This window comes from Edaphobacter sp. FHG110511_03, assembly GCF_059115365.1.
Window position 1 is genome coordinate 634387 of record NZ_JBZYWL010000002.1, and the last position, 57671, is coordinate 692057.

Sequence of the window (57671 nt, forward strand, 5' to 3'; positions counted from 1 at the left end):
GAGGAGCCCACATCGGAGGTGGTCCCGATGCGGCGTCCAGGATCAGCCTCGTGCGGTCCGCCGTAGACCATGGAATCACCTTCCTCGACAATTGCTGGGATTACAGCGACGGCATCGCCGAAGTCCGCATGGGACAAGCCCTTCGCGACGGCTATCGACAGAAGGTCTTCCTGATGACCAAGATGGATGGCCGAACTAAAGAGGCATACGACAAACAGCTCGAGCAATCGCTCGGCCGCCTGCAGACCGACATGATCGACCTGGTGCAGTTCCATGAGATTATTCGCATGGAAGATCCCGACCGCATCTTCGCGGCTGGAGGAGCGATCGAAGCCGCCGTTGCCGCACGGCAGGCGGGCAAGATCCGCTACATCGGCTTCACCGGCCATAAAGATCCGGCCGTTCATCTGCGTATGCTCGAAATGGCACAGAAACATAACTTCCACTTCGACACCGTGCAGATGCCAATCAACGTGATGGACGCTCACTTCCGTTCGTTCACCAAACAGGTGATGCCCGTCGCCTTGAAACAAGGCATCGGCGTTCTAGCTATGAAGACCTTCGGCAGCTCCTTCATTCTCGATAGCAAGACGGTTGAACCGATCGAGGCGCTGCACTATGGCCTGACCCAGCCGGTCTCGGTAGTAATTACCGGGATCGATTCCCCGAAGATTCTCGACCAGGCTCTGACGGCGGCAAAGACCTTCAAGCCACTCAGTGAAACCCAGGTTTCCGCCCTGCTTGCCCGCACAAAGGATGCAGCCAGTGAAGGTCGCTTCGAACTCTTCAAGACCTCGAACCATTTCGACGGAACCGCGGCCAATCCGAAGTGGCTTGGCTGACCCGTTCCGCTGGTATGATCAAAGGTATGACACAGCTTGATGTCCTGTACCGGTACGGCGTGCCGCCGACAGAAGCAAGTATGCTGGCCGTGGCCAGGGTACGCGAAGTCTATGGCATCCGCAGCCTTGTCCTGGATGAGGCTCAGAAGACGGTTCGTGTGGAGTACGATGCCACCCGCCTGAACGAGGCAATGGTTCATCAGCTTCTGCGACGCGCCGGACTTGATCTGGTGGAGAAGGTAACGCTGTTCACGATTCCGGAGCCCGTTGAAGCTCCCCCTGCTGCAGCTCCCACAGCCAAGTAAGAACCAGAGGCCGTACAATCGTTTTTGCGATACAGTAGAGTTCTGCTTTTACCGCGCCTGTAGCTCAGCTGGATAGAGCAACTGGCTTCGAACCAGTAGGTCGGGAGTTCGAATCTCTCCGGGCGCACCAGTTTCAACAACTTACGGGCTGTAAAAACCATTGAGGGCAAGATGGGGGCAAGATAAGAAACAGCCCCTCCCTCAACGAGACGGTGGAAAGCACCGTGAAGTAGCAAAAAGGGGACGGCCTCCACCAAAGGGAGGCCGTTTTCTATGCTCGAGATAGTTACAGTCTAGGCGCTTTTCTTCTTCCTCAGCATCTCCACAACCTTGGCATTGGCAGCTCTGGCCTTGTCGAGCGATCGGCGGCCACCATAACCGAGCGTGGTCCGGATGTCGGTATGGCGCATCAGGGTCTTCTGCATCTCCAGCGGAATCTCCTCCTCGCCCATCATGGCGCGATACGTGTGTCGGAAGTCGTGCCAGCCCAGGCTCTCGATGCCTACCCTTTTCCCAGCCGGGACAAGATGATCCTGCTGCATGGTCCCGCCCCAATATGGGCGCCCGGTGGCATGGTTCCCGAAGATCCAGCCGTTCACGACGTCGTAGAAGCTATCGTCGGAGTCGCATTCCGCCTTCCACGCCTTCAGAACCTCGGCGAGATCGTCGTGCATCGGTAGCTCGGCCTCGGACTCTTCCGTCTTGGTGTCGTCGACGTGGTTGCCGACTACGGAGACCTTGACGCTGATCTTGCCCTCCTCGAGGTCTACTTGATCCCAGCGCAGGCCGAGGATCTCGCTGATGCGGAGGCCGAGGATCATGGCGACCTGGATCATGAAGCGGACGTGCTCGGGAAGATCGACGTCTATGATGATCGCGCGGTACTGCTCGCCGGTGAGGAGAGTATGAGTGCGGACGCGCTTCTTCCTACCCTTGACGTCGATTAGCTTGGCCGGGTTCTCGGTGATCGGCATCATCTGCCACTTCATGGCGTACTTGTAGAGGAGATGGACGAACGCCTTCAGATGGAGCTTAGTCTTCTTGCTCACGTCTCGAGCTGGCTTGCCGGGGATGATCTTCTCGGGGATGAGCTTGCCCTTCGCCATGCGGGTCGGGATTACTTTATCGGGGATCGGGAGCCGCTGGTAGCCGTTGATCCAGTCCTCTACGGTCGTAACCTCACGCGCCATGTCCTCGACGCGCCAAGTCTCAAACTCCATCCGGACTCGCTTCAGGAACGACTTGTAGGTGGTTCGGCCGCGTGGACGGACGTCCTCCATGCCCTCTTTGAGGAAGCGGTCGCATAGGGCGGAGACCTTTATCCCCGCCCTAAGCTGGTTGATCTCTTCCCGTTTCTTTGCCGCGGCCTTCTCTGCCGCAGCCTTCGTCTTATACTTCTCAACGGTGCCGAGTATCTCTGCCCGCTGGACATCCCCGTCCATGTAGCGCAAGGTCCAGACGTCCGGGCCTTTCTTGCGAGCCTTACGCACGACGCTGCCGTTTTGGTAGCTGGTTCTCTTCATATCTATCCTGAGTTCAAGGCCTTGAAGCCGACTCTAGTCCAGGGGGTATCTGCAAAGTCTTACTATTTCATACGTTGATTGTAGATAACTCGGCTTCATTTCCCGTTCATTAGCGAAGGGCGAGAAAACTCTTCGGCTGCAGCCGCTTCAAGAATTTTCTTCACGCCGGCGTGGGAGATTTTGAATCCTGACCGCTGAAGTTCTTCAGCGATAGTCCGTAGCGGCGTACCTGCTTCGCGTAGTTCCTTCATACGTCTGATCGCGGTCTGTTGTGCATTGTCTCGAACAAGCTCACCATCCGAACGCACTGCCCACCCGAAGGGTACCTTGCCACCGAGATACCGGCTCCGGACACGCTGATCACTCTTGATGTCTCGTATTCGCTCTCGAATCCTGTCCCGCTCGGCCTCGGCCACCGCGGAGAGAATCGTGAAGACGAGCTTTGAGATTCCGTTGCCTGTGACGTCGCCGCCCAAGTCGATCATGTGAAGCGATACGCCGGCCTTTTGCAATCTCGCAAGCACGTCGAGCGCATTCAGAGCGGAGCGGAACATCCGATCTAGCTTCGGTGTAATCAACACGTCGCCGGGTTTGAGTATGGCGAGAAGCTTGGCCCCTTCCGGTCGATCAACGAGCGGCTTGGACCCCGAGACACCTCGTTCGACGAATAGCTCGTCGATCTTGAGTCCTAGCATCATGGCATACCCTTCTATGGTGCGTTGCTGCGCCCCGAGGCTCTCGCCTTCCTCTGCCTGACGTTCGGTGCTGACTCTCGTATACCCGTAAACTGCCATAGTGTCTCCGCGTAAACTTGTACACTTGCAGATGCAAGTTAGCACGACGAGGCCATAATGTAAACGTGTTGTAGCAAGTTTACAGGCGGGAGCGTTGCCGCGCTGGGCGAGGGTCAACGCTGCGCTTGAATTCATCCCATCGCTACACAATTGATTGAATTGGAACTGTGGTTTAGGGATGCGGGCAGAAGGGGAAGACCCTCAGGCGTTTTCACTCGAAGAGGACCAGCATATTTCGGATGAATTCAAAGAAGGCGATGAGATCACGATCACCAATCATCCTGATTATCCTTCAGTCGCGGCTATGGGCCTAGAGAGCGGCGGCCACTATGAAATCACGCATATAAAGACGGGCGTCGTCCTCAGAACAATGCACCGAGCCGATATGTGGAAGGTGGAATAGTCAGGTCCATGGCTGCAGATTATTGAGCAGCAGATCGCCGCGTTGATAGAGCGAGTGCGGGGCTGGAATTGGAACGGCTATGAACTCCGGTTGATGAAGGAGGCGGGCAAGTCTCCACCCGCCCGTCAACCCAAGTGAGTGTTCGATTGCCGTATCGCTTGAGCAACTTTATATGGTGGAGTAACGACGAATTGCGTGGTCTGCTGAAAACGCGAATTCCAAACTTAGGAGGCGAGATTGCTCCCTGTCGGCTACAGAGCGCCAGATCCGCGATGCGCTCAAGCGCTGTCGTTGAAGGCAAGAGGAATCGTCGCTGAGATACAGAGCCAGGAATCGTCCAACTTCTCGCCGCCTTGAAGCACGCAGGTTGGCCGGCAGGACCATAACCAACAACTTGCGGCTGTTACGGCAATTGATGTGGGCCGATCGCTTCAGCGACACGCTGATACGAGTCGGGAGTTATTGGACTGAGAAGTCAAAGGCCGAACCGCTCACACCGCCGCTGACACCGACATAGGCTACTCCGGGCTTGTCAGCTTTGAACTCGAGCGGCGTGGTGAGAGTACTGTCGCCGTACACGTGATATCCTCCCAGCTTTGCGCCGTCAGGTCCGTGCAACCGCACGTCGGTTATAGATGCGTTGGTGTCCCGCGTCCTCATAACCACCTTCAATGTTTGTCCGGGGAGCACCGCTAGTTTGAAGTACCGCAACTGAGTATCTGTGACACCCTGATAGACACAGGGCACGAGTAAGGTTGCGGTTTCGAACGTGTCGCCCCCGGGAGGCAAATCTAGCTTGGGACCGATCAGCCCGGCATTCGACGGACACAACCTGGGAGTTGAGGCCGGAGGCGACGCTCTAACGGCCCTCAGCAAGCGTTCGGCCTTTGCGGTTTTCACGGGGTCTCCGGTTTCGCGTGCCGCAGACACCGTCTGCTCGGCCAGTTGTATCGCGCGTTTCGTGTCCCCCGCCTTCTTGTACAAGAGTGCCAGCGTTTCTCGCGCAGCGGCCGTCGGAACTGCCTTCAGGGACGCCTCCAACGAGTCGATCGCGTCGCTCAACTTCTGGTTCTGAGCTTGGGCCAAGCCCTTCTGAAATTCCTCGATGGCTCGTCGCGCCGCGTTGTTATCCGCATGACGTAGAGCAAGTTCTTCCTTCAATTCTTCTAGCGATGCCACCTTCACCGTGGTCATGTAGCCGAGTACTTGGCCAAGCACCGCCACGCCGCACAAGACCAGGAACACGGCAAACACATAGAAAAACGCCCGATGCACAAGCTGGTAGAACCGCTCCCGGCTGATCTTCTCGCCTACGAGTTTGAACACCGACTCAGGAACAGTCTTGGTCCGGAAGACGATGAGTAGGATGACAGCGAGGAACGCAAAGAGGGTAAACGGATCCTTGATTGTGACGGCGGCCTTGATCAGTTCACTCATAAGAGGCCTCGCGCCCGACGAATCCCGCCGGACGAATTCCCCAATGATCAGCCTGCGGGCAGATAATACTCTTGGTGAAGGATTACCGACAAGTTCTGGTGGCCGATGCATACGGAGGGTACAAGCGTGGTGGCCGGCAACGAGATCACGCTGCGCGTTATGGGGTGTGTCTGAAGCAGGCTCCGGCGCTGCTCGACGACATGTGTACGCAGATACTGGCTGCGCAGAAGACTGCTTTTGCCCAAAAGTGTCACAAGCAAGGCAGCCAGCTACACACTGGCGCTGTGGAATAGGCTCACTCGCTTCCTTGACCATCCGGAGCTGGAGCTATCCACCAACCCTGCAGAGAATTCCATGCGTCCCATCGCGGTTGGCAGGAAGAACTGGATCCATCTCGGCAGCGCTCATGGCGGATCGAAGATCGCCGCCATCTTCTCGGTGGCAGAGAGCTGCCGGCGCTTGAAGATCCCGGTGCGCGAGTATCTGGCCGCCGTGCCGCCGGCCTCAACCATCGCTCCATCCACAGCGTTGCCCAACTCACCCCAACGCCGGGGCCTCCAAATAAACGTCGCTATTAAATGGCTCCCACCCTTATCCGTCAACCGTGCGTTTGCTCGCACGTTTACGGTAATGCAGTCTCTTCTCCCTCGACAAAGCGGAGGCTCCGACTGACCTATAAGGGCATCTCCGAATCGCTACTGCAGGCTTCTAGTTCACCTAATCCCCTAACCCGCAGTTCGGTCTGGGGCCGGCGTCGCGATGGCGGTTGCGAGATTTCCCGAGATCCAAAACATCTACATTCGCTTCCGCGCATGAGGGCGCTGTTAGTATTGGGATGTTGTCGCCGCGAGATTTGCGCAAGGGCGGGCGAACCCACGAGCACCAGGGTTCCAATCCAATCTCGAAGGCAGGCAACCATGTATACGATAAAAGGCTTCTGCGAGTTCGCGCAGATCAGCACCCGTCACTTCCACACTATTAGAGCTCAGGGCCTGGGTCCCGACGTGGTCCGTATTGGGCGCTCTGTCCGGATAACGGAAGAGGCAGCCCAAGAATGGATCAAGAAGCATACCGAGAGCGCAGCATGATCGCAGCCAGTGCGGGTAGGCTCAATTCTCCCTCCACAAAAATGTGCGCGCCAACTATCTCTGTTGCCAATGCTGTGCTGTCTGTGACAGCCAAGGAGAATCTATGAATCGTCCAGCTTTCATATCCGACCCGCAGGTTGGTCCGATAGATGACCCGGTGATGCCGGTGTCGTATGTTTGTCCGCAAGCGCCCCGGCGCCTGCTCAAAAGTAAGCTCGTACAGCGAACTGTCTTATCGTCTGGCTGCATTCTGCTTAGTATGCTTTCTCCGATCATGACGCGAAGAAACCAATCAGCGAGGTATCAGAAAGGTGGCGCGCGTGAAATCTAGTCAGTCAACAACTTCAGTTGCGAAGTCCAAAAAGACCCCCAAAAACAGAGGCAGAGAATATGCCTTCTTCACGATGGACCGCCGGACCTGGCATCGCGTATGCGATTTAGGCGACGTGAATCTAGCGGCCACCTACATGACGATCGTCCAGGGAGTCTGCTTCCAACATAGCAAGTGGTCTGCCAAATCGGTATGCATATACACCGGGATCTCACGTCCGCGGGCCACAGAGCACATCGAGCATCTGATCGAGAAGGGATTCTTCCAACTAGGTCGGAAGCACACCAGAGCCAAACCGCAATACATCGTCACCCCAAATGAAAACCTGTTCCAGCCGGGCGGAGGTGTGCCATCCCTTGAAAAGCAGGCTTCCGACACGCTCTGGCTGCCCACCGTTCTCGTACAGGGTTTGAAAGACAAACCTGCCTCACCGCTTCGGGAACTAGTGGCCACCCAGAACATTTGCCCGCTTCGTCTTCTGACCGACCTATATGCGGAGCAGCACTTGGCGGGCGATGGAGGAATTAGCCGACGGGTTGTGTATGACGGCTACAAGAGAGACCGAATTGGAGAGCGAGGGGAAGCTGTCATTTGGGCCTTTACTCAGGATGGGTCAACATATCGCGGGAGCAATGAACGATGGATGGAGGCCTACGATGGCGACTCATTTTTCGATGCCATTAAGACCCTATACATGCTTGGCTTGTTAGGGGTTGTTGAGCACCTGACTCAAAGTGAATCAACGGATTCGGAAATTACACATGCCATCCCTAGCCGTTTCTGTCAGGGCGCACTACCCGACGAGGTAAAGGTTTCACGTGCGGCACAGTCCGCTGCGCTATCGCTGCTGACACCATCTTTACAGGAGGAGATTGAGTGGCGTGCCCTGCTAGTTCCGGTGAAACGACACCTGCCAAAGGTTCACTGCTTTGGAATCTACCGCCTTACTCACCGACCCCACACCGCCCTCACCGAGGAGTGGGCTCTGCGAAGTCTGAGGGCTGCTGAGACCTACATCCCCGTGTACAAGCAATGGGAATTGAAAGGTTATCAAGCAGCGCAGGAGGCGTTGGAAGAACATCAGCGAAGATCTGCGTAGATTATTAAAATCGAGCACATCAAGGCTTATCAACGAATGTCTAGGCCTTATCTAAGAAGGTCTAGGCTTTTCCAAGTCCATCTAAGAAAGTAATTGAGGAAGTAGAACAAGAGAGAACACGCTTTGCGCGCTCTCTCTTCTCCTACTTCCTGTCCCTCAACTCTGAAAGATTGGAAGAACAAAAGCAAAAGCTTCCTGTGAAAGAAAGACCAAACAGCCCTTTAGTCGGAGCTTTTTGCTTCGGAAAATATAAGAACAAAGCCCTCTTCCTTTTTTAAAACACGTGAACCCCATTCGCACAGTGTAAGTTGTTATATGTGAATATGATAGACCGAATAATAGGCTAATTGGGGTTGATGCTAACACTGACATTGAGGGGTCAAAACAGGCTATTTGACTTGTTCTAGGGTGTCGTCATGTCATCCTTTCCCTGTCGTGAATGTCACCCTTCGAGGTCGTTTTTGATAGGTAGCGTAGTTCCCGTCACACCGTCACGCTCTCTGCGTTACGCGCGGACACACCGAGTTTCTATTTCCTCATTGCTGGTCATCGTCCCATTGCGTTATCGCGGGAACGAAGGGCTCTCAAGCAGAGGCAATTCAAAGAAGTCCTCACAAGGACTAGGCCGTGCATCAAAATAATGTGTTCTCTTGCCTAGGTCACAGAGACATTTGTCCTAAGTTAGGTCGATCAACGTTCCCGCGGAAGTCACGGCTAGGGTGACCTTGACGACCGGTTGAAGGTGACGTCCGAGGCGCCCGCCGTGATCTATTGCGACGTTGAGCGATTTACTGCAGGAGCAGATTGTCTTGGCGTTCCTTCAAGCGACGGAGGATTGCAAGTTCCTCCCCGTCCCAGCACTCCTCACCGAATACAGTGGCCGCGACGTAACGGGTGACCTCATGCCGAACGAGGCGAAGGGGGATCCACTCGATCATCTCGGCCATGTGCGGACGCACGGGACCAGGATGCGCGACATCCCTGGAAGGGTGTTGTACGGCACCGAAGACGACCCTCGCGACGAGGCCGACGGAATCACTGACGCGCCGATTCGGGCCGCTGGGACGCCGTGTGTGCTCTCTAGTAAGGCTCGAGGCGGCGCTAGGGCGACTCGGCTGGGGGGAACAAGGCGGCCGGAATTGCCATCATCGCCGACCATCCCGCGGTCACAGGATCTGGACGACGACAAGTTTTGGCAGAATCTGAGCCAGATGTCATAGACTTCTCTTCTAAGACAAACTGCTGAGATTCGATTCAATGTCAAGAAAGATTGGCCGCAACGAACCCTGCCCCTGCGGATCCGGGAAAACGGACGAAATGCCACGGGAATTGTGGCGTATCTTTGGCAGCACCGACTCTCGCTGATTCAGGCACTCTCGTCGTCATGGACGATCATCTTCTCGAGCCGAACGACTTCGCTCTGAATCTCTCTGCTCGCTGCTGCGCACTGAGTTGAACACTCACAGCTAGAGGACTCAGGACTTCTTCAACGGTAACGCTGCCCTCTGATAAGAGAGCTAGTGTTCGCGCGCGCTGCAGATATCCCCTCTCGTAATCGTTCTGACTGTGCTGGTTCAGCACGCAGCGTAGGCACGCTTCACGGCATCGTTCGTTGTGCTCCTCGGTTCCGCGCAGGAGTGCGAGCGCCTTCTCCATCCAGCGCTCCTGTTGCTCCAGAAGTACAGCCAGATGCCCATTTCCACCGGGAGTGGTCTCGTAAATCTGCGCGCCCGCAAAGGCCTGTGGCCCGAGGCGAACCGCGAGCACTGCGAAGTCGCGCTCATCAACCCCGAGCAGCCCGGCAGCGGCAATCCGCAGTGAGTGCGCCAGGGTCAGAGAGACGGGATGAAGGTCTTGAGTACAGACGATTTCCGAAAGGTTAAGCTGAAGCTGGTCGGTGTTAACTTGGGCTCCAAGTGCCTGGTTTCTGAGTACATCCGCTTTCTTGTCGCTCCAACAGAGGCTGCCCGCCTTGCGTTTCCAAAGGGGGGTATGCATAGCGAAGCCAGGTGGCAGTTTCTCCGCGAGCTTGCCCTTCGCACGCTCGCGGTCACTGTAACCGCAGCGTGTGCAGATAGCGAAGCCCAGAGCTTTCGGTCCGGCGGCGTTGATGCCGATCAACATGCCATCCTCACAAAAGGTCGCGGTAAGCCCGTTGATGCCGCCAAAATCGGAGATCGGGTGAAGTCCGGGTTGATCGACAAAGGCTGCAGAAACTGTTTCCGTGCTGCCCACACGCTCTACGGCCCCCCGCCAACTGGGAGGATCCCACGCAGCACATTCATAGCCGAAGCGCGGGATGATCATCGGCCTGCCTACGGTAGATTTCAGCGCCGCGGTGCATCCCTCTATACAAGAGTCGCGGCTGCTCTGAGTCTTATAGAAGCTGTGACCGGCTGTACAGTCGAAGCGATACCAGGTGATGCCAAATTTACGGCTTTCGTCCTTGTCGAAGCTGCGGGCAATGCCGCGCGAGGAGAATGTGCGTCCACCAGCGAGCAGTTGTGAACCTGGGACATATTCGCCGAGAGCGGTCATCCCATCCCGTTCGAGCTTGACCGCCCCTTTTCCTTCCCGCGCGAAGCCGCCACCCGCAGTGCGCAGTGCCTGGAGTCCGATGGGAAAGCCATAGCGGGGAAGGAAGCGAAGGGAAGCCAGCTCTTCGATCACGGCGTTGCCAGCCAGCTCTTCGGCCTGGTAGGCGATTGCGTTCAGCACCTCTAGCCTGCGACCTGTATTGCGATCTTCGGCGCGCCAGGCATCGAGAATGTTGCGGTAGTCCTGCTTCCACTGATCGACGGCTCGCTCGAAGCGGAGGCGCGCCTCGTCGATAAGCCCCGACATAGCCGACCCATCCAGCCCGGTATGCGCCAGCAAGTCCGAAAGGAGCGGGGCGAGCGCACCGGGTTGGAACGCGAGCTGCGTGAGAAAGCTGCGAAACGCCTCGTCCAATCCTACAGTCCCGGCGGGATACCAGAACGGCAGCGCTGCCGAGTCGAGCAGATAGTTGCCCGGAGCGCGACACTCCGAGCTTACGTTCTGTCTGCCAGGCACAAGACGATCGACCCGGCAGAACCAGCCCATGCGACCGAAGGCCTCCATTGCTCCGGTGGAACGATGAGGGAAGATCGCACGAAAGAATTCTCCCAGCAAAAAGGCATGCAGATGGCCGCGGGCGAATCGCTCGCGTTCGAGGAAAATCTTCGGTTCCCGCAACAGAGTGCTGAAGAAGACGCCGAAATGGCGAAAGACTTCCTGGTCGTAACTGGAAGACCGAGCGAACATGGCAACGATTGTCGAGCCGTCGTTGCGTCTTCCGGCGCGGCCGCCGCGCTGCAGATAATTGGCTTTCCCTGGAGGCACGTTGGCGAGCAGTACGCCAGAGAGGCCACCGATGTCGATCCCAACTTCGAGCGTCGTAGTGGCGCTAAGCAGGTTGCGTCCGCCGCGTTGGAAGAGGTCCTGTAATCGCCGGTTTTCGTGGGAGGTAAGTTGGGCGGAGTGTTCTTCCGCCCAAAGTCCCATTGCGTATGTTGCGTCATTGCAGGCTTCCATACGTTCCCGCCGCAGCGCCGGATCCTGATCCAGCTTCGTGTGGTCCACGGGTTGTAACGTTGCAGCGATTGCCTCACCAGGTGCGTTGCCGAGCACGCTGCGAGGCCAGACGGCGCCGGTCGTGCGCGACTGGAAGAGACTTAGCGGCCGCCGCAGACGCAGCGCGGTAAAAATCAGACGGAGCTTGTTGGCGGCCCCACCGCCCTGAGCAATCATGGGCCGAAGCTCCAGCCAGTCCAGCTTTCGCGCATGCTCTTCCAAGCAGTCGAAAGCCGCGACTAGCAGCGCAGGAATGGTTTTCTCCAGCCGGTCGGGCGTCAGGCCTAAGGTTCGGAGAACGTTGGCCGTAAAGGTTGCGCGGGCGTTGTGCAGGCTTCCGCCAAGGAAAGATTGCACTTGGAAACCGTCCGTCTCGCGGCTCATCCAGCTGCCTACGGGATAGCTCAATGTAGTTTCATCGTCTTCCATACTGCCGAGCGTTATACAGCCCCGAGCGCGGATCAGGTCGCAAATCGCGGCGAGATAGTCAGGCCAGACCGCGACTAGCCGCTCGTGCTCTTCGGTGGAAAAGATGTCCATGACGGATGGAGCACTCGCCTCTAGGCCAGGGTAGACGACCTCGGCGAGGCCCAGCGTCTCCATGGAATGGCTGCGCCTGGTCAAAAACTCCATGGCGCAGAGGTGGAGTGCCTTCGTGCGCATGCAGCGTTCGTTGTCATTCCAGTTCTGCTGCCAGGCGCTGCCCCAGCTTGTGCCTGGAGCTGGCCGCGGATTGTGCCGTTCTCCGGCCTCCCTGCAGAAGAACTGGGCGATCTCCGGCCGAGTCCCTAGCTCGTCCGCCCATCCTCGCATCGTCTTCCCACTCTGCAGAGCGCGTCTTTCATTTTTCTTGTCAGCGAGCGCCTGCTTAATCCAAGACTTTTCCGGGTCGCGAGCGAGCGTCCGCTCAATCTCTGCAAGATCCCGTTCGATCTCTGCGTGGTCTGGCTGTTCGGTTGTCAGCACGCGATGCAGGAGCAGGCGCGAGAGCAAGATCTCGTGCTGCTGGGTAAGATGCGGCCCAAGCCGAGCGGCCTGTCGGCGACTATCACTGAAGGTCAAGAGTCGTCGACCACCGGCCGGCAGCAGTGGCTGCAGCGCGGGATCCGGCGTGGGGGGCATGGCTTCAAGCAAAGCTTCCGCGACGATCGGGAGGCTAAGCATATCCGGCATCTGCATGGGTTCGAACTCGTCGAGTCCACTGCTGCACCATGGGCAAGCGAGAAGACGCTGGAGCATGGCGGAGCGCGCACCGATCTGATCGGTGCGACGGGTCAGCAGATCCATCTTGGTCAGGTTCGTATCGCTCGGGTGGGCGGGCCGCAAGAAGCAGGTGCTGCCAGTCGGAGCAGAAGCAACTGTGCTCGAGACATCCTGCGGAACCCAACGTGGACGCATACGCAGGGTGTGGTCATGCTCAACCGCGGCAAGCGCCCACTCGCCGCAGCACCGGCAGATGGCTAGGGTCAGGGTTGCGCTGCTGCAAGAGGTACACGTATCAGTGAGTTCGGGCATCAGGGAACCGGCACCCGGCACGAAGCGGCTTGGGTCCCCTTCACAGTGCAGGTCTAGGCAGACCGAGAAGTGGCCCGGTGCACGCACCTGTAAATGTAGCTTATGGGGTACGATCGGCAGCTCGTTCGCATGGCGGCGCGCGCGCGCGCAAAGTTGCAGCAGCGCGATGGTGTTCTGCTCACGCAGAGCGGGGGTGGGGAGGCCGGAATTATCAGTCCAGAGATGCTCTGCAATCTCGGCGAGAGGCAATACGCTTCGGGCGTGGTGTCGCCAGAAGAAAGCGTCCAGTTTGGCGACAACGGGAGCGTGCGAGAGGGTTTCATAGAGTACCCGCGCGGGAGCATCTTCTGAGTAGGTCCGGTCGATCGTACTTTGTGCCACCAGCGGCTGAACACAAGTACGGACCATATGGGCTGTTTCCACGTTCTCAACCAGCACGTTCTTCTCTGCGTCGAGTAGTGGTCGGCGCTCGAGCTCACGCATATTCAATGGCTGGCGCGTGACATCCATGTCTGGCGCTTCGGTGGAGGCGAGACGGCGTTGGTCCGGTATCCCTCGGAACAGTTGCACACTGGTCTCGTCTTGAGCAAAGGCTTCCTCTTTGGAGAAGAGGCGTGCTGCAAATTGCTTCAATTCGTCATCGCCTCCACCGAGCGTGGCGGAGGTGGCGATCTGGAGCACGTCGTCTGGACGCCGGCCGGAACGTAGGAGCACGCGGCGCATCAGCAAGCAGATCTCGGCGGCCAGGGTGCCACTGTACAGATGCGCCTCATCAAGCACCACCGAACGCAGTGCCGGCCCGAAGAAAGGCGCGTCCTGTGGGCGGCAGAGCATGTACTCGAGCATGGAGTAGTTGGTAATCAGAATGTCGGGCGGATTCTCGCGCCCCGCTTCTCGGGTCATCAAGCGGCAGCTTGCAACCTGCTTGTCGGAGTCCGGCCCCTTCTTCAGCTCGCGCTCGTTCTCGGGCGTCTCAGAGGTGAAGTGGAGCAGGCGGATGGTATTTTGGCCCTCCAGCCACCGGTACAGACGGTCTAGCTGGTCGTTTACCAGCGCGTTCATCGGATAGAGCAAGATGGCCCGCACTCCTGACTCCCCGGGGACGCGCGGATTTGCGAAAAGGTCGTTCAGCACTGGCAGTAGAAACGCCTCCGTCTTGCCCGCCCCGGTTCCCGCGGACACAACAATTGCCGGCCGGCGTCCGGGTTTGGAAGCGCTCTGTGCCAAAATTGCCTGCTCCTGGTGCACGTAGAGCGGTCGGTCAGCAGGGCAAAGAGGAGGCTCGCTGAGCCGGTCAAGCAGTTGCATCAGCCGATCGCTGAAGTTACCCCGAGCGGCGAGCTTGCGTAGCGTGTTTTCTCCCACTTTGCTTGGGAAGATGCCCTCTACCCAGAGCTGCCCGACGACTCCTCCCTCCTGCTCGCGGCCCCGCCAGAAGCTCTGGCACAGGCGCATCAGGTCCGGGTCGCGCAGGGGACGGTAGCTGGTTGCTAAATCGATTAGGTGGCGCTGCAACTCACGTTGCGCCGCAAGCGCGTCCAGCTGAAGGCTTTCGTGGGATGTTGCGGTCATTGGATTCCTTTACAGGTAAGCTTCTCGGCTATGTGGCAGGTCAGGAAGGCTCGCGTGGCGGGGCTGCGTGCGATGGCAATGCGAAGCTGTTCGGCCCCCACATTGGGGGTGTGGTGTACCTGCTCGGCGACCTGCAGGATTTTCTTTTGGAAGTAAGTGTCGTTAAGGTTGTGGGTGTCTGTCCAGCTTGTCAACTCGCGCTGAGCTAACTTCCGCAGCTTCGCCTGCCTCTCACCAACTGGATGCGACAAAAGACCGAATTGGGCGTGCAGGACCTCGCAGAAGCACGCGATGACGGCGTGGGCCTCCGCTGCGGCATTTTCTGCTGCGGCACGTTCGCCGCGCGGGTCGCGATGATCCCGGCAAAGAGCGGCCCGCTGCAACTCGCGTTCTCGATCGAGGCGAGTCAACCTGACGACTCCGCAGATTAGGTGCGCCAGCAGGATCGGGTTTGCGCGCAGTAGAAAGTCCAGCTCACGGAACAGGGAGCCGTGCTCGTCTGCAAAGATCCGGTCGTTCTGTTTCCAGAGACCTCCGAGGACGGATGCGCACTGGGCGTCGTCCGGACGAAAGTCCCAAAGCAACTCGCGAAATGGGACGATGGCGTCGCTCTCTCCCGGTTGGCAGAGCATCTTGTCGCCCTTGCCACGCATCCAGGCGCCACAGGTGATCCCGGGGTGGGCCTCTGCTTGGGTACTGAGCGCGCGGCGAAACGGTTCCATAAGCATGGGGAAGCGCCACCATCGTAGCGCGAACGCGAGGCCGGCCCAAGGAACCTTAGGTGAGGAGGCCGCATCAAACAACTCCAGCCACGCAGCCTGAACGCGTTCCCATGCTGCGTTGTGTCGTGGAAGATCGGGCTCTACGGCGAAACGGGATCCTTTCCAGAGGCGCTCCAGGCTCAGAGCCCAGCCAATTGGCTCCCGAATGGACGAGTCGATTACGCGCAAGGACCCGCCAGTGGCGTCAGCGATCACACAGGAGGAGTCCACAAGGCGAGGGACAGAGCGGTTTGCCTCCCAGACATGGACTCGGTACTCACTGCAGCGCAGGCTAGGCTGGCGGAGCCACAGGCAATGACCCGCGGACTCCCGTTCGACACGTGCGAGTTGTCCGGTAGAGATCACGCTTGCGGCCAGCATGTCCCGCCGTTCACCCGCGTTCATCAAGCCGTAGCGAAGGGTGAATGGCTCTCCCATTCCGCTCAGATGAATCAGCTTTACCTGGGCGGGATCGGGCCGTAGCGGTTGATGGCCCAGCATGAGCCAGCAATCCGCAGCGTCGTTCGGATTCCACAGAATGGAAAGCGGATGGCCTTCTATCGCGCTTGCGTCTAGATGACTCTCGGCTGTGAGTGCGTGGGAGTCTCCGGCTTCATCCGTCCACAGGGCGCAGCTGGTTTGTACTATGAGCTGACAGTGCAGTTCTACACGCTCCCCAGTGTTCAGAAGCGCGGGTACCGTACGTGGCGTTCCTTGCCGCCAGAACGGAGTCTGTAATTGTCCAGACGATCCTAAGAACGTGCGACCTGCAAATCTAAAGCTATCAATTTTGTCGGCACCCGGCATGGTGGCACGCAGATTGAGAGCGGACGGAGAAGAGATGGTGATGGATAGAGTTCCGTGCCGGACCGTGCTCGGCACAGTGGTGCTTTCTGGCAAAGACCACAACGGAAAGCCCTCAATCGTTGCCGAAAAACCTTGCGGAAGGCCATCGGCATAGTAATGAAGTCGCCAACGCTCATCTCGAGCGTTGACCTCTGCGGCCGGAGGCGTCAGACAAACGTCTGCCGCCGTCAGCAGATAGAAGGGGCAACCGGGGGCTGGAAGGAGGGTCGACAAGTCTGTCACGCGCTGTCCGCTCCGGCCGTTGAAGGCGAGAAGATCAGTGTCCTCCGGCCAAAGTTCGATGCGCTCTCGATAGATCTCTTCTCCGCCCTGGTAGAGAGAGGCATGCAGTACCCGGGCCTCCGACGCTAGTGCGAGCCTGCTTCCAGGCAGACGCAGCGCTCCTCCGGCATCAAGCTCCAGATCATAAGTTAGGCCGCCGAGTCGTAGCTGCGTAGGGGGAAGAGGCCGCGCGAGCAGGCAGGCAGGCGGCGTCGCGGAAAGCGCCAAGGTGAAGCAATCGGAGTGCAGGAGCGCCGGAGCAAATAGTGTGACCGAGTCGCTTTCGTCCTCGGTCCTGGCGTTTGAATCGTGCTCCGTTTGGTGCCGCAATCCTACGGCAGCGATCAGATGCGGCGAAGCAAATTCTGGATGGAACCAAGGGTTTGCATTTAAATGAGAGGCAGGGTCAAGAGAATCGGATCCGCGCACGTAATGCTGTAGCAACTCCCACATCGCGCGAAACGTCTTTGAGCCATTCCGGTCCTGTGCATCGAGCAGAGTGGCGATCGTCTCTGGCATGCCATAGCCCAGCAGCCACCAAGCCAGTCGTTCCGGAGTGGTAAACGGAGAAAGGCCGATCTGAAGCAGCACCGTGCGCCAGTAACGCTTTTTGCCGGGCAGGTCAAGCTGATGCCGGAGGCGGAAGTGCTCGCAAGCGTCTTCCAAGGCTCGGCGGGCAGCCTCGCAGGGCCAGTTTGCGAGACCGAACCATTCGGATGCCAGTGCCGGACTCACTGAGTCGCAAACCGCTCCCCAGAGCGCCTCGTCATAGCCCCGCTGCCTAGCTACAGCTGCAGCTACGCTCAACAGGAGTAAGCCGCCCGTTAGGCTTCCAGCTGCCGGAACCGAAGCTGGAGGACAGTGTTGGGCCCACGCGAGCAACTTTGCCCAGTCCCCCGGCTGCGTAAACCGCTCGACTAGCGACCAGCGGGATTCGACCTCTTCGTGCTTCCCGACTTCGCGACTATTCTCCGCAACGGCCCGAACCCAAAGCGCCGGCAAGTCGTGCAATAGCTCTGTCGATGCGTACATGGGAGCTCCTACGGCTCAAGGAGTGCGTTTACATGAAGATATTTCAGAACTCTTAGCCTACCGCAAACTACTCATCCTTGAGAAGATAGCCGAATCCGGCTCAGGCTGGTACTATGACCGGACCGACGCATCTAGCCCAAGACCCGAGTTTGCCCCTTGCACCCATATAGATCAGCCGGACTACGTTTCTTGCCCTCCCTAGCGCTGCGTGAACTTCTAGAACAAGCGAGCTCCTGGAGAACCTCCCTCGATCGACTTGAGGCAGGCGAGACCCTTGACCGAGCGGAAGCACAGAATTCGCTGGACCGGCTCCTGGAGGCGTCGCAAGCGCTGCGTGACAGCCTCTTCTCGAGAGACCCGGCACCGCGTTGGCACAGCCAGCAGGAGCTTCGAGAGCTGATCGAGCAGCTCGAATTCAAGGAACGTCGGCGCTATCAAGACCTCGCCGATCTTCTCACCGCGGGCACCATCGAGCATCGCAGCAAACGCACGGAGACCGAACGGTTAGGACTGCGCGACAGCGTCGTTGCCGAGCTCCGCGCCGCCCACGCGCAGCACAATCCGCCGGAATTGCCAGGTCCGTCGATTGAGTCGTGGCTTCCGTGGGCCTGGGCCCTAGAGGACGGTTGTGAGGTGCTGCAGCGGCTGGAGTCCAGTTTTCCGCAACTCGAAGAGTTCCTGCGCACCGTGGAACCGGAGTGGTGGCAACCCGGACCCCGACTCCCGGGCGACGACGACCCTATTCTGCAGAGATTAGCGCCGGAGGTCCAGAAGGAAGCGGCCCTCATAGCGGTAGAGTCTCCTGCAAACGATCCGGAGCCGGACTCTCAAAGGAGCGAACACGCGGCGGCCAGGGGCTCTATCTGCTTCGACATTAACCATCCGGTAGAGGCGGAAACAGAGATGCGGGGCGAGGAGCCTGCCGATCCAGGGCCAGCCCTATCCGAATCCGTATTTGGCGAGCCGCCGTCCCGCTGCGAACCGGAGTTGACCGAAGCAACCTCTTCGGATGAGGCGCCGTCGTTCGAGGAGACCCCAATCGAGGATGAGATCGCTCCATCAGCTCCGCCACAAGCTGTCTCTCTCGAAGCGGTCCCATCGCACTCAAGCATGAGCCCTGCGTTCCTGAGTGAGACGAGCGAGATGGAACAGCCTCAACCGCTAATCGCAGGGGAATACTCCGCTACGTCGGAGGCCCTGGTTTCCTTTGAGACCTATCGCGCCAAACACCTCGTCGGTCCACGAGGCTTTCCCGAATCGGCACCCTGGCTTCAGCCGAATCTCAACGTCCTTCTGCGGCAGCTCATCACGGACAGCTTACAGAGCAGTTCTTTGCCACGACTTCTGCTAGCGGTGCGAGCGGCGGAGGTCATCGACCTGCCGAACCTACTGGATTCCGACGCGGTCCGTCATATGGCTCACCTGTTGCGTTATGGTCAGCTGCCGATGGATGCGCCGGAAACACTTTGGCAGCAATGGGCAACGACTCTTCTTTCAGAGCTTCATGAGGATTTGCAATTCGAGGGCGGATCCACCGGTGTCAAGTTGCTTGCGTTCATCCACGGCTTCTCCTCTAGGACGCCGCTGAGCCTAAGCAGTCTTCTCGGTGGGGGAAATATCCTATCGTTCGAGAATGGGGCGCTGCGTGCGGCGTTCGAGCTTTTCCATCAGCGTTCGCTGACGACGCAACACTGGATGGTGCATCTGAGCGATCGTTTGGACAGCAATCAACTCGATCGACGGGAGGCTCTCGAGGCTCGCATTCGGCAGGCGCGTCAGCAATTCCGCACCACCGTGCAGCAAAAGCAAAAGTTGCGCAACTTGGTCACCTCCCTCTGCCGGGAGGCGTGGGCCAGCTTTTGGGACAAGACCGCCAAGGATCGATCCGCGCTTCTGCTCGACTTGCCGCGCGATTGGAATGCGTCACCCATGCCTGAGGCGATCGAGCGCTGGGCGACCACGTACCAGCGCACGATGGAGCATGCGGGCGCCAAGTACATCGATCGCAAGAACATGGATGCTGCCTTCAACGAGTTGAGCAGCCAGGCCCTGACCCTCAGCCAAATGCTGCGCTCCTGGAACAAAGGTTTTGCGGGTAGCATCCAGTCGCGCGAGGCGGAATCGGCAGAGATCGGGCAGCTCAACAGCCTCTTCAACAGCGACCCGCTCGAGGACCCTGAAGAAGAGCTTTGCCGGTTGGTCGCACGTTCGGCCCTGCGGGGTCAGACGCTTCCCGGGGTGTGCCTCGAACTGACTCTCAAGGACATCTCCGAGCGGCCGCTGTTGCTGGAATTCTTGGACGAGTTGCCTGGGCCGCAGGCCCGTGGGGAACTGCCGCCCCTTTCCTCTGCGGTTGTCGCCGTCGACGATCTGATCGAACCGCTCCGGGTCGTCGCCCGTCTGCTCGAGCCGGGGGAATTCCTACCCCCGGATGCGGAGTTCTCCCGGACACACGTGCTGCAAGCTCTGTCCCGCCTCAACCGAGCGGATCTCGAAGATCGATTGATTGCCTGGATGGATGAGTCCGAGAAGCGGAAATGCTGGAATGATCGCAGGCTGCAGGTGGAGGAGCTTGAGAGGAATTCCTTGCGCATGAGCGAACTCGGGGCGCAATTGAGCGACTTGACCGACGGGCGAGCCGACATCATCCGCGGCTTTAGCAAGAGCCTGCACACGGTCAGTGATCGAGTCGGACGCCCCGGCCTGGAGCTTCCGCTTCTGAAAGCATGGGCAGTCTGGATCATCGACAACAGCAGCGTGTTCGTCGACGAGAGGGTGCAGGACCTTCGTCTTCGCTCGTCCGGCAACGATGCAATTCAGGAGGCACTCGACCGCAAGGATTATTGGCTTGCCACGGCACCCGTAGACGGTGTCGGCCGACAGCGTCCAACCCGCTTGCGTGAAACGATGTTCCGTCCGGAGGGACAACGATATTTCTCGGATCCCCGCTCACACTTGAGAGAGATTGCGGCTATCGCAGGGACTTCGCCGATTGAGAAGCGTGCGGCTCAACTCGCCGACTCGTGGTTGAGCGCGACGCTTCGATCCGATGCGCCAAGCAAGAAGCTGCGAGACGCCTTTCTTAAGTTTGTTTTCCAGGCGAAGCTGAACGACAGCCACTTGCTGGACTGCTTCGAGCATCCTCGCAGTAACGCGCCCTTCCGCTCTTCGTTGAACTGTGAAAGCATCCGTATTGCCCTAGCGAAAGAGGGCGTAAATCCGTCCTACCTGCCTCAACTGGCCGACATTCGCAAGCTGCAAGTGATTGTGCCTGAAAACATCACTGTAAGCGGTATTGAAAATCCCACGAAGGCACTGCCCGACGACCTCTGCGTTGTCCTTGCCCCTAACGTCACACAGACGACACGGCGTGACGTGCGCCAGCACGCCAAGAGCCGCATGGTTACCGTACTTGACGATCTGGATCTCTGTCGTCTGCTGGACCTACGTCGCTCGACTGAAGTCGCGCCACTGCTCGGGCTCTTTGAGATTGTCCTTGAGCAGCAACGTTGGGAGCGGGTGGATCCGTATCAGACTCAGGACGGCCAACTCATCCGCATGGAGATGTTCGTCGGCCGCATGGAAGAGGGTGAAAGACTCGCGCGCAGCAACGACTACAAGAAGCTGTTTTCCGGAAGGAAACTGGGCAAGAGCGCTCTTCTGCGCTATGTCCAAGATCGGTTCGATAAGGAAGACCTGCCGAGCGGCAACAAGCTGCGTGTCATCTATCTTTCGCTGGTGGATCGCTTCCAGGAACACGACTTCGTAACCTGCGTACTTGAGGGTATAGAGAAGGCGTGCGACTGGAAGGTTCCAAACAGTTTGCGGCACCAGAAGGGCGGCTGGCCCATGCTTCGCGACGTCATCCGAGAGCTACTGGATGATGAGCCAAAGCTGAGTTTGCTGATCGTGGCGGACGAGGCGGATAAATTTGTCCGACAGGAACTTGATAGCTACCGAAAAGTCCAGGAAGAGTGTCTCAGCTTCCGGCTGCGCTCCGAACTCGAACAGCTAACCGACAGCCGTCAACTGCCGCGCATCCGCTTCCTATTTGCCGGCTACCGCGAGACGAATCGCGCGGAAGGCGCGTGGAGCAATTGGGGTTCCACATTGCGCCTCTCACCCCTTGATCCAAGCGATGCTACATCTCTGCTGGCCGGCCCTCTCGCTCGACTGGGGATCGATCTGGGTGACATGGCCGCTACCGTCGCTTATCGCTGCGGCTTTCAACCCGCAGTTCTGCTCCGAGCTGGCAAGGCGTTGCTGACTCGCATGGACAAACAACGACAGATCGACACCTCGTGGGAGTACATCAAGGTGATGCCTAGCGATGTGACGGCAGTGCTTGAGGATTCTTCCATCCGCGATGAAATTCGTCAGGTGATCAACAACAACTTTTCCCAAAACAAACTGGGACAGATCTTATTCCACACGGTTGCCATCCTGCTTGCGGACCGACCATTTGGCTACGCGCTCGAGCATCCTGAGCAGCAGATCAGGGCAAAGCTGCTCGAAAGCGACCCGAGCGGAAAGTTCAAGACATGGCTGATGGCCGACGAACGTAGCACGAGCGCCAGCATTCTGATGGAACTCGAGGAGCTGCAGCAGCGGAAGCTGTTGGTGGAAGACCCCGGCTATCGGCTTGCCTTTCCTCACCATGTCGCTGCACTTGGTGGGACTCAGCAGCTCATTACCATCCTCCAGCAGCAGATACGCGATTTGCCAGTGGGGACTCTGACCTCCAGCAACAACGGCCCATTGTCCTTCTTCGCTACAGACGAGGTAAATCGTCTGCATGCCGATCTACGGGATTATGCTACCGAGCCGAAGGCGAGCCGCCTTGTGCGCGCCGTACTGGCCATCTCGCACTGGATTGAGCCAAGAGATCGAAATCCAGTGCTGCACCCGAGCTGCGGCATCTTGGCCCTGCTCGGGTGCAACCAGGAACGAAGGATCTTTACGGCGGACGAGGCGAAGGCTCGCATCGATGGCTCTGATCAATTGCTTCTGCTCCCTGGAGGCGCGGACCTGCTTCGCTGGGCACTTAACGAAGTATGCGACGACTACTACTTCTACGATCACGCAGCAGTGCGGCGCCTAAGTCTGGAAGACCTTCAGTCCTGGTTTGCGCGCTTATATGAGATTGAACTCACGTCACAACAATTGACGCAAATGGCAAGACTCACCGGCGGTATTCCGCTCCTGGTAGGAGAGCTCCATCGCTTGATCGTACCTAACGGGAGCGAACCTCCCGATAAGCTGCATGATGGCTCATGGGAAAAAGTGCAGTCGGATTTCGGTCTCAACTTGCCGAGCCTCGCGCGTCAGCTTCGCGACGGCACTTCCGCGATTCGACTGATGGAGCGAGAAATCGAAATCCTCAAGATGGTTTCTCTAGCTTCCCAGTATGGAGCCACGAGCCAGCAGTTGTCGTACGATTTGACAGAGGGTTGGGATTCTTATGACCGGCCCGATCTCCGGCCGATCGGAACAGATGACGAGGCGAGTGTCACGCTTCTTCAGGATCTTGGTCTCTTGCCGATGCATCGCGCCTTCGGATTGCGGGCTGTCGAGGCGCTCGTGCCGCTTGAAGCGACGGACCCGCTTCACACCCTGCTGCAACACCTCGACAGCTGACATGCAGCTCGAGCTCGAGATCGGCGCAACTACCCAGCGCTGGACACTGTCAAGCAGTTAGATCCGGGAACGACAGCACCTTTGTGCCGCGCTGCGCATGATCCAGGAAGTCGGCCCAATGCTGCATCATCTTTGTACGGGCTTTCAAGTGAAGGGCGTGGTTGTATGCGGCACTCACAGCGTTCCGGGGAGCATGTGCGAGTTGGAGTTCGATGTGCTCGTGCGAGTAGTCCTGCTCATGCAGGATCGTCGATGCAATACCGCGGAAGCCGTGTCCGGTCATCCTGCCCTTATAGCCCATCCGCTCCAGACCCTTCAGAATGGTGTTGTTGCTCATTGTCCTCGGTTGCTGCTATTTGCCACTAGCCACACGCGCATCTTCGACAGCTCCCATGATGGAGAAAGTCAGCGTAGGCAGGCTCCAGTTCGTCGTAAAGTTTCGAGGTAACGGCCTGCCCAATGAGCATCCGACAGAGACGATAATCGAGGGCAAGACTGAGGGCAAGATAACTCGCCCAAATCGCGAAACCCGCATGAATACTGGAGAGTTGAAGAGTGTTGAAAAGAGCAGAAGTGATTGAAAACAAAGAGGACTGCTAGGCTTCGAACCAGTAGGTCGGGAGTTCGAATCTCTCCGGGCGCACCAGTTTCAAAAGCAACGAAGGCCAATGCATCGAGTCATTCGACTCCAATGCATTGGCCTTTCTCCTTTGAGATTAGTGCGGCGCAGGCGCAGCATCGTTGAACGTCTTGAAGAACGCCTCATATTTTTCCACGCCGTTCAACTCGGCGAACCGGAGGGGTTTCACCCTCTCTACGAGCACCTCGGTGACATCCGGCTTCGCCTTGAGGATCGCTAAGACCTCGTCGATAAACTCCTTCAGCGGCATGGCTCGGGGATCGTTGGCTTGCTCGCTCCCCATCAACTCCGTCTGCAGATACGGAGGCACTAGCTCGATAACTTCAACGTTCGTAGACTTCAACTGGTACCGCAGCGATTGAGAGTAGGAATGAATCGCCGCCTTGGACGCGCAATAGGTCGGAGTCAGTGCGAGCGGAATATACGCCAGTCCCGAGGAAACCGTCATGATGGTCGCCCGGCTCTGCTGCCTTAGCAGAGGCAGCAGAGCCGCCGTCAGGCGGATAGGTCCAAGCAGATTTGTGGTGAGTGTCGCGTCGATAGTGTCGAGATCGCTGGACTGTTCCAGCAGATTCTCCGGCCTCATGATGCCGGCGTTATGAATGACGACGTTGAGCTGGGGATACGTCTTCGCCGCCATATCCGCGAAAGAACGGATGCTGTCGGGGCTTTCGATATCGAGCACTGCCGACAGCATGCCGGGATTCGCCGCGGCTGCCGCTTCAAGAACCTGCTTCCTCCGTCCAGTGATGATGACCTGATTCCCCAGTCTGTGAAACGCCTCCGCCAGGCTGCGGCCAATGCCGGAACCGCCGCCGGTGATCAGGATAGTGTTGCCTGTTAGGTTCATTGCATTCTCCTCAAGGCGTAATATAGGAGTATTACTTACTAAAAGGAAGTAGGCACCTAAAAAATCTATACTTACCAAAAAGAGAGTGATCATGAAACCTGATTCTGCCGTAAAGAAAAACTACGCCTCGCCGGTTCATCCCACTCGCGCCGAGCCGCCAAAGAACGTCGATCCAAAGATTGAGGCTCTCGTGCGCGAGATCATTGGGCGCGTTGCCGACAAATGGACCATGATGGTGCTCGAGGTTCTCGAGGAACATGGCACGGTCCGGTTTACGCGCCTGGGGGAGTTGGTTGGGGATATCAGCCAGAAGATGTTGACCAAGACGGTTCGTCAGATGGAGAGCGACGGCCTGGTGGTTCGCACCATTCATCCGGTCATCCCACCACGGGTCGAGTACAGCCTGACGCACCTTGGACACGGCCTTGGAGCCGCTTTCTGCGGTGTGTGGATCTGGGCAAAACAGCACTACGACGAGATCACGCAGGCTCGCGAGCAGTTTCAAAAGCGCTCAGCAGAGAGCGGAATCAGCGCTAAGGCTTAGCTCGTGCGAGGGTTGCTCTTCGACGGAAAATCCGGTATCTTGAGAAGGTTGCATTCAACGCAATGTGCGCCCGTAGCTCAGCTGGATAGAGCAACTGGCTACGAACCAGTAGGTCGGGTGTTCGAATCACTCCGGGCGCACCATTCCCCTCTTATTTATTGAAAATACTTCAGGACGGTTGCCCTTTTAGGGCACTCTTGAGCCTTAGTCGCGACGGCCCAACGTCGGGCGATCATCCGAGTTGGATGGACTATTAGGATTGTTCGGATTCGACGGATCGTTGCTGCCCCCGCCTACTCGCCGCAGCGTAGGACGATTGCCATCCTTGTTGTCGTGAAGCTTGCGCTTGTTCTCGAGCCGGGCAAGGCGTGCCTTGACGTCGTCAAACTCCGAAGTCGAGACCATGTAGTCGGGTCGCGCAGGCATGATCGTCGCAATCTCCTCCTCAGAACGGCCGATGCGGTCGGGAGTCTGCGGGTGGTCGGAGAAGACCTTGGAGAGCGTGCCGGGCTTATGCTTCTCGAGGGCCGCGATCTTTTCGAAGAACTGGATGAAAGCCTGCGGGTCATAGCCGGCCTTATACATGTATTGGAGACCTAGCCAGTCGGCCTCGGACTCGTCGACACGCGAGAACTTGAGGAAGGCGATGGGGATGGCGAGCTGGGTAGCCTGATAAATGCCGTAGCCGGTCCAGGAGCCAGAGGTGAAGATGATCAGCGGGATGGAGCCGATCTGCGCCATGTTCATCTTGGTCATCTGCCTGGCGGCATGGTGGGCGCAGACGTGAGCAGTCTCGTGGGCCATAACGCCGGCGAGCTCAGCCTCTTCGTCAGCGGCGAGGATGAGGCCAGAGTTGACGTAGAAGAAGCCGCCGGGAAGAGCCATGGCGTTGATCTCATCGGAGTCGATGACCTTGATAGTGAAGGGGACCTTGCAGTCGGAGTTCTTGACGATGTTCTGGCCGACGCGGTTGACGTACTCGTTGATGACCGGGTCGGTGACCATGTGGGCCGATTTTTCGATCTCCATGGAGTAGCCCTTGCCAGTGCGGATCTCCCAGTCGGTGGAGTACCAGTTGCCGAGGCCGCGGCCTCCGATATTGCGGGTTCCGATGGCATTGACGTCGTCTTCACTGCCCGCCTTGATATGCGGATCAAGCGCCTCACCTGGAGAAGGAAGAGAGTCGGCCTTCTTGCTGGCGGTATCCTTCGCAGCCTTGCTCTCTTCGGGAGTAGCCGTGGGAGAGCCGGGAATGGGTTTGGAGCTGCCGGGAGGTGGAGGTGGCGTGGAAGTTGGAGTCTGGCTATTGGTCTGCGCGTAGGAGACAGAGGAGAGGACGAGAATAGCTGCCAAACCGAACTGCGTTGCGGAACGCATGGGAAGTCTCCTATGGAGCCGCTCCCTGATTCGATGATGGACGCAGCTCTGCATTCTTTAGACGTAGTATGCTCCCGAAAGTTACGGAAGACAAACGAATGCCGGTGTACCGCAGCGGAGAGAAGTCATCTCCTCCTACACTCAGCCAGACAGGTAAAAAAAAGAGGCTCCTCGTGATGAGGAACCTCTGATGCAGAATACAAAGCCGTTCTGCGTTAGAGACGAACCATCCGGCGGCGGATGAAACCGGCGGCTCCCAGAATTCCCGTTCCCAGAAGAGCTAAAGAGGACGGCTCAGGAACGGCGGAGGGTGTTGAGCCAGGGGTATTGATTGCAGACATGCCGGTGTTACCAGCTGCATTCATGATGTCCGCGGCAAAATAGTTCCCACTATTATTCGCGGTGAAATCGCTATAAGCGATTCCAGAGGCATCGCGAATGGTGAAAACAAGCGGTCCATCGTTGTGCTTGCTCGCTCCGGGACCAGGATTGGTGATGAAGTAATCGAATGCTCCCAAGCTTGGTCCATTGGTATTGACGGAACTCAGATGGACATCGGACAGAGTCCAGGGACCACTGATAGAAGTAACGGAGATTGTGGGATCACCGGCAAGGTTGAAGGCGAATCCAGGATGGTTTCCTGAACCGGTGCTCACAAAGTACTGAGCACCATTCGTCAGAGAAACAGTGACTTGCATGTCCGTGGAGTCCACCTGATGAAGATTCACGTCGAAGCAACAGAAACCGGCCTGGGAGCCTGTAAAGAGAGAATCAGCCTTCGCAGCAGACACGGAAAAGCATGTCACAGCGAGAGTAAAGATGATGTGAGACAGGGCCTTAATACGCACAGAAGTCCTTCCATAAGTCGATCTAAAAGAAAACAGGAACGACCTAGTGAAAGCACGTAACACGCCAATCTCGTTAAGCACCGAGAATCCATGGAATTGGCGGGGAGGGAAGGAATTTTTATTCCGAAACAGTATGAAATGAATAGGGAGTAGGAAAAAAAATGCACACGCTGGACAGTCCCTTGGGCAAGGATTTACCCATCGCATTCTATTCAGTACCGCAGGCAGTAAGTGACTCTACCAGCTGGAGTAGGACGTACCGTCGGAACCGACTTCCTGGGCTCCTGAATGGACATCGTTGATCCCGGCCTCGGTCTGGTCAATGCTCTGGAGGGTGTCGTCCTGGCCAGGAATCCAGGTGTCGGACCGGTGCGTGAAGGGGTCAACGGGCATCGACTTGACATATCCGGCTTGAACCAGGTCGTCGAGGCTCTGGGGCGCCTTTTGCTTGTCAACCGTATAGGAGTCAATCGCAGAACGCAGAGTGCGGAGATCTTCCTTGAGGACAGCCTCGCGGGCGTGGCGAACGCTCTGGACGTACATGGGGACTGCAATAGCGGCAAGAAGTCCGATGATCACCATCACGATCATCAGTTCGATGAGGGTGAACCCCCGCTCGAACCGACGCCTTGCCCGAATTGGAGTGAAAGCTACCATGAGGAGTATTTTGAACCGTCCAGGGCATTTCCCTGGCTCTTGGAGTGGACATCGAAGACGTTCTGGCCACCGAAAGAATCGGACTCAGGATCGTCCTGGTTGGAGCGGAAGCCCCACTCGGGGGTCCCGGTCATGGGATCGACGGGAATACGGCGGAGAAAGCGAACTTTCTTTCCCTGCACGTCGACGCCATCGACGAGAGTCTGCAGATCGGGAGGATACCCGAGAGAGTCGGCCTTGATCTGAAAGGCTCCCTTATCGGCGGCATCCTTGTAGCGATCGATGGCGGCCCGCATCTCCCACAAGTCACGGCGCAGCTCTCGCTCCTTTTCGCGACGAACCTGAAACCGCGCGATGGGAATAGCCGCGCTGGCCAGGATCGAGAGGATGGCCACGACAATGATCAGTTCGACCAGCGTGAGGCCGGCCTCGGAGTCGCAGCGTTCCTGAGAACTCGTCTTTGCAGACGGAAATAGCCGCGAAGTTGGAACATCCAGGGTTATAGCCCGTCGAACCGCCGGGTTGTTGCTCACAATCACTTCACATGCACCACGGACTGAGAGCCCACTGCCGGGAGATTGGCCTGGGTACTGTTCCGGGCGCCAACCTTGACCAGCGCGAGATTGGAGTCACCTGCCGCTACTGCCTTGAAGGTCAGGGTGGCTACGCTTCCCTGCCCACTGATCCCCTGCGAGTTCGGAGGACGGGACGTAGAGATCGTGACTAGGCCGTTACCTTCATCTCGATGGACGATGGAGACTGCCTGTCCGTCACGTGCCAGAAGGCTCCCGGCATCAACATTGACCAGTTGCAGGACCGCAGGGTTGAACTGGAGCTGCATGGGCACCGCAAACAGATCCCGCGCATCCGAAGCGTTCACTGAAACCTGGAAAGTGCTTCCGATCGCCTGAACCCCTGCTGGCGGTGCTACCGAGAGGCTGACTGGCGCCGAAGGGGCCGTTTGGGCAGGTTGCGGCGTCGCAGCACCTGCCGGAGGCGTGGTCGTGCCCGGAGGCGGCGGCTTAGGCGGCTGCGTTTGCTGCTCAAGCTGCTGCGCCGCCGCGGTGGCAGCATTCGCTGCCGTGGTGGGCTGGCCGAACTGTCTCGGTCTGCCGGGAATGATCTCTTCGTTCTGACCGGCGAGCGAGGCATCCTGACGAAGCTGGAACGACGTACTCGTTCCCGTGTCGATGGCCCGGGTATTGAGCTTCGTGATAATCGACTCGCGAACGATATGGGGGATAAGGAGAAAGACAATCTCGTTGTCCTGAACATCGCGCGAGTTCGAAGCAAAAAAGTATTTGAAAAGAGGAAGCTCACTGAGGCCCGGGGTTCCGTTAAGGCCGTGAGTGTCCACCTTGGTGACAAGGCCGGCAAGGATGCTCGGCTCACCTTCCTTCAGCTGAATGACCTGCTCGACTACATTCTGGCCAATGATGGGCTCCGCTACACCGGAGATCGTGACCGTGTTCTGCTGTGACGAGACCGTCATCTTCATCTTGAGGGTGACGTCGCGGTCGTAATGAACGGTGGGAGTCATATCGATCTCGACGCCCACGTCGAGATAAGTGAACTGGGTCTGTACGCCGATGCTCGCCACACCGGTTGCTACACCAGCGTTGTACGAGCCGGTGGCGATAGGAATCTTCTGGCCGATCTTGAGGTTGGCTCGCTGGCCATCGGTTGCACGGATGCGAGGGTTTTGCAGGATTTTCGTGTCGTTATCTGACAACAGGGCATCCAGCGTGCCTGCGGGCAGGCCGACCGCAAAGTTAGTGGCATTGAGGTTGGCCAGCGTATTCAGCGTGAAGTTGGAAGAAGTCGTGGTTCCACTGCCAGAGGAGCTGCCGGTGTTGGTCGTCGTGCTAGGACTCGCCTGCGGTGTAATCGTGAGGGACTGCGGCAGCGTGATGCCGAGCTTCCGCATCTTCTCGCGGTTCACCTGAAGGATTGCAACGTCGACCGTGACCTCGGGGCGAGCGCGATCCACATCATTGATGAGTTTTTGGGCGAGCAGGAGCTGGTCTGGCGTAGCCCGCAGAATGATTGCATTCTGGCTGGGAACAAGAGTGATCTTGGAGCTGGGATCGAGAACGTTACGGAGAGCGGTGAGCACCTCGTTGGCGTCCGACTGCTGGCTCGCATTGGTTAGATAAAAGGTCTGTACGGCGAGCTCGTCGAGATCGGTGCGCTTGGTGCGATTGTTCTGCGCAACAAAGATGGTATTGGACGTTACGGGTTTATAGAACGTTCCGGACAGTGTGCCGACAATGCGCAGAGCATCAGCCAGAGAGACATTGGTCAGGTCGACTGGAACGCGCTTCGAGGTGTAATCGGGGTCGAAGATCACATTGAGACCCGCGGCCTTGCCGATGGCCTGATAGATGTTTTTGACGTCCTCAACCATGTGGAGCGTGATCGGCTCGTCGGAGACGGGCTTCAGATCGATGGGTCCGGCAACGCTTCCGATCACGGAAAGATTGTCGATACCGATCTGCTGCCCCAGAGACGGTGCCGCCGGGGAGGCCTGGTTTGCAATCTCATGGCTGAGGCGGTCCAGCTCCTGCTGCGCGGTCTGGTTACCGCCATCGATCTCAATCGCGCGGGTGAACTCATTGAACGCCCCCTGGAGATCGCCATTCTGGCGCAGGACACGGCCCCGGTCGACGTGGCCGACGGAGGCCTGGAAGCGCATGAGCTCAAAATGAGCCTTATAACGGAGATCCTTCGGATTTTTAAGGGTGGCCTGACGGTAATCTTCGTAGGCGGCATCGTAGTTTTGGCGAAGTTCCGCATCCTGCCCCCTCTTATCCCACGTCTTGGCGGACTGAGCATGTGCTGTGGCACTGCCCAGAATAAGAAGGACAAAGAGAAGGGCCTGGAACGCCTGCGAGGCGCCCGAGGCGATCCTGAAGTGAGGTGAGGGTCTACCGCGACTCATACTACGTTCGTCTGCGTCCTTTACACCAAAAAGAGTGAGGCGTTTGCCGGAGTACACGCCTGCCCCCGGATTTCCGCAGGGGAGGACGCTGCCTGTGGAGGCTTTTCCTGCCAGGCTGTTGCGCTCGGGTGAGTATAGCATTCGGAGCTGCGATTCCTTATGTGCTTGCAATAGACCGTTCTGTAGGCTCACGCCGTGCCAGCGGGAAGTGATTGAGTGTATGTGGGATCAACGCTTTCTTACTTAGACGGGCCTGAGCGCGTCGGGTGAGACGCAATCTTGCCACGTGTTAAAGTTAAAGATTCATGCCTCGTTCACTCTCCAATCCGACGGCCGCCTATCAGGCGAAGGCTGCACCGGCCAAGCCCAAAGATCGTGACCCCGTGGCGGCAGGAAACCGCGATGCCGCGGTGAACCGGGCGGCAAGCCATAACTACTTCCTGACCGATCGTTTTGAGGCGGGAGTCGCCCTCCGGGGAACCGAAGTGAAGTCCATCCGCGAGGGCAAAGCCAACCTGAAGGACTCCTATGGCCTGTTGAAGGACGGAGAGTGTTTTTTACTGAACGCTCACATCGGTCCTTTCTCTCACGGCAACATGATGAATCACGATTCACTTCGCACACGTAAGCTTCTGCTCCATAAAGGGGAGCTGCGCAACCTGGAGTCGCTGACACGTCAGAAGGGATATACGCTGATTCCGACGCGTCTCTACTTCCGCCATGGTCGTGTCAAATGCGAACTTGCGCTGGCAAAGGGTAAGCAGGACTGGGATAAGCGCGAGACGGAGCGTCGCCGGGAGGCCGATAAAGAGGCCCGGGCTGCGATAGCACGAAGACAGCGCGCATAGCCTCTTCAAGGCCTGCTTTGAGAGATGGCACTTGCACTCCCGCAAAAACAAATCCGGGTTGATCGATAGTTTTTGATGTTTCTGTGGCCGGGAGTTGCTTCGGCTCGCGCTAGGATATTGCAATGGACATGAAGCTTGTATTTCAGGATGCGGCAGGATCCCAGACGTCGTTGCTGGTGGTATTCGCTGTGGATGTCGCAATTGGAAAAGACGCCGATCCACTCATTGCGCTTCTCACAACGTCGGATGCGATTACGAATGCGGCAGCCGTGATTATCGGGTCGGATGAGTTTAAGGGTGGCCTGGGCGAGCAGGTGGTTCTGCATAGCCCGAACGGCCTGAAAGCGGAGCGGCTGCTGATCGTGGGGCTGGGCAAGGCCAAGACTCTCTCTATCGATGAGGTCCGTAAAGCGGCCGGAGCGGCCGTGCGCTGGGCCAAGCCTCGCGGTGTGCGTCAGATGGCCGTCGCGTTTCCGGAGGACCATGCTCTCTCCGACGAGCATCTGGACAATCTTCCCTGCACCCTGCTTTGCCGCGCGCTTATTGAAGGAGCCGGAATCGCGGAGCCGGACTGGGATACGTATAAGAGCGACAGAAAAGATCGATCGATCGAGGGCCTTACGATCGTCGCTCCCGAGAGCGAGGAATCGACGACACGAGAGATTCAGACAGGGTTTGAAGAAGGCAAGATCATCGCAGAGGCACAGAACTTTGCTCGTTCTCTCGTGAATGAGCCAGGCAACGTGCTGACACCGACCGAACTTGGCCGCCGGGCCGCGGCAATGTGCGCGGAAAAGGGATTGAAGTGCGAGGTGCATTCGACCGCGAAGCTTGAAGAGTTGAAGATGGGCGCCTTCGCAGCGGTCGCCAAGGGATCGGCTCAGCCTCCGGCTCTCATCGTCATGACCTACGAGCCCAGGTTGGAAAGAGGAAAGACTCCGCCCAAAGACGCTCCGGTGCTGGGCCTGGTGGGCAAGGGGATTACCTTTGACACCGGCGGAATCTCGCTGAAGTCCGCCGAAGGCATGGAAAAAATGAAATACGACATGGCCGGGGCTGCTGCCATGATCGGCGCCATGCATGCTATCGCGGTATTGAAGCCGAGCGTAAAGGTAATCGGAATCGTATGCTCGGCGGAAAACATGCCCAGCGGGACCGCATACAAACCGGGCGACGTCTTCACGGCGATGTCAGGCAAAACCATTGAGGTCCTGAACACCGATGCGGAGGGCCGCATGGTGCTGGCCGATGGTCTGCACTACGCAAAGACGCTTGGATGCACTCACCTGATCGACGCGGCCACGCTGACAGGAGCCTGCGTCGTCGCCCTGGGAATCATCAACGCAGGTCTCTTCTCAAACGACGAGAATGCCTTTACACAGTTTCTTGGAGCGACACGGGTCTCCGGTGAAAAATTCTGGCGGCTCCCCTGTACCGACGACTACAAGGACCAGATCAAGAGTCAGATCGCCGATATTATGAACACGGGTGGATCGCGCTGGGGCGGCGCTATCTCGGCGGCGATGTTCTTGAAGGAGTTCGCGGAAGATACCCCCTGGATTCACCTCGACATCGCAGGATGCGCGTGGAACGAAGAAGTCAAACCGTGGCATCCCAAGGGACCAAGTGGCGTCGCAGTCCGCTCCATCGTCGAATGGGTGCGAACTTACTCCGCATAATCTAATTTGTTCGCCTGACCAAAACGGCCCACATCTGTGGGTCGTTTTTTTATTGTGGACATCCAGCACGTCAATCCGCATTCATCAGGGCCGCGATCTTTCCGACTCCCTTGCTGAACCTCTCCGGTGGAACGATCAGGCTCACGACGATCCTCTCCTCTTGGGACATCCCGTAGAAGGCGCCGGGATGCACCACAACGCTCTCGCTTTGCAGTAGGCTCTCAGCTCCAATCCCGATTCTTGGCAATCGCATCACTGCACTCCATCCAGCATCCGCATGAAGGACATTGAGTTTTTTAGTCTTTATATTCCCGAGATTTACCGCAGCTCTTTCAAGGATTTGTTTCTGAATCTGGAATCGTCCCTCCATCCATTGCGGCAGCGCAAACTGAGCGGGGGCATTCATCGAGAGGAAGGTATCGCCAATCACCTCCAGCCGCGACAAGGCGGTGCGGCGATTCGCCTCGGCCCCGAAGACAGCAATCCATCCAACTTTCATCTGGGGCAACCCGGCAATCTTGCTCATGCCGCTCAGAACAAACGTCAACACGGGATGGGGCCCCTTGGCGAAACTATCGAGACGAGTCGCCCCTAGCGGATAATCAAGAAAGACCTCATCGACGATCAGCGCCAGACCGTGCCTCGCGCAAATCTCCTCCAGACGCCGGCGTTCCTCATCTGCTGTCTGGTGGCCGGTGGGATTGTTCGGATGAACTAGCACGATCGCCCGGGTACGCGGTCCAATCCTGCGCTCGAGCTCTGCGAAATCGATCCACCAACCGTAATCATAGAAGAGCGGGTAAGGACGCAATCGAACGTCCTCCAGGTCAGCCAGGAACTCGAAAAGCGGATAGCTGGGTTGCGCCACCAGCACCTCATCCCCCGCGTCGCACAATAGCCGAAAGAGATACCCGTACCCCTCGCTCGTGCTGGTGGTAAGAATCAGATCGTCCGGATCGACTGACGCTTCGTGGTCTGCGTAGTAGCCTGCGACAGCCTCTCGCGCAGACCGCATTCCTCTGGGATCAGGATCATAGACCAATGCGCGAGGATCACTCAGGGGAGAGAGAATCGCATCCGCATCATAAGAAAACCCGCAGACGGTCGGATTCGAAACGGTAAGGTCGAGCAGCTCTCGGCCTTCGGATCGTGCCTTCCGAATCGCCGCAGCAAAGGAGCTTTCTCCCAGGTCCCATCCCGTGCGTGATGAAAATCGTTGACTCACACCTTCATGCTAATGGCTTTGAAACCAGACTCCCCTACAATGGCTTTATCCATGGATGACATTCAGGCAGTTCTCTTCGACTATGGCATGGTCCTCTCCGCTCCCCCCGACCCCGCCGCCTGGCAGCGCATGCGCCAGATCACAGGCTTTGACGAAGAGACCTTGCATCGCGGCTACTGGGCCTTTCGCCACGAGTATGACCGCGGCGACCTGAACGGCCTCGCCTACTGGGAGCAAGTCGCCATAACCGCCGGAACAACCTTCACTGCAGAACAGATAACGGATCTGATCGAAGCGGATGTCGATCTCTGGACGCGGCTCAACGCCCCCATGCTCGATTGGGCGCAGAGGCTTCAGCGCGCCGGAATTCGTACCGGGATCCTCTCCAACATCGGCGACGCCATGACCGACGGACTGCTGAAGAAGTTTGATTGGATCAATGGCTTTCACCACTGCACCTGGTCCTATCGTCTTCGCGTGGCCAAACCTGAAAGCGCCATCTACAAGGCGGCCGCCGAGGGCCTCGAAACCGCGCCGGGAAACATCCTCTTCCTCGACGACAAGATCGAAAATATTCAGGCTGCTCGCGCCTCCGGAATGCACGCCATCCAGTATCGCGACCATGACTCGTTCGAGAGTGAGATGAAGGAGCATGGTCTTTCGTCCTTGCTGAATCCCGTTACAGCGACAGCGCAGTAAGGTCACCCCTTCCTTTCCATCTGTTCCCATTTTGGGAAGACACGTGACCTTTGTATCGGCATCTACGCCGGTTTCAACTCAAGTTGCATGTATCCATGGATATTGAGGGCAGGCTGCAACCAGCGATGTACCCGCAGCCACATGACCATGAAACCATCTCTGCGATCCATCCTCCCCATCGCGCCTCTCTTCAGCATCCTGCTGGCTTTGCATGTTCCGGTTCTGGCACAGAACAACACGCAGCACCTCGCCTTTGCCGGGCTTCGTGCTTTCGCGGGTAAAGGCCAGTTCAATGCGATTCAAAGCGACAGTTCAGGCAATCTGTATCTCCTGTTCGATCAGAAAGACGGCGTCCGCATCCTGAAGACGGACCCCGAGGCCACACAAATCCTCGCCGAAGTCCATATCGGCGCCCAGGGAGACATCGGTCTTGCCCTCATTCTCGATCCTGCGGGAAACGTCCTTATCACGGGAACAACGGCCTCTGGCTCGCTGCCCACTACCTCCGGGGTGCCTTTTCCCTCCCCTGCCGACACTTCGACCAACTCCTTTGTCGCAAAGTTCGACTCCGGCCTTCATCCCGTCTTCGTCACGTATGCCGGAAGCGGGCGCATGGCTTCGACAGCAATCGCCGCGACGGCGGACCGCATCTTCATCACCGGTGGAATTTATGCTCCGACGCTTCCTGTCACACCATCAGCGATTGTTCAAACGCCTGCACCCGGAAGCACCGGCAACGGCTTCGTCGAGTGCTTCAACGGCAACGGGACCTCGCTGCTGTATGCAACTTACCTGAGCGGCCTCGATGGCGACACAAACCCTGCTGCCATTGCAGCAGACGCTGAAGGTAATGCCTATGTTGTGGGCTACACCACATCTTCCGGTTATCCAACCATTAATGCAGTCGTCCCCGAGATCATCGGTGCAAACTCCGGCTTCCTCACGAAGCTCACGCCCACAGGCAACGGCATCGTCTTCTCGACCTTCATCCCCGGCCTGGGAGTCACCTCCCTCGCGCTCGATCCCGTCACACAGACACTGCTCTTCTCTGGAAGCATCGCTCCGGGCAGCTTCCCCATTGCCACTGCAACAGCGCCTATGGTGTCCATGGACTACCAGACCATGGTCCGAATGCCACTGGATGGCAGCCGCGTTCTCACTTCCGTACTGCTTGCCCCTGGGACCCAATCCGTGGTGACACCCGCTCCCAACGGAGGCGCATGGGTTGCACTTCCGCTCACCACGCCTCTTCTTCCCCTTCCGACGATCTCCGGGATCGGCAATACCGCGGCCTTTCACCTCACAGCGCAAAGCACGATCGATCAGAGCATTCGCTTTGGCGGCGCCAGCACCCAATTTTCAAGCCTTCCCGTCAATATCGCTTCCATCGCCCTTGATACCAGTGGACAGCCCATCTTTGCCGGCAACGCGGCTCCCACGACCAGCTCCAGTCTGCTCGCAAACCAGACCTACGATCTGCCGCTCCTCAGCAATCCCACCGCGGCGCTGCCCTCTTCCCTGCGCGATGCTGTACTTGCGCCGGGCTCTAACTGCGGAAGCATCTGTGCCGGCTCTGCCGCATACCTCGCGAAACTGAATCTCAGCCCCGGTCCCGCCCTAGCGCTCTCCACAGACTCCTCTCCAAACCTCGTCCTGCGCAACCTGGGATCGTCAACGGCAACAAACCTTCAGATCACTGCCTCCGGTTTTACCGTTGCACACAACTGCCCCACACAATTTGGTGCTGGCGCGGAGTGCGACATCGTTCTCACCGGAAGCGGTCCCGGCAGCATAACCGTTCAGGCATCGAACGCCACCCCACAGACGATCGCCATCCCTGCCATCGCCAGACCCGCTGTAACTGTTCTCTACTCGCCCCGCGAGATCGACTTCGGAATCGTTACTCCATCCTCTCCTCCTGTTAGTCGAGCCATTACTGTGACCAATCTCGGCTCAACGGCGGTTACAGATCCTCTCCCTGTGTCGTTTCCCGTCACTGCCAACGATGCAATCGCTCTCTCCGGTGACTGCCCCGGCTCACTCTCCTCGCAGCCGCTTCAACCCGGTGCCAGCTGCCACCTGGTCGTTAACATGTCCATGCCCTCCACCGAGACCGACAACGTCGCGTTTCAAAGCACATGGTCCTCGGGAGTCAGCTCTGTCACCCTCACCGGATATACGCAGCTAAACCCACTCAATCTCTCGGCCACGCAGATTGACTTCGGCACTCAGTTCACGGGAGGACTGCGCCTGCCTCGTTATCTCTATCTCTCGAACAACTCCACAACCTCCATCCAGCACTCGACCATCGTCCTTCCTTCGTCATCGCCCTTTACCGTCACCGACCGCTGCCCAACCCTGCTTCAACCCCACACCGTCTGCCAGCTTCAGATCGACTACGAGTCCCCCCGCACCTCTGCCGACTCCATTACCCTTTCTCTCGATCAGGGAACCAGCGTGCTTGTCACCGGCAAAACCGTCCCCCAGCCCGGAGTCGGTGGAACAACTGTGAATCCGAATCTCCTGGTAGCTCCTGCCGCAATCGACTTCCCTAATGCCGTACTCGTCACCGGAACTTCAGCCAACACGCAGACGGCAACCGTGTCGAATACAGGGACGCAGCCCTTTCCACTCAGCCTCTCGCTCTCCGGAGATTTCATCGACTCGACCAACTGCACCTCCGTGCTCGCAGGCGGGGCTTCCTGTTCCGTCGTCTTCACCTTTACCCCCTCGCAGCCCGGAGCTCGCCAGGGTCTTCTCTCCGTCTCCTCGGGAGCGGGAACAACACCTTCCTATGTGAGCCTCTCCGGAACCGCCACTACCATCCTCGCCACCAACAACGGAACACTCGATCTCGGCAGCTCAGCCATCGGTCAGCCTGTCGTCCAGTGGTACAAGATCACCCAACCCTTAAGCGAGTTGAGGGCAACGACCACCGGCGACTTCGGTGTCCTCCTCGTCGAAGACATCGGCTATGGCCATGGCCAGCCTGCGGTCTCTGCGTTCACGCCCTCCTCCGTAGGCTCCTGCACGAACTGCTGGCTCGGAGTCCAGTTCCTTCCCTCCACCGCAGGTTCCCGCAGCGCGTCCCTCGCCCTCAGCTCCAGCAGCAGCGGAGCCGTTTATACTCTCGCTCTCGCTGGCGATGGGCTTCCGCTCACCGGACTTCTACTTACTCCTGCGCAACAAGACTTCGGCCCCGTCGCAGTCCACAGCTCGAGCGCAGCCACACTCTTTACCCTAACCAATCTCACAACAGCGACCGCGAACTTCTCCCCACCCTCCACCAGCGGCAACTTCATAATCAGCAACGCGGTCAGCGGAGGCTCCACTTGTCTAGGGCCAATCCCTCCCAACGCTTCGTGCTTCGTGCAAGTCGTCTTCAAGCCCACCGGAACCGGGCCAGCCATCGGCACCCTCACCCTTGCCTCGAACGCTGGTACTGCCACTGCATCCCTTGCGGGCTTCGGCTCGCCGGACCCCGGCCTCTCCCTCAACCCCAACGCCCTGGTCTTTCACAACGTCCCCAGCCCTTCCGCTACACAACAGATCATCGGCGTCACCAATACAGGCCTGTACGACCTGCAGATCGGCTCTCCTGATTCCAGTTCCTCGAACTTCCAATCCACTACCTCCTGCAGCGCCCTCTCGCTCGGAGCTTCGTGCACGATCACCGTCACTTTCATACCCTCACAGGCCCTGGCCTCCGGCGTTCTCTCAATACCGGTCACCAGTTCGGCAGCAGGTAGTCCGCAGACGACCTATACCGTTTCTCTCACCGGCGCTTACACTGCCGAAGACAATGGCCTTCAGATTCTCCCTGGCGAGGCCGATTACGGCCCCACTCCGACCTCCACCCTTGGTCTTACTCGCCAGTTCCTCGTCAATAATCTGACCACTCAGCCGATCGCCCTTTCGCTCACGCTACCGCGACAGTTCACTCTGTTGGATAGTCCCTGCTCCACACTCGATCCCGGCGCCGCCTGCACCTTCCTGGTGTCTTTTCTTCCTCTCACAAACGGCGACATCACCGGAACCATCTTCGTGCGAGGCGTTCCAGGCGACGGCCGTCCTCTCATAAACGCCCTGGGCTACGTCAAGGGCTTCGGCAAAGGTTCAGGCTCCCTCACGATCACGGGCGACCTCCTTCCCGGCCGCATCATTCAGTTTGGCCAGGTCCCCTCCGGCCAGACCTCCACCCGCACACTTACACTCAACAACACCGGATCGACCCCGCTCACAGTGCGGCGCATCACCAGCGAATGGCCCTTCCTCTCCACCACGACCTGCGGCAGCTCTCTCCCCCCAAACACCACTTGCGCTGTCACCCTCACATACTCACCACTCAACCAGACCGCCACCGGCTCGACACCGGCCCCCTTCAACACCGATGCCGGGAGCCTCGTCATCGAGAGCGATGCCGCCTCCAGCCCGGACTTCATCGACCTCACCGGCACCGTCACACCTCTTATCGTCGCTGTTCCATCGAACAATGCGCCGCTCGTCTCATACACGATCTCTCAAAGCTCCCTCAGCTTTGCGGCCACGCCAGGTGGAGACATCTCTCCTCCTCAGACCATCACATTTACGAATTCCGGCACCACCACGCTTCATTTCAGGAACTTCGTCACTACCCCGGATTTCTCTGTCACTGGAGTCTGCCCAACCCTCGTTCCCGGTGCCAGCTGCTCGGTCACGGTCTCCTTCACACCCCAGGCTTCCTCTTCCCAAACCAGCAACACCGTCATCAGTGCGCTCGAGATCCTCTCCGACTCCAGCACCTCACTCGAATTCGTAAGCCTCCTGGGAATGGCGACGCCCTCCACCCTCGGCCTCTCACCAGCCTCGCTCGACTTCGGCACTCTGCTCGTCGGAAGATCGGCGACACTACCCATCCGCATCACCAATTCCACCAGCATCCCGGCTGTCTTCCGCAGTACCGCCATAACCGGCGATTACACAGCCAAAGGAGACTGCCCGGCCGCTGGCTCGCAACTCGCGCCTGCCAGCACCTGTACGCTCCAGGTAACCTTCAAACCGTCGCAGACCGGTACCAGAACAGGCGTGGTCTCGGTCGCCACCTCTCTGACGACACTGGCCCTTTCGGCAACCCTTACGGGTATCGGGGCTCAGTCCCAGCTTCAGATAACGCCGTCCACCCTCGCGTTTGGCGATTCTCTTCTCGGCAGCTCCGCCAGCGGAACGATCTCGCTGGTTAACATCGGAACCTCCTCGGTGAACGCCATCTCCTCCACCATCACAGGAGCCGACTACGCAATTGCGAAGCCCTGCACCACCACAGTGCTTGTCGCAGGAGCAAGCTGCGACATAACGATCGCTTTCAATCCCCACGCCATCGGAGCACGTTCGGGCAATCTTACGATCACAAGCTCCGATCCCAGCTCGCCCGTAACGATTCCCCTCACCGGCAACGGCACCGCCACTCCAACCTTCGCCTTATCCGTAGACGGCAGTGCAACCTCAGCTATTAAGGTCAAGAGCGGACAACCCGCTGGCTATCATCTTTCCCTGACCCCGCAAAACGGATACACCGGCACCATCGTCCTGAACTGCACGCCCGTCTCCGCCGGCCAATACGCAACCTGCTCGCTTTTACCCTCCAGCGTCACCTTGCTCAATGGATCTGCCCAGGCCTCGGTCGCGACCCTCAATACCGTCACGGAGGTCACGACCGCGCTACGAGTCCGCAGCGGCAGCACACAACTCGCGCTCTGCCTTCTTCCCTTTGGCATGTTCTTTTTTCGACGCAGCCGCGCAGTCCTCGCAATTGCGATCTTTACAACAGCAACCATCTTTATCTCAGGATGCGGAAGCGGAGGTACGGTCATCATCAACAAGGCCGATCCCAGCCTGCGCTATACGCCAGCCGGCACGTATCAGTACAAGGTCACCGCCACCAGCGCCGCCGGAACACCTCTCAGCCAGACGGTCATCCTCAACCTTATCGTCACCGCTCCCTAGCGGCTCTCGGTTCAAGCTCAGCGGCTCTCGTTTTTTGACGGAATCGAAACCGGGACCTGCTCCACAATCTCGATGCCGAAGCCCTGCAATGCCGGAACGTGCGTCGGCGTATTCGTCAACAGTCGAATCTTGTGAATCCCCAGGTCGGACAGGATCTGCCCTCCCAGCCCCACCTGGCGCAGTGTCCTCTGCGCGCGGTCTTCCCCACGCTCCCGTGATCGATGCTCCCGATGGAAGACCACGCGGTGCGGCGTCACGCTGCGGTCGATTCCAAAACCTGCACTTCCGTTATGCAGATACACCAGGGCTCCACGCCCAGCCTCGGCGATCATCCTGAGAGAGCTCTCCACAACCGCCCTGCAATCGCATAGCGTCGTCCCGAAGACGTCCCCGGCCAGGCAGTGGGTGTGGACCCGCACGGTTACCGGCTCGTCATCATCGACGTCTCCATAAACCATCGCAACGTGCGACTCACCTCCCTCCACTTCGCTCTCATACGCGATCACACGGAATTCACCATAGGCTGTCGGCATCAGGGACTCAGCCACGCGATGGATGTATCGCTCGTTCTGCAGTCGATAGCGTATAAGGTCCGCAACCGTCACCATTTTCAGACCGTGTTCTTCGCAGAACTTCACCAGGTCCGGTACCCGCGCCATGGTCCCATCGTCGTTCATGATCTCGCAGATCACACCGGCCGGAACCAGTCCTGCCATCCGAGCCAGATCGACAGCGGCCTCGGTCTGTCCCGCACGCACCAGAACGCCACCCTTGCGCGCTCGCAGCGGAAAGACATGTCCCGGCCGCGCCAGGTCGTGCGCGGTCGACTTCGGATCGATCGCCACCCGGATCGTGTGCGACCGGTCTGCCGCCGAGATTCCCGTGGTTACGCCTTCACGCGCTTCGACACTCTCAGTAAACGCAGTGCCGAATCGCGAGGTATTCTCCTGGGTCATCGGACCCAATCGCAGATAGTCGGCTCGCTCCTCGGTCAGGGTCAGGCAGATGAGCCCTCGCCCAAACTTTGCCATGAAGTTGATCGCCTCGGGCGTGACAAACTCGGCCGCGAGCGTAAGGTCTCCCTCATTCTCGCGATCTTCGTCATCGACTACGATGACCATCCTGCCTGCGCGTATCTCCGAAACCGCCTCACTGACCTCAGCAAACATAGCCTAGCTTCCTCCAGCATCTCTTTCGACTGCTTTCATCATACGTTTGACGCAAAAAAGAAAACGCCGCCCAGGGATTGGGCGGCGTTCTATGCTTCACGGAACCTTGTCCTACAGAGTCGACTCAATCTCAAAGCCCCAAGCTTCCAGCAGGGCCTCCGGGATGTACTTCGAGTTCTTGTTCCGGCGCGCCCATTCGCGCAGTCTGGTGGACCGGATATACTGGTCGGGCGTCAGCTTGAACTCTTTCACGACCTGCTCGAACGATGTTACCGTTGGGACGACGGGACCAATCGGCTCCGGCTTGCCCCAGTTCGGATTTCCACGACGTTTCGCCATAGTGTGCAAGGACCTCTTTAAGTGTGTTGTGCCTGCTTCTTCCTTCGTCTCGAAATAAAAGGACGACAGGGCACAATCTTTATTTTACGCCATTTAATCCTTGAAAATCAAGGGACTTCCGGTTATGCTCCCAATCCCGGCAGGTAGGTGCGATCCTCTTTTGTTGCCTCAGTTATGCAGCACCTCGGCATAGAATTTCGCCATATCCGCCTTCATCTCTTTCAGAGCATCCACATTCAGGTAAACCATGTGTCCGGCAGGATAGTAACCGAACTCAACGTTACCAACCAGCTTCGACGGAAGGCTCATATGGCTCAGGTCGTATTCGGTTGCGAAAAATGGCGTTGCCAGATCAAAGTATCCATTGGCCGAGAACACTCGCAGCCTGGGGTTCTTCCGCATGGCATCGGCCAGATCTACAGCAGTATCAGGACTGGACTGCTCTCCCCTCCCCGGCCCCGCCACATGATGCTTGAACTCCCACGCCTGACTGACACCTGGGCCTGAGGTGTAATACGGTTCCTGACTCATGTACTTCAGCTCTCGTTGAATATAGTCATGAAACGCCCCGACGAAGACTCCGCTGATGCCGGTGTCCGATGGGTCAAAGCCCGGACTTTCCCCCGCGGCATCAGAATCCCACCCCATAAAACGGGCGTCGTAGCGGCCTAACGTGCGATCGTCGTCCCGCAGCAACTCCTTGCGAAACCGCGCCGCAGCGACCCTCAGCTTCGCCTCGCGAACGTACTCCACCTTCAGCCCGGTAAAGGCCGCGATCCGGGCGGCAATGGCCTCAAACTCTGCCTGCGGTAGACGGTCTCCCTGAGCAAGCGCCTGCGCGTACGGACCCCGTGCAAACTCCCGCGCCTGCTGCACCCAATTAGCCATCGTCTCCGTCGTCTTCACTTTTTTGTAGTAGTAACCGATCGCCGCAAACGAGGGGAAATATCCAATGGATTCATTATCATACCCAGGATTTCTAATGCTGTAGTTGAGGATTGAAGAGAGCAGCACCACTCCATTGAATGGAACGCCATCATTTTGCAGCGCCGCTACCAATCCTGCAGAGCGCGTCGTGCCATAGGACTCCCCGAAGAGGAACTTCGGCGAGGTCCACCGCTGGTTCGCAGTGATGTAGCGCTCAATGAACCTGCGGAAGGCCTGGATGTCCTGATCGGTCCCGGCAAAATCCTTTACGGTCCCCTTGCCCACAACGCGCGAAAATCCGCATAGCGGAGCATCGATAAAGACCAGATCGCTCTTATCCAGAAGACTGTATTCGTTCTGAACCCAGGCATAGGGTGCAGGGCCACTCGCCTCGGGACTTCGGGTCACCACGCGAACCGGACCGAAAGATCCCATGTGCAGCCAGATGGTCGCCGCTCCTGGACCGCCGTTATAGAAAAAAGTCACCGGGCGGGTTTTCGCATCCACTCCATCTTGCGTGTACGCGGTATAGAAGAGGCTGGCGTTGGGCCTGTCCTGATCGTCACGGATCAGAAGGTTCCCAGCCGTCGCCGTATAGTGGATCACCTGCCCACCCACGGTCAGGTCATGCTTCGTAACGGAAGTAGTCTCCGGAGGTATGGGAACTCCGGCCTCTTCTTTATGCCTCTCGTCCTGGCCCTTCGGATCCGGGTTCGTCGCCCGAGTGTCTTGTCCGTAAGCCATGGCTCCGGTCACTACCATCGCCGCCAATACTATCGCCCGCGCCGGACGCAATCGCTTGCACACGTTCAATCGAGGATCCCCTGTAAGCCAACATTGCTTTCTCGGATACCTCCATCATAACCGGCGGACTTATCTTCGGTTCCCCTAAACAGCCGTATCCAGACGAAAGGACTCCTTGTACGGCACGACTGGATACCCCTTCGCTTTCCACGCAGCCAGTCCGCCGCGCAACAGCTTTACCTTGCGAAATCCAAGCGACAGCCCGTGCCGAACGATCTCCCGGCTGGTCTTCTGCCCCTCGCACGTGCAGTAGAGCACTGCATCCGTATCCGCCGGAATCAGCGAAGGATTGGCAAGCACCTCTTTCGGTGGAATCCGCTTCGCTCCCGGAATCATCTCCGAGTACGCCAGCACGTCCAAAGGTTGGCGCACATCGAATACCTCGATCTTCGCTTTCGATTCCAGTAAATCGCGCAGAGCATCGGCGTCAATGGTATGTCCATCAATCTCGCGGAGACGCCGCGCCCGCAATCTCCAGAACACCACGCCAATAACCGCGATCACCGCCGCCACCACCAACGATACTGCAGTCGCAAACAGCATGATCTGCTCCTTTCCCTGCCTCCTGGCCGGCCTTCCTCTACTTATGTTGGCTGGTATTCAGATTCCCGAACGGCCCGTTGGATTCCGAAGGCAGCCGGAAAAGATCTCATGGTAACCTGTTCCCGAATCTCGGGGCACTCCCCGATTCAGGCTTGTAGCTTCCTTCCATTGAAAGAGTAGCGCCATGCCCGCAGCCTGCAGATTCCGTATCCTAATCCTTTTCCTGGGCTTCGCGGCCGCGACTCAGACCCATGCACAACAAGGCGCACCACCCGCAGCAATAGATGGGCCCTCACCGCAAAAAACCGCAGTCCGTTCCAATCCCGACGCAAACGGCATCTATCACATCGGCGATGGCGTTACCGCACCAAAGCTCATCTACTCCGTCGAACCCGAGTTCTCCGAACAAGCCCGCAAGCGAAAGATCAGCGCCGATATTTCGGTGAAGTTTATCGTTGAAACAGACGGTCACCTCCGCGACATCCAGGTAACCCAGTCCACCGGGCGGCCCAATAAAACCCAGAAAGACCGCGACGCCCTTCACTCCATGGAACCCAAAGCCATCGAAGCCGTCCAAGGCTACCGCTTCGAGCCAGCCACTCTGCGAGGCAAACCTGTCCCCTGCTGGATGACCGTAGAAGTCAACTTCCAGATCTTCTGAAGACAACTAGCCTGTCGATCTCCTCTCCGTCCCGAATCCTTCGAAGCTGTCGTTTCAAATGCCTTGTCGGATCTTTCGGTCCAGCCTCATCGTCCTCCTCTTCATGATCGTCCAGCTTTTCCTGGACAACGTACCTGACCTGCGGCTCGGCGAGCGCCTGCAGATGATGCAGTGCGTTTCCCAGCATTGCAGCCTGGGGATAAAAGCCGCGCCGCAGCGTTCCAGCGCGTCTTCTCTTCCTCCAAAGATATCTTCGAGCAAAGAACACGCAGCCAAACCAAAACCCTGTTGTCAGCAAGAACGCGCCGAATATCTCCATGACCTTCCCACTCGCGCAAAAATCCGCACAACGAAAATCAGCGCGTCTGCCAGAGCAACTGGCGCGCACCGCACACGATCGATTCAGGATTTATGCGATTGAAGGAGGAGGACGCTGATACAACAAGTCGAAGACGGGAGCCTGTGGCAGCAACTCCGCAACCGACTCTGAGACAGTCCAGAGGGAAGACGGTACCTCTACCACTCCGAACAAAGCATCGGGAACAAGCACGACGAGAGCGATCACATCGCCAGACGGAGCTCCGGCGTGCACAAGCAACAACAGCAATCCAATGACAACCGCAATCGCAGCTGTCACTCTCAGAAAGCTCTGTCGCCTCTCCATGCTCATGGCCTGAAGTATAGCGATACTGCAAGCCTCAACCCGTAGCTCTCCATATTCTTCGTCCTCTTCCACATCACCGCAGCAGGCAAACAATATGCGAAGATGACCCAAGGCCTATGGACTCCTCTTCCCTCTCCGATCTCCTCCACAGGACCTTCGGCTTCTCCGGCTTTCGCGCCAACCAGGAGGCCGTCTGCCGCGCCGCCACCGATGGCCGCGACGTTCTGCTCGTCATGCCCACCGGAGCGGGAAAATCTCTCTGCTACCAGCTTCCCGCGCTCGCTCGCGGAGGCACCGCCCTCGTCATCTCTCCGCTCATCGCCCTCATGGACGATCAGGCCGCCAAGCTCTCCGCGCTCGATCTCCGCGTCGCCCGCATCCACTCCGGGCTCTCGCGCGAAGACTCTAGACAGGCCTGCCGCGACTATCTCGACGGCGCACTGCAATTCCTTTTCATCGCTCCTGAACGGATGCGCGTCCCCGGCTTTCCCGAGATGCTGGCCAAACGCAAGCCCGCCCTGATCGCCATCGACGAGGCCCACTGCATCTCGCAATGGGGCCACGATTTTCGCCCCGATTACCGCACCCTCGGCGATTACCTTCCTTCCCTGCGCCCCGCGCCGGTCATTGCGCTCACCGCCACCGCCACCCCCACCGTCCAGCACGACATCGCCACCCAGCTTCGCCTGCATGACCCCGCGCTCTTCATCCACGGCTTCCGCCGCCACAACCTCGCCATAGAGGTCGTCGAGCTCTCCAAGCCGCGCCGTAACCAGTTCGCGACCAACCTGCTCAAGTCTGCTGAAAATCGCCCCGCCATCGTCTACGCGCCATCGCGCAAGGCTGCCGAAGAATTAGCCTCGCAGCTGGGTGGCAGCGCCGCGGCCTATCACGCCGGGCTCGATCCAGCCACGCGCGAGCGCGTTCAGCGCCACTTCCTCTCCGGAAAGCTCGAGGTGGTCGTCGCCACCATCGCCTTCGGCATGGGCATCGACAAGTCCAACGTCCGCACCGTCATCCACACCGCCCTTCCCGGCTCGGTGGAGGCCTACTACCAGGAGATCGGGCGCGCTGGACGCGACGGTCAGCCCTCCCGCACCGTGCTCCTGCACTCCTTCGCAGATCGCAAGATGCACGAGTTCTTCCTCGAGCGCGACTACCCTGCTCCCACCGAGCTCTCCCGCCTCGCCCGAATCCTCACTCCCGAATTTCAGGAGCCCGACGCTCTCCGCAAACGCCTCCACATGGATGTCGAGACCTTCGACCGTACCGCGGAAAAACTCGCCGCTCAGAACGCTGCCGCCTTCGACATCGCCGGCAACCTTCGAGCCACGGAAAACAAGAACTGGCAGACCGGCTATGACCGGCAGCTCGCCTTTCGCCGAGCCCAGATCGACCGCATGGCCCGCTTCGCCGAAACCCCGCAGTGCCGCATGACCGCACTCATCCAGCACTTCGGCGACACCACCGACGGCCAGCGCCCCTGCGGCCACTGCGACTTCTGCTCCCCCGAACGCGCCCAGGCGCAGAGCTTCCGCCAGCCCACCCAGCAGGAGGATCGCCAGCTCCGCTCCATCCTCCGCGCACTCGACGGCGCTCCGCCACGCGCCACCGGAAAACTCCACACCGACCTTGCCCTCGGCATCGACCGCAAGCAGTTCGACGTCTACCTCAACGCGCTGGCCAGATCTGGTCTCATTACCCTCACCACCGACACCTTCACCAACGCCGAAGGCAACGTCATCAACTTCAAGCGCGCCTCCCTCACCCACGAGGGCCGCACTCGCGACGAAAGCGAAGACCTCGCCACCCTCCTTCCGGCTGAAGACCAGACATACTCATCCTCAAAGACAAAACGTCGCAAACAAACCGGTGGTGCAGGTCGCAGCTCTGATTCTTCAGCGGAGTCATCTCGACCCGATGCCCGAAGGGCTGGAGCGGAGAGATCGGCGTCTCCGATGACGCCCGAACAACAGGAGCTCGACCAACACCTCCGCGCATGGCGCAAAGCCGAAGCGGCCAAAACCGGCAAGCCCGCCTTCATCGTCTTCGGCGATGCAGTCCTCAAAAACATCGCCCAGGCCCACCCCGCCACCCTGGCCGAGCTGCAGCAAATCTCCGGCATAGGTCCAGACAAAGCAGACCGCTACGGCGCGGCCGTAATCGCCATCTGCCGCGGCAGCGAAGTTTCTGTTGCGGAGTCACATCCGTCTTCCCAAACATCATCTCGGCCGGAGGCGCGCGGCCTTATCGCGCGCCGGAGCGTAGAGATCCCTGTATCTCGACAACATCATCCCGCACCAGAGCAGCTCCGCGCCGCTCCCCATTCCGCTCCGAAACCAGAAGAAAACCTTCTCACCACCGCCCAGCAGCTTCTCGATCAACGCCTCCGCGACTGGCGCAGCTCTGAAGCAGAACGTCTCGGCCTTCCGCAATTCTTCGTTCTCGGAACCTCCACGCTCCGCAACATCGCGATCCAACGCCCCCGCACCCTCTCCGAGCTCAAAACCATCGACGGCGTCTCGCTTGAGAAGGCCGAGAAGTTCGGCTCGAGCATTCTCGAGCTCTGCAGCGTCTGACTACTTCACCGCGTCTTTGACCGGTCGTCCCGCCTGCTTCTCTTCCCCATTCCAGTCCAACCCCAGATACTTCGCCAACGTAGCCGCTACCTGGCTCTGCGTCACCGCAGGCACATTGGTCCGCAGACCCCGCGCGGGAACTCCGCGTCCCATAAAACCCATGAAGATGTACTTCGACTCCGGAATCTTCTGCCCGTGGGACTTCCATTCCTCAGGAGCCGGTCCCCGGCCATGATCCACCAGGAAGATCATCGTTGTCTTGCCCTTGTACTCCGGCATCGACTGCAAGGTCTCCCACAGCTGCTTCATATATCCATCTACCCGGTGCGCCGACTCCAGATACTCCCCATAGTTCCCCGCATGCGCCCAGTCGTCCGTCTCTCCCAGCGATAAAAACACCACACGCGGCTTCTTCTCGCGGATGTACTCCATCGCGGTATAAAACGTCGTAGCGTCGAAAGACTCATCGTCCCAGAACCGAGGTGAGTTGGCCTTCACCTCGTTCAGAAGATCCATCTTCGCTGTCATTGGATGAATCTCCATCGGCCTGTATCCCACGTTCACGGTGCAGCCGCAGCGCTCGGCGTTCACAATATTCGAGATCGTCTCCCACGCTCCGAATGCTGCCACCTTCCCCTTCAACTCTGGCTGGCGGTTCAACCATTCCAGCACCGTCACATTTGGATTCGGCTTGTCGTCATTGGAATCGATTCTCGGGTCGCCATGCCCCGTCAGCGTCTCGCTATACCCCGGATAGGAGAAGTTGAATCCATTCGTTACATAGGCGTCGGAGCCTGCGTCCCGATCCCCATAGATCTGTCCCTGGGGAATGAAGGTATTCCACAAAAACGGCATCAGCTTCTGCCGCCGCTCTTCGGCTGTCCCCGCAAGATACTTCTGGCGTAATGCATCCACACTGCGTCCGTCGTAGTAGCGTTCCTTGGTTAGAAGACTCTCGTCGGCCCCGCGAAAAATCTCCTGCCAGCGCATTCCATCCGTCATCACCAGCACCACTCTCGCGTCGTTGGCGGTCTGCGCCCACGCAGCAACTCCCCACGCCAACATCATTCCCAGCAACCCCGTCTTCCAGCGATACACTTTCAACCCTCCAAAAGATTCGCTGCCATACTCTCAGATTGAACGCCCGGATGCACCCCGCAACAGGCAGCCATTGTGCTACGTTTCATTCAGCAATGACCTCTCCCAACGCAACCCGCCACTCCCCTATCTCGATGGAGGGCACCCCCACCATCGATGAGCGAGCCAATCACTGCTTCGGGTGTGGGCCTGAGAATCCGCAAGGACTTCATCTCGCCTTCACCACGAACACAGAAGCCCCTGGCCACCCTGTAGCCACTACTCATTTCCAACTGGATCGGCTTCATGAAGGTCCGCCCGGCTATGTTCACGGCGGCATTGTGGCAACTCTGCTCGACGAGGCGATGAGCAAGCTCAATCGCCCTCTCGATGTCCTCGCAGTCACTCGCCACATGGAGGTCGACTACCTCAAGCCGGTCCCTCTCTTCCGGCCGCTCATCCTGACCAGCCGGCATCTCCGCCGGGAAGGGCGCAAGCTCTTCCACCAGGCCGAAATTCTCTCTCCGGAAGGCGTCGTTCTCGCCAGGGGCAACGGAGTCTTCATCGAGATCGATAAAGCCATCCTGGCCCGCATCGGTCTCACCGGGCCTGAAGACTAAACCTCAGACTCTTCCCAATACCCCTGGTCACGTAGAAAGTACTTATCGTTCCAGCTGTGCATCATGGTCTTGAAGAACATCCAGACCATCCTTCCATGCCCCACCTTCCGGAACCTGCGATTGGTCGTCCAAATCTTCCCGCGCACAATCCGGAAGCGCGTCCTGGCAACGCCTTTCGACAACAGATAGTCCTCGGCAAAAAGCGCCTTTTCGTTGAATCCACCCAGCGCCCAGAAGGCCTCACGGTCGAACAGCATGAACATTCCCGTCGCGAACGGCTTTAGCACCGCTCCTATTCGCTGCATGAAGTTATTTCCCATGTAGAGAACATCGTCGAAGAAGCTCCCATGGCGGCACGCGATGTTCGTCGTCACCAGGTGCAGCTTTCTCTTCCGCATTCTCCAGAGAGCCCGCCGCAGCAACGTCGACTCCGACAACTCCACGTCCGCATCCAGGAACAGCACATAAGGAGTCGTCGCCAGCCTCGCTCCGGCATTCCGGCCCACCGAAGGCAATCCTCCGTCGATCACCTCAACCGCAAGCCGGTCCCGAAAGCTGAGCGCCACCTCTACCGTGCCGTCCGTTGAACCCGCATCCGCGACGATCACCCGGGTCTCCGCAATCCCCTCATAATCCTGCCTTGCCAGCGAACCCAGCAACTTTGGCAGCATCTTCGCTTCATTCTTTGCCGGAATCACGATCGTAAGCTCAGCGCCCATCCTACCTCCGAAACCCTTTACACCGTTCCCTCTCGCAGCTTGAGGCTCCTCCCAAGCCAGTTGCGTGAATGCTGTTTGAAAATTCCGCAAAATCCTCCCCTTCAGGATTCCTTTGATTAACCTCAACTCCGCTCTTCATACAGGTGAAACAAACTGCTAAACTTAAGTTTCCCGCCGCAACCTTCTACAACTTCAAGACGGAACCGCGGCTCCCAAGGAGAATCGTCATGGCAACCCACACCACCAACGGCAATCTCGGATCTTCCTCTCTCCGCCTCAAGACCGGCCTCGCTGAGATGCTGAAAGGTGGCGTCATCATGGACGTCATGAACGTCGAGCAGGCCCGCATCGCCGAAGAGGCCGGCGCCACCTCCGTCATGGCGCTCGAGCGCGTTCCCGCCATGATCCGGGCCGAGGGCGGCGTCGCCCGCATGGCTAACCCCAAGCTTATCAAGGAGATCATCGCCAACGTCTCCGTCCCCGTCATGGCCAAGGCCCGCATCGGCCACTTCGCCGAAGCCCAGGTCCTCCAGGAGCTCGGCGTCGACTTCATCGACGAGTCCGAGGTCCTCACCCCAGCCGACGAGACCTTCCACATCGACAAGCACGCCTTCACGACCCCCTTCGTCTGCGGAGCCCGCAACCTCGGTGAGGCCTGTCGCCGCATCGCTGAAGGCGCAGCCATGATCCGCACCAAGGGCGAGGCCGGAACCGGCGACGTCGTCCACGCCGTCCAGCACATGCGCCAGATCGTCCGCGAGATGCGCGCCCTTACGGTCCTCGACGATTCCGAGCTCTACAACGCGGCCAAGGTCCACCAGGCTCCTTACGAGATCATCAAGATGGTCGCCGCCGCCGGAAAGCTTCCTGTCCCCAACTTCTCTGCCGGCGGAATCGCCACCCCCGCTGACGCCGCCCTCATGATGCAGCTCGGCGCCGAGGCTGTCTTCGTCGGCTCCGGAATTTTCATGAAGGAACGCGCCACCCCGCTCGACGTCGAGAACGACCCCAAAGAGCGCGCCGAAGCCGTCTCCCGCGCCAAGGCCATCGTCATCGCCACCACCCACTACAACGATCCCAAGATCGTAGCCGAAGCCTCTGAGCTGGTCACCGGAACCATGAAGGGACTCGCCGCCGCCGCCCTCGAAGAGCACGAGCTCCTCCAAACCCGCGGCTGGTAAATCACCGGCACCTTCAGAAATGCGTGGGATTGTCTCCCACGCATTTTCTTTTTACCCGCCTAGTTTTTCGCTCCCGTAGCCAGCGATGAGTTCCTGTACTCTGATCCAGCTCTCCGTCCGCTCATCGAGCATGTCGAGCGGCAATGCGCCTCCACTCAGTATCTCGTCATGGAAGGTGCGGATGTCGAACTTCGCACCGAGCTGCTTCTTCGCCCTCTCGCGAAGTTCAATGATCTTGAGCTGGCCAAGCTTATAAGCGCAGGCCTGCCCGGGCCACGCGATGTATCGGTCGGTCTCCGATTGAATCAGCGGTTCGTTAACATCGTTTTCGCGCATGTACTGGACCACCTGATCACGCGACCAACCCTTCGCATGGATGCCCGTATCGACAACCAGGCGAACGGCCCGAAAGAGCTCAGAGTTCAAACGGCCATAATCGCTAACCGGGTCCTGGTAAAAGCCCACCTCCTTGCCAAGCTCTTCCGCATACAGCGCCCAGCCTTCCGTATAGGCAGGCGCATTGATGTGGAGACGGAACTTTGGCAAGCCCTTCAGTTGCTGCTGCACCGAACGCTGCATATGATGTCCCGGAATTCCCTCGTGATAGGCGACAGCTTCATCTAATAGCAGCGTCCGGTGCGCAAAGTCGGCGACAGCGACGACAACCCGGCCGGGACGCTTACCATCCGGTGTACCGGTCTGGTAGTGCGTAGCCTCCGCAGCCTGAAAGGCCGGGATACCTTCCACCGTGACCGGACTTGTAGGAATTACCGTGAAGAGCCGCGGGAGCTGCGGTTGCATCTGGGCGATGTAGCGGCGAAAATCATCGATGATCTGTTGCTCTGACGTGGGCATCAGCTTCTTATCGCTCTGGATAGACGCGCGAAACTCAGCAAGATTCTTAAAGCCTGCCTTATGGGCAAGATCAGTCATCTCAGCGGTCAGGCGAGCCACCTCCTTCAACCCGAGCGCATGAATCTGATCGGGCGTGAGATGCGTCGTAGTCTGCGCTTGAATGTCGTTCTGGTAACGGCGCGCACCGTCCGTTAGCGATGTAACTGCGAGAGTGGTGCGGCCACGCGGAGAATAGTCGGTCGTGATGAACGCTGCGAATCTGCGATAAGCCGGGAGGACATCCTTCTCAACGGCCTCCGTGATCGCAGTAGTGAGGCGATTCTGTTCTTCCGAAGGAATGCTGGCGGGATACTTCTTCGTGGGAATCAGGAACGGATCCGTCTCGATGATTCCGTTGCACTGTCCGGGAACCTTCTCCAACAAAAACCGGACAGGCATTAAATTGTCCGTCATGCCTGTCCGGAGAACCTCGACGGTCTCGTCGAGCACACGCGGAATCTGATGGAGCCGCGCAACGTAGTCCTCATAGTGCTTCACCGAATCGAGGGGGACAGAGAGCGGGAGATCAGCAAGTTTTGTATGGACGCCATTTATCTGGTCGACCGGCATCTCATACTCTTTTAGCTCGTAGTTAGCTGAGCGCTGTTCAAGGGTGCGCTTTAGTAGCTCATGCGAGAGCAGATCCTGTTCGGAGAACCCGGCAGTTGAAATTGCATTCAGCCGGCCGAGGTACGCGACATCGGATGCATGTTCCCGCGCAACGCCTGCAAGGGAATAGTCATTAAGCCGATCGTTATAACGGTAGTCCCCGAAGACAGTGGCGCGTTCAGGAAACTCCTTCAGTTGGTCCTGGTAGTACTCCTCGAAAAGAGCGTTCTGGGCCCTCAGGCGTGCGTCTACAGTGCCCTGAGCGGTGGCACCTGGTTGAAAGACAACCATGGAGAGACAACCGAGAAAGAGAGTCGTGCTTCGGATGTTCATGCGGGCAAATTACCATACGCCGTAGTAAACGTCTCTGTTTTTGCGAAACGAATCTGGACAAAATCTTCGGCTGAACGAACGCGCCACACGCCCCCCATCGATTCCGATAGCCCTATGTATACCGAAACCCCTTTCTCACGAGCCGCGTAGTTCCGACGTCGTGATTATCATGAACTGGAGCACTCCTCCCAATCCTCGGAGCATAGAATGCCTTCAACGCGCAGAGATCTTCTGAAAAGACCAAGGAGCAATTTCTGAATGGCTGTGAGTGCATCACCTCAGATTGATCCGCAAAAGACTATAGCGAAGACGTCCGAGCGTCTTGTCTTTCTCGATGTCGTCCGAGGAATGACCATTGCCTTCATGATTCTGGTCAACAATAACGGCAACGAGCGACTTGCTTATTGGCCCTTGAAACATTCCGACTGGAATGGGTGGACGCCGACCGATCTAGTCTTCCCGACATTTCTCTTTCTGGTAGGCATCACGATTGTCCTCTCTACCGCGTCGCGAATTGCGCGCGGCGAGCCACGACTCTCCCTGTTCAGGCATGCGTTGCAGCGAGCCGCAATCCTGTTCGCCCTTGGCATCCTCATTCATGGATTTCCCAGCTATCCCCTGGCAACGCTGCGGATCTATGGCGTACTGCAAAGAATCGCCCTCTGCTACCTCGTAACAACCGTACTTTATCTCTGGAACCGGCGTGTCCTCACGCTGGTCGGCGTCTCGATGGTGTGCCTGTTCGGATACTGGATTCTCATGCGTTGGGTTCCTATTCCTCAATTCGGGGTGCCGGGGCGCGATTTTCCATTTCTCGATAAGGACATCAACTGGGTTTCCGTGGTCGATCGAAGATTGTTTCCTGGACGACTGCTGGAGAACACACGGGACCCCCTCGGGCTGATCAGCGCAATTCCAGCCATTGCAACCTGCCTCTTCGGCGTGTTTACAGGGCTCTGGCTTCGCACCGCAAGAAGCATGAAAGAGAAGGCCGCCGGTCTGCTGGCGGCAGCCATCACTGGGCTCGTTCTGGGAGCTCTATGGGGGATGTGGTTTCCCATCAACAAGAGGCTGTGGACGAGCTCCTACGTAGTGTTCGCGGCCGGGTGGACCCTCCTGATCCTGTTTATCTGTTACGTCGCGATCGAGATCAGGAAACACCAGGGAGCGTGGACCTACCCGTGGAAGGTTTTCGGATCGAACGCCATCTTCGCGTACGCATTCGCAGAACTGCTGTCCATCGTGCTGGAGGTCATCCACATTGGAGATCACCCAGTGAAGGAACTGATGTATACAAAGATCTTCGCTCCTATCGTCGATCCGGCGTTCGGCTCACTCCTCTATTCGCTCAGCTATGTTCTGGTCTGCTTTATTCCATGCCTGGTGTTATTCAGAAAACGGATCTTTATCAAGATCTAAGTGCAGATTCGATCTGGCCAGACCGGATCTACACCCATCTTTCCCCTTCTCGTCATCTCCAACGCTCGCCCGCCACTACGGCGAAGCCAATGCAGAGTGTGACCAACTGACGACAAGGGCGTTTCTCGGGATTAATCTCAAGATAGAATGGCGGGCATGAACAGACACGCAAGGCGGCTCGTCTTCCTTTTCGGCACGATTCTGGCAACTGGCCTCGCAACCCACGCCTTGGCGCAATCAGCAGAGGAGCAGGCTGTGCTGGCGCCCATCCATGCGATGTTTGACGGCATGTCAAAACGAGATGCCGCGGCGATCAAGGCGCCCACGTTGCCGGGTGGCACGATGGTGCTGATGCGCGACGGCAAGCCCGCGCAGATGACCTTGGAAGCCTTCGCGGAGCGCGTCGGCAAACCCGGTACGAACCAGATTGAAGAACGCATTCACGACCCACTGATCCGGATCGATAACGATCTCGCCGTGGTGTGGGCGCCGTTCGATTTTCTCGTCGATGGGAAAATTGATCACTGCGGAACAGATCTGTTCAACCTGGTCCGTGTGAACGGAAGATGGGTAATCGCGAGCGTTGCCGATACCGGGACGAAGAACTGCTCCGCGAAATGAAGGTTTGCGCCTTCGGCAGCACAGCACGAGTCGAATCGCAACTACTGCCCAGAACGGCGTTTCTGGGTACGTTCTCGCCATTTGAGTTTATCCTTCATATCGACCATCTGTTTGCGCGCATGCAACGCCTTAAGACATACGAAGCAAAGACGAACGCCATGACGAGAATCGGATCGAATTTAGCCCAAGTACCGCCACCGCCATTCAGTTGTGAATAGAACGCGAGTAAGAGATCGATCGAGAGAGCAGCATAAATCCACTCAGTCAAACGAGGCACATTGGGAATCAGAAGGCCCACACCGCCAAGGATGTGGGTCACGCCAATCAGAGGGATGATATAGCTCGGGTATCCGAGCTGCTGATTGGCGATCCGCCATTCGCCGGGATCGTGGATTAGATATAACCTTCCGAAGTAAACCCAGGTGAAGGCGACGAGGCCGGTTATTACCATCGCGGCTATTTGAGTTGCTCGACCTGCCCGCGCGGGTTTATCGGTTGTGCGTTTAGCTTTCATATTTAAAGTGATCCTCCTTTTTCCGGTTGAGTTGAATGGTTTAAATCGTTCTGCAATAGTCGGCCATGGCTGAGCAGCAAAGGCAGGAACCGCCGGTCGAACACGAAGCCGCTGTGGTCGCGGTTGGCTGTTCCCGCCCCTCGGGCGCTGAGGCTGTCTGCCACGGACTTACGACTTGACGGCGTTCTGTGCAGCCGCAAATACATCGCGTGCGGATGTCGTACCCGCTACGTGCTCCGTATCCGGAACTCCGAGAGCCATCCATCCCTCGTTCACGGCATCAAACATTTCTTCGGCTGGTCCGGTGTGGCCCCTTGGGACGCCGAACTGTTCGAATGTTTCCGCCCACCCTGCACGAGGGACTGCAAAGGCCTTTACGTCGAGTGCCAGAACTTTACCCAATTGCGCGGCCACTTCATCCGCGCTTACCATCGAACCCAACTCGATAACGCGATGTCCTGACCATGCCGGCCCGGTGAGAAGCGTTGCCACTTCTGCGCCGATGTCGTCTGATGCGACCATTGTCGATTTCCGGCTCGTAGGGTTGTAGAAGACCGGTAGTGTTCCGCCCTGGCCAGCCTGTAAACCGTAAAGAAAATTTTCGAAAAAGCCGCCAGCGCGCACAAATGCGACCGGAAACGGCAGGC

The 57671-nt window shown here is 58.2% G+C and carries 42 protein-coding genes and 2 tRNA genes (2 of these 44 only partly in view); 21 read left to right on the plus strand and 23 right to left on the minus strand.

Going from position 1 to position 57671, the window contains the following annotated elements:
- From AC5S26_RS11965 to AC5S26_RS11975, 3 genes are all read left to right on the plus strand, one after another.
- Window positions 1-842, plus strand: partial view of an aldo/keto reductase gene (locus AC5S26_RS11965; protein WP_494185122.1) — the 3' portion only. It extends 172 nt beyond the left edge of the window; only the last 842 of its 1014 coding nucleotides appear in the window; its start codon lies beyond the left edge, outside the window; it ends in the stop codon at window positions 840-842.
- Window positions 843-868: 26 nt separating this feature from the next.
- Complete coding sequence (locus AC5S26_RS11970) at window positions 869-1147, plus strand: hypothetical protein (RefSeq protein WP_494185123.1); 279 nt, start codon at window positions 869-871, stop codon at window positions 1145-1147.
- Window positions 1148-1200: 53 nt separating this feature from the next.
- A tRNA-Arg gene (locus AC5S26_RS11975) sits at window positions 1201-1277 on the plus strand.
- A gap of 163 nt (window positions 1278-1440) precedes the next feature.
- On the opposite strand, the gene AC5S26_RS11980 is transcribed toward AC5S26_RS11975, so the two are convergent.
- Entirely contained in the window at window positions 1441-2670 is a 1230-nt protein-coding gene (locus AC5S26_RS11980; RefSeq protein ID WP_494185124.1) for a tyrosine-type recombinase/integrase, read from the minus strand.
- Between the two features lie 95 nt (window positions 2671-2765).
- Entirely contained in the window at window positions 2766-3464 is a 699-nt protein-coding gene (locus AC5S26_RS11985; protein ID WP_494185125.1) for a recombinase family protein, read from the minus strand.
- Window positions 3465-3642: 178 nt separating this feature from the next.
- Between AC5S26_RS11985 and AC5S26_RS11990 the strand changes: the two genes are divergently transcribed.
- Window positions 3643-3867, plus strand: coding sequence for a hypothetical protein (locus tag AC5S26_RS11990; protein WP_494185126.1), 225 nt, complete (start codon window positions 3643-3645; stop codon window positions 3865-3867).
- A gap of 459 nt (window positions 3868-4326) precedes the next feature.
- On the opposite strand, the gene AC5S26_RS11995 is transcribed toward AC5S26_RS11990, so the two are convergent.
- Window positions 4327-5304, minus strand: a complete 978-nt coding sequence (locus AC5S26_RS11995) for a tetratricopeptide repeat protein (protein WP_494185127.1) — start codon at window positions 5302-5304, stop codon at window positions 4327-4329.
- A gap of 219 nt (window positions 5305-5523) precedes the next feature.
- Here AC5S26_RS11995 and AC5S26_RS12000 point away from each other — a divergent pair, with 219 nt between their 5' ends.
- The 4 genes from AC5S26_RS12000 (at window position 5524) to AC5S26_RS12015 (ending at window position 9187) form a co-directional block, all read left to right on the plus strand.
- Window positions 5524-5976, plus strand: a complete 453-nt coding sequence (locus AC5S26_RS12000; RefSeq protein WP_494185414.1) for an IS66 family transposase — start codon at window positions 5524-5526, stop codon at window positions 5974-5976.
- Between the two features lie 820 nt (window positions 5977-6796).
- Window positions 6797-7822, plus strand: coding sequence for a hypothetical protein (locus tag AC5S26_RS12005; protein WP_494185128.1), 1026 nt, complete (start codon window positions 6797-6799; stop codon window positions 7820-7822).
- A gap of 809 nt (window positions 7823-8631) precedes the next feature.
- The gene (locus tag AC5S26_RS12010) at window positions 8632-9042 is read left to right on the plus strand and encodes a hypothetical protein (protein WP_494185129.1); all 411 of its coding nucleotides are present in this window, start codon (window positions 8632-8634) and stop codon (window positions 9040-9042) included.
- Between the two features lie 37 nt (window positions 9043-9079).
- Window positions 9080-9187, plus strand: a complete 108-nt coding sequence (locus AC5S26_RS12015; RefSeq protein WP_494185130.1) for an SEC-C metal-binding domain-containing protein — start codon at window positions 9080-9082, stop codon at window positions 9185-9187.
- A 27-nt stretch (window positions 9188-9214) separates the two neighbouring features.
- Here AC5S26_RS12015 and AC5S26_RS12020 read toward each other — a convergent pair whose 3' ends face one another.
- The gene (locus AC5S26_RS12020) at window positions 9215-14503 is read right to left on the minus strand and encodes a DEAD/DEAH box helicase (protein WP_494185131.1); all 5289 of its coding nucleotides are present in this window, start codon (window positions 14501-14503) and stop codon (window positions 9215-9217) included.
- Window positions 14500-17424: a hypothetical protein gene (locus tag AC5S26_RS12025; protein WP_494185132.1), complete on the minus strand. Its 2925-nt coding sequence runs from the start codon at window positions 17422-17424 to the stop codon at window positions 14500-14502. Before AC5S26_RS12025 ends, AC5S26_RS12020 begins: the two co-directional genes overlap by 4 nt.
- 189 nt (window positions 17425-17613) lie before the next feature.
- Between AC5S26_RS12025 and AC5S26_RS12030 the strand changes: the two genes are divergently transcribed.
- Complete coding sequence (locus tag AC5S26_RS12030) at window positions 17614-23061, plus strand: hypothetical protein (protein ID WP_494185133.1); 5448 nt, start codon at window positions 17614-17616, stop codon at window positions 23059-23061.
- Window positions 23062-23110: 49 nt separating this feature from the next.
- On the opposite strand, the gene AC5S26_RS12035 is transcribed toward AC5S26_RS12030, so the two are convergent.
- Entirely contained in the window at window positions 23111-23398 is a 288-nt protein-coding gene (locus tag AC5S26_RS12035; RefSeq protein WP_494185134.1) for a tyrosine-type recombinase/integrase, read from the minus strand.
- A gap of 379 nt (window positions 23399-23777) precedes the next feature.
- A complete protein-coding gene (locus AC5S26_RS12040; protein ID WP_494185135.1) occupies window positions 23778-24551 on the minus strand; it encodes an SDR family oxidoreductase in 774 nt (257 codons plus the stop codon).
- 91 nt (window positions 24552-24642) lie between these two features.
- Here AC5S26_RS12040 and AC5S26_RS12045 point away from each other — a divergent pair, with 91 nt between their 5' ends.
- Both AC5S26_RS12045 and AC5S26_RS12050 read left to right on the plus strand, forming a co-directional pair.
- Window positions 24643-25095, plus strand: coding sequence for a winged helix-turn-helix transcriptional regulator (locus tag AC5S26_RS12045; RefSeq protein ID WP_494185136.1), 453 nt, complete (start codon window positions 24643-24645; stop codon window positions 25093-25095).
- A 66-nt stretch (window positions 25096-25161) separates the two neighbouring features.
- A tRNA-Arg gene (locus AC5S26_RS12050) sits at window positions 25162-25238 on the plus strand.
- Window positions 25239-25299: 61 nt separating this feature from the next.
- Here AC5S26_RS12050 and AC5S26_RS12055 read toward each other — a convergent pair.
- The 5 genes from AC5S26_RS12055 to AC5S26_RS12075 all read right to left on the minus strand — a co-directional run bounded on the left by AC5S26_RS12055 (window position 25300) and on the right by AC5S26_RS12075 (window position 31059).
- Entirely contained in the window at window positions 25300-26472 is a 1173-nt protein-coding gene (locus AC5S26_RS12055; RefSeq protein ID WP_494185137.1) for a M48 family metallopeptidase, read from the minus strand.
- 215 nt (window positions 26473-26687) lie between these two features.
- The gene (locus tag AC5S26_RS12060) at window positions 26688-27320 is read right to left on the minus strand and encodes a PEP-CTERM sorting domain-containing protein (RefSeq protein ID WP_494185138.1); all 633 of its coding nucleotides are present in this window, start codon (window positions 27318-27320) and stop codon (window positions 26688-26690) included.
- A gap of 237 nt (window positions 27321-27557) precedes the next feature.
- On the minus strand, window positions 27558-27977 hold the full coding sequence (locus tag AC5S26_RS12065) for a type II secretion system protein (protein ID WP_494185139.1): 420 nt from the start codon (window positions 27975-27977) through the stop codon (window positions 27558-27560).
- The gene (locus AC5S26_RS12070; protein ID WP_494185140.1) at window positions 27971-28510 is read right to left on the minus strand and encodes a type II secretion system protein; all 540 of its coding nucleotides are present in this window, start codon (window positions 28508-28510) and stop codon (window positions 27971-27973) included. The genes AC5S26_RS12065 and AC5S26_RS12070 overlap by 7 nt, the downstream gene beginning before the upstream one ends.
- Before the next feature lie 2 nt (window positions 28511-28512).
- Window positions 28513-31059 carry a secretin GspD/PilQ domain-containing protein gene (locus AC5S26_RS12075; RefSeq protein ID WP_494185141.1) on the minus strand — a complete coding sequence of 849 codons (2547 nt, stop codon included), beginning with the start codon at window positions 31057-31059 and terminating at the stop codon, window positions 28513-28515.
- A gap of 164 nt (window positions 31060-31223) precedes the next feature.
- On the opposite strand from AC5S26_RS12075, the gene smpB reads away from it, so the two are divergent.
- Together smpB and AC5S26_RS12085 are read left to right on the plus strand one after the other, a co-directional pair.
- Window positions 31224-31766, plus strand: coding sequence for an SsrA-binding protein SmpB (gene smpB, locus AC5S26_RS12080; RefSeq protein WP_494185142.1), 543 nt, complete (start codon window positions 31224-31226; stop codon window positions 31764-31766).
- A 122-nt stretch (window positions 31767-31888) separates the two neighbouring features.
- Window positions 31889-33445, plus strand: coding sequence for a leucyl aminopeptidase (locus tag AC5S26_RS12085; RefSeq protein WP_494185143.1), 1557 nt, complete (start codon window positions 31889-31891; stop codon window positions 33443-33445).
- A 70-nt stretch (window positions 33446-33515) separates the two neighbouring features.
- Here AC5S26_RS12085 and AC5S26_RS12090 read toward each other — a convergent pair whose 3' ends face one another.
- Complete coding sequence (locus tag AC5S26_RS12090) at window positions 33516-34670, minus strand: pyridoxal phosphate-dependent aminotransferase (RefSeq protein ID WP_494185144.1); 1155 nt, start codon at window positions 34668-34670, stop codon at window positions 33516-33518.
- A 39-nt stretch (window positions 34671-34709) separates the two neighbouring features.
- Between AC5S26_RS12090 and AC5S26_RS12095 the strand changes: the two genes are divergently transcribed.
- Window positions 34710-35369 (plus strand): HAD family hydrolase, encoded by a 660-nt coding sequence (locus AC5S26_RS12095; RefSeq protein ID WP_494185145.1) that lies wholly within the window; start codon window positions 34710-34712, stop codon window positions 35367-35369.
- A gap of 147 nt (window positions 35370-35516) precedes the next feature.
- Window positions 35517-41351, plus strand: a complete 5835-nt coding sequence (locus AC5S26_RS12100) for a choice-of-anchor D domain-containing protein (RefSeq protein ID WP_494185146.1) — start codon at window positions 35517-35519, stop codon at window positions 41349-41351.
- A 17-nt stretch (window positions 41352-41368) separates the two neighbouring features.
- On the opposite strand, the gene ribB is transcribed toward AC5S26_RS12100, so the two are convergent.
- The 4 genes from ribB to AC5S26_RS12120 all read right to left on the minus strand — a co-directional run bounded on the left by ribB (window position 41369) and on the right by AC5S26_RS12120 (window position 45133).
- Window positions 41369-42520 (minus strand): 3,4-dihydroxy-2-butanone-4-phosphate synthase, encoded by a 1152-nt coding sequence (gene ribB / locus AC5S26_RS12105; protein ID WP_494185147.1) that lies wholly within the window; start codon window positions 42518-42520, stop codon window positions 41369-41371.
- 111 nt (window positions 42521-42631) lie between these two features.
- On the minus strand, window positions 42632-42859 hold the full coding sequence (locus AC5S26_RS12110; protein WP_020713518.1) for a hypothetical protein: 228 nt from the start codon (window positions 42857-42859) through the stop codon (window positions 42632-42634).
- Window positions 42860-43027: 168 nt separating this feature from the next.
- A complete protein-coding gene (locus AC5S26_RS12115; protein WP_494185415.1) occupies window positions 43028-44593 on the minus strand; it encodes a S10 family peptidase in 1566 nt (521 codons plus the stop codon).
- Between the two features lie 81 nt (window positions 44594-44674).
- A complete protein-coding gene (locus AC5S26_RS12120) occupies window positions 44675-45133 on the minus strand; it encodes a rhodanese-like domain-containing protein (RefSeq protein WP_494185148.1) in 459 nt (152 codons plus the stop codon).
- A gap of 184 nt (window positions 45134-45317) precedes the next feature.
- Between AC5S26_RS12120 and AC5S26_RS12125 the strand changes: the two genes are divergently transcribed.
- Window positions 45318-45794: an energy transducer TonB gene (locus tag AC5S26_RS12125; RefSeq protein WP_494185149.1), complete on the plus strand. Its 477-nt coding sequence runs from the start codon at window positions 45318-45320 to the stop codon at window positions 45792-45794.
- A gap of 409 nt (window positions 45795-46203) precedes the next feature.
- Here the strand turns inward: AC5S26_RS12125 and AC5S26_RS12130 are convergent, their stop codons facing one another.
- Window positions 46204-46569, minus strand: coding sequence for a hypothetical protein (locus AC5S26_RS12130; RefSeq protein WP_494185150.1), 366 nt, complete (start codon window positions 46567-46569; stop codon window positions 46204-46206).
- A 5-nt stretch (window positions 46570-46574) separates the two neighbouring features.
- Between AC5S26_RS12130 and AC5S26_RS12135 the strand changes: the two genes are divergently transcribed.
- Complete coding sequence (locus AC5S26_RS12135) at window positions 46575-49037, plus strand: RecQ family ATP-dependent DNA helicase (protein WP_494185151.1); 2463 nt, start codon at window positions 46575-46577, stop codon at window positions 49035-49037.
- Here the strand turns inward: AC5S26_RS12135 and AC5S26_RS12140 are convergent, their stop codons facing one another.
- On the minus strand, window positions 49038-50135 hold the full coding sequence (locus AC5S26_RS12140) for an alkaline phosphatase family protein (protein WP_494185152.1): 1098 nt from the start codon (window positions 50133-50135) through the stop codon (window positions 49038-49040).
- 95 nt (window positions 50136-50230) lie between these two features.
- On the opposite strand from AC5S26_RS12140, the gene AC5S26_RS12145 reads away from it, so the two are divergent.
- Window positions 50231-50734 carry a PaaI family thioesterase gene (locus AC5S26_RS12145; protein WP_494185153.1) on the plus strand — a complete coding sequence of 168 codons (504 nt, stop codon included), beginning with the start codon at window positions 50231-50233 and terminating at the stop codon, window positions 50732-50734.
- Here the strand turns inward: AC5S26_RS12145 and AC5S26_RS12150 are convergent.
- Window positions 50731-51453, minus strand: a complete 723-nt coding sequence (locus tag AC5S26_RS12150; RefSeq protein WP_494185154.1) for a glycosyltransferase — start codon at window positions 51451-51453, stop codon at window positions 50731-50733. The two genes, AC5S26_RS12145 and AC5S26_RS12150, sit on opposite strands and share 4 nt — an antisense overlap.
- A gap of 227 nt (window positions 51454-51680) precedes the next feature.
- Here AC5S26_RS12150 and pdxS point away from each other — a divergent pair, with 227 nt between their 5' ends.
- Window positions 51681-52634 (plus strand): pyridoxal 5'-phosphate synthase lyase subunit PdxS, encoded by a 954-nt coding sequence (gene pdxS, locus AC5S26_RS12155; RefSeq protein ID WP_494185155.1) that lies wholly within the window; start codon window positions 51681-51683, stop codon window positions 52632-52634.
- 51 nt (window positions 52635-52685) lie between these two features.
- Here the strand turns inward: pdxS and AC5S26_RS12160 are convergent, their stop codons facing one another.
- Window positions 52686-54470, minus strand: coding sequence for a DUF885 domain-containing protein (locus tag AC5S26_RS12160; protein WP_494185156.1), 1785 nt, complete (start codon window positions 54468-54470; stop codon window positions 52686-52688).
- Window positions 54471-54728: 258 nt separating this feature from the next.
- Here AC5S26_RS12160 and AC5S26_RS12165 point away from each other — a divergent pair, with 258 nt between their 5' ends.
- Window positions 54729-55889, plus strand: a complete 1161-nt coding sequence (locus AC5S26_RS12165) for an acyltransferase family protein (protein ID WP_494185157.1) — start codon at window positions 54729-54731, stop codon at window positions 55887-55889.
- A gap of 156 nt (window positions 55890-56045) precedes the next feature.
- Window positions 56046-56510, plus strand: a complete 465-nt coding sequence (locus AC5S26_RS12170; RefSeq protein WP_494185158.1) for a nuclear transport factor 2 family protein — start codon at window positions 56046-56048, stop codon at window positions 56508-56510.
- A 94-nt stretch (window positions 56511-56604) separates the two neighbouring features.
- Here AC5S26_RS12170 and AC5S26_RS12175 read toward each other — a convergent pair whose 3' ends face one another.
- Together AC5S26_RS12175 and AC5S26_RS12180 are read right to left on the minus strand one after the other, a co-directional pair.
- A complete protein-coding gene (locus AC5S26_RS12175) occupies window positions 56605-57024 on the minus strand; it encodes a DoxX family protein (RefSeq protein WP_494185159.1) in 420 nt (139 codons plus the stop codon).
- 168 nt (window positions 57025-57192) lie between these two features.
- On the minus strand, window positions 57193-57671 hold the 3' portion of the coding sequence (locus AC5S26_RS12180; RefSeq protein WP_494185160.1) for an NmrA family NAD(P)-binding protein. The gene runs 394 nt beyond the window's last position; the window shows 479 of its 873 coding nt (coding positions 395-873); its start codon lies off the right edge, out of view; its stop codon occupies window positions 57193-57195.

Coding starts and splice junctions, on each gene's coding strand:
- AC5S26_RS11970 (WP_494185123.1), top strand. CDS start 869: ATGACACAGCTTGATGTCCTGTACCGGTACGGCGTGCCGCCGACAGAA.
- AC5S26_RS11980 (WP_494185124.1), bottom strand. CDS start 2,670: ATGAAGAGAACCAGCTACCAAAACGGCAGCGTCGTGCGTAAGGCTCGC.
- AC5S26_RS11985 (WP_494185125.1), bottom strand. CDS start 3,464: ATGGCAGTTTACGGGTATACGAGAGTCAGCACCGAACGTCAGGCAGAG.
- AC5S26_RS11990 (WP_494185126.1), top strand. CDS start 3,643: ATGCGGGCAGAAGGGGAAGACCCTCAGGCGTTTTCACTCGAAGAGGAC.
- AC5S26_RS11995 (WP_494185127.1), bottom strand. CDS start 5,304: ATGAGTGAACTGATCAAGGCCGCCGTCACAATCAAGGATCCGTTTACC.
- AC5S26_RS12005 (WP_494185128.1), top strand. CDS start 6,797: ATGGACCGCCGGACCTGGCATCGCGTATGCGATTTAGGCGACGTGAAT.
- AC5S26_RS12015 (WP_494185130.1), top strand. CDS start 9,080: ATGTCAAGAAAGATTGGCCGCAACGAACCCTGCCCCTGCGGATCCGGG.
- AC5S26_RS12020 (WP_494185131.1), bottom strand. CDS start 14,503: ATGACCGCAACATCCCACGAAAGCCTTCAGCTGGACGCGCTTGCGGCG.
- AC5S26_RS12025 (WP_494185132.1), bottom strand. CDS start 17,424: ATGTACGCATCGACAGAGCTATTGCACGACTTGCCGGCGCTTTGGGTT.
- AC5S26_RS12035 (WP_494185134.1), bottom strand. CDS start 23,398: ATGAGCAACAACACCATTCTGAAGGGTCTGGAGCGGATGGGCTATAAG.
- AC5S26_RS12040 (WP_494185135.1), bottom strand. CDS start 24,551: ATGAACCTAACAGGCAACACTATCCTGATCACCGGCGGCGGTTCCGGC.
- AC5S26_RS12045 (WP_494185136.1), top strand. CDS start 24,643: ATGAAACCTGATTCTGCCGTAAAGAAAAACTACGCCTCGCCGGTTCAT.
- AC5S26_RS12055 (WP_494185137.1), bottom strand. CDS start 26,472: ATGCGTTCCGCAACGCAGTTCGGTTTGGCAGCTATTCTCGTCCTCTCC.
- AC5S26_RS12065 (WP_494185139.1), bottom strand. CDS start 27,977: ATGGTAGCTTTCACTCCAATTCGGGCAAGGCGTCGGTTCGAGCGGGGG.
- AC5S26_RS12075 (WP_494185141.1), bottom strand. CDS start 31,059: ATGCTATACTCACCCGAGCGCAACAGCCTGGCAGGAAAAGCCTCCACA.
- smpB (WP_494185142.1), top strand. CDS start 31,224: ATGCCTCGTTCACTCTCCAATCCGACGGCCGCCTATCAGGCGAAGGCT.
- AC5S26_RS12085 (WP_494185143.1), top strand. CDS start 31,889: ATGGACATGAAGCTTGTATTTCAGGATGCGGCAGGATCCCAGACGTCG.
- AC5S26_RS12095 (WP_494185145.1), top strand. CDS start 34,710: ATGGCTTTATCCATGGATGACATTCAGGCAGTTCTCTTCGACTATGGC.
- AC5S26_RS12100 (WP_494185146.1), top strand. CDS start 35,517: ATGAAACCATCTCTGCGATCCATCCTCCCCATCGCGCCTCTCTTCAGC.
- ribB (WP_494185147.1), bottom strand. CDS start 42,520: ATGTTTGCTGAGGTCAGTGAGGCGGTTTCGGAGATACGCGCAGGCAGG.
- AC5S26_RS12110 (WP_020713518.1), bottom strand. CDS start 42,859: ATGGCGAAACGTCGTGGAAATCCGAACTGGGGCAAGCCGGAGCCGATT.
- AC5S26_RS12120 (WP_494185148.1), bottom strand. CDS start 45,133: ATGCTGTTTGCGACTGCAGTATCGTTGGTGGTGGCGGCGGTGATCGCG.
- AC5S26_RS12125 (WP_494185149.1), top strand. CDS start 45,318: ATGCCCGCAGCCTGCAGATTCCGTATCCTAATCCTTTTCCTGGGCTTC.
- AC5S26_RS12135 (WP_494185151.1), top strand. CDS start 46,575: ATGGACTCCTCTTCCCTCTCCGATCTCCTCCACAGGACCTTCGGCTTC.
- AC5S26_RS12145 (WP_494185153.1), top strand. CDS start 50,231: ATGACCTCTCCCAACGCAACCCGCCACTCCCCTATCTCGATGGAGGGC.
- AC5S26_RS12150 (WP_494185154.1), bottom strand. CDS start 51,453: ATGGGCGCTGAGCTTACGATCGTGATTCCGGCAAAGAATGAAGCGAAG.
- pdxS (WP_494185155.1), top strand. CDS start 51,681: ATGGCAACCCACACCACCAACGGCAATCTCGGATCTTCCTCTCTCCGC.
- AC5S26_RS12160 (WP_494185156.1), bottom strand. CDS start 54,470: ATGAACATCCGAAGCACGACTCTCTTTCTCGGTTGTCTCTCCATGGTT.
- AC5S26_RS12165 (WP_494185157.1), top strand. CDS start 54,729: ATGGCTGTGAGTGCATCACCTCAGATTGATCCGCAAAAGACTATAGCG.
- AC5S26_RS12170 (WP_494185158.1), top strand. CDS start 56,046: ATGAACAGACACGCAAGGCGGCTCGTCTTCCTTTTCGGCACGATTCTG.
- AC5S26_RS12175 (WP_494185159.1), bottom strand. CDS start 57,024: ATGAAAGCTAAACGCACAACCGATAAACCCGCGCGGGCAGGTCGAGCA.